The 56,650-nt window shown below is 70.1% G+C and carries 55 protein-coding genes and 1 tRNA gene (2 of these 56 only partly in view); 42 read left to right on the forward strand and 14 right to left on the reverse strand.

The genetic code is table 11. The features are described 5' to 3' along the window. From carB to B0B14_RS07205, 8 genes are all read left to right on the forward strand, one after another. Positions 1 to 3,187: the 3' portion of a carbamoyl-phosphate synthase large subunit gene (gene carB / locus B0B14_RS07170; RefSeq protein ID WP_076680744.1), read on the forward strand. The gene continues 101 nt to the left of window position 1, outside the view; 3,187 of the gene's 3,288 nt are visible here — the last part of the coding sequence; the start codon falls outside the window, past its left edge; the stop codon is at positions 3,185 to 3,187. Then, entirely contained in the window at positions 3,184 to 4,029 is an 846-nt protein-coding gene (pyrF, locus tag B0B14_RS07175; protein ID WP_076680745.1) for an orotidine-5'-phosphate decarboxylase, read from the forward strand. The genes carB and pyrF overlap by 4 nt, the downstream gene beginning before the upstream one ends. After that, a complete protein-coding gene (gene gmk / locus B0B14_RS07180) occupies positions 4,022 to 4,966 on the forward strand; it encodes a guanylate kinase (protein WP_076680746.1) in 945 nt (314 codons plus the stop codon). The genes pyrF and gmk overlap by 8 nt, the downstream gene beginning before the upstream one ends. A 124-nt stretch (positions 4,967 to 5,090) precedes the next feature. Next, positions 5,091 to 5,345 (forward strand): DNA-directed RNA polymerase subunit omega, encoded by a 255-nt coding sequence (gene rpoZ, locus B0B14_RS07185; protein ID WP_076680747.1) that lies wholly within the window; start codon positions 5,091 to 5,093, stop codon positions 5,343 to 5,345. A gap of 123 nt (positions 5,346 to 5,468) precedes the next feature. Then, entirely contained in the window at positions 5,469 to 6,662 is a 1,194-nt protein-coding gene (metK, locus tag B0B14_RS07190) for a methionine adenosyltransferase (RefSeq protein WP_076680748.1), read from the forward strand. A gap of 19 nt (positions 6,663 to 6,681) precedes the next feature. Next, positions 6,682 to 8,658 carry a primosomal protein N' family DNA-binding protein gene (locus B0B14_RS07195; protein WP_076680749.1) on the forward strand — a complete coding sequence of 659 codons (1,977 nt, stop codon included), beginning with the start codon at positions 6,682 to 6,684 and terminating at the stop codon, positions 8,656 to 8,658. Positions 8,659 to 8,696: 38 nt separating this feature from the next. After that, a complete protein-coding gene (fmt, locus tag B0B14_RS07200; RefSeq protein ID WP_076680750.1) occupies positions 8,697 to 9,620 on the forward strand; it encodes a methionyl-tRNA formyltransferase in 924 nt (307 codons plus the stop codon). Beyond that, the gene (locus B0B14_RS07205; RefSeq protein ID WP_076680751.1) at positions 9,617 to 10,984 is read left to right on the forward strand and encodes an RsmB/NOP family class I SAM-dependent RNA methyltransferase; all 1,368 of its coding nucleotides are present in this window, start codon (positions 9,617 to 9,619) and stop codon (positions 10,982 to 10,984) included. The genes fmt and B0B14_RS07205 overlap by 4 nt, the downstream gene beginning before the upstream one ends. A gap of 47 nt (positions 10,985 to 11,031) precedes the next feature. On the opposite strand, the gene glsA is transcribed toward B0B14_RS07205, so the two are convergent. Further along, on the reverse strand, positions 11,032 to 12,192 hold the full coding sequence (gene glsA / locus B0B14_RS07210; protein ID WP_076680752.1) for a glutaminase A: 1,161 nt from the start codon (positions 12,190 to 12,192) through the stop codon (positions 11,032 to 11,034). Between the two features lie 55 nt (positions 12,193 to 12,247). On the opposite strand from glsA, the gene rpe reads away from it, so the two are divergent. The 16 genes from rpe to B0B14_RS07290 all read left to right on the forward strand — a co-directional run bounded on the left by rpe (position 12,248) and on the right by B0B14_RS07290 (position 28,614). Then, positions 12,248 to 12,937 carry a ribulose-phosphate 3-epimerase gene (gene rpe / locus B0B14_RS07215; protein WP_076681325.1) on the forward strand — a complete coding sequence of 230 codons (690 nt, stop codon included), beginning with the start codon at positions 12,248 to 12,250 and terminating at the stop codon, positions 12,935 to 12,937. A gap of 9 nt (positions 12,938 to 12,946) precedes the next feature. Further along, positions 12,947 to 13,492, forward strand: coding sequence for a hypothetical protein (locus B0B14_RS07220; RefSeq protein ID WP_076680753.1), 546 nt, complete (start codon positions 12,947 to 12,949; stop codon positions 13,490 to 13,492). 43 nt (positions 13,493 to 13,535) lie between these two features. Next, positions 13,536 to 13,799 (forward strand): phosphoribosyl-ATP diphosphatase, encoded by a 264-nt coding sequence (locus tag B0B14_RS07225; RefSeq protein ID WP_076680754.1) that lies wholly within the window; start codon positions 13,536 to 13,538, stop codon positions 13,797 to 13,799. A 58-nt stretch (positions 13,800 to 13,857) separates the two neighbouring features. Next, positions 13,858 to 14,700 (forward strand): ATP phosphoribosyltransferase, encoded by an 843-nt coding sequence (gene hisG / locus B0B14_RS07230; protein WP_076680755.1) that lies wholly within the window; start codon positions 13,858 to 13,860, stop codon positions 14,698 to 14,700. Next, the gene (gene hisF / locus B0B14_RS07235) at positions 14,700 to 15,461 is read left to right on the forward strand and encodes an imidazole glycerol phosphate synthase subunit HisF (protein WP_076680756.1); all 762 of its coding nucleotides are present in this window, start codon (positions 14,700 to 14,702) and stop codon (positions 15,459 to 15,461) included. Before hisG ends, hisF begins: the two co-directional genes overlap by 1 nt. Next, positions 15,458 to 15,835 (forward strand): phosphoribosyl-AMP cyclohydrolase, encoded by a 378-nt coding sequence (gene hisI / locus B0B14_RS07240; protein ID WP_076680757.1) that lies wholly within the window; start codon positions 15,458 to 15,460, stop codon positions 15,833 to 15,835. Before hisF ends, hisI begins: the two co-directional genes overlap by 4 nt. Then, a complete protein-coding gene (locus tag B0B14_RS07245) occupies positions 15,832 to 16,425 on the forward strand; it encodes a Trp biosynthesis-associated membrane protein (protein ID WP_076680758.1) in 594 nt (197 codons plus the stop codon). The genes hisI and B0B14_RS07245 overlap by 4 nt, the downstream gene beginning before the upstream one ends. Positions 16,426 to 16,468: 43 nt before the next feature. Then, positions 16,469 to 16,699, forward strand: coding sequence for a DUF6704 family protein (locus tag B0B14_RS07250; protein WP_076680759.1), 231 nt, complete (start codon positions 16,469 to 16,471; stop codon positions 16,697 to 16,699). Between the two features lie 2 nt (positions 16,700 to 16,701). Then, complete coding sequence (trpC, locus tag B0B14_RS07255) at positions 16,702 to 17,478, forward strand: indole-3-glycerol phosphate synthase TrpC (RefSeq protein WP_076680760.1); 777 nt, start codon at positions 16,702 to 16,704, stop codon at positions 17,476 to 17,478. Continuing rightward, the gene (gene trpB / locus B0B14_RS07260) at positions 17,475 to 18,734 is read left to right on the forward strand and encodes a tryptophan synthase subunit beta (protein ID WP_076680761.1); all 1,260 of its coding nucleotides are present in this window, start codon (positions 17,475 to 17,477) and stop codon (positions 18,732 to 18,734) included. The genes trpC and trpB overlap by 4 nt, the downstream gene beginning before the upstream one ends. Next, a complete protein-coding gene (gene trpA / locus B0B14_RS07265) occupies positions 18,731 to 19,522 on the forward strand; it encodes a tryptophan synthase subunit alpha (protein WP_076680762.1) in 792 nt (263 codons plus the stop codon). The genes trpB and trpA overlap by 4 nt, the downstream gene beginning before the upstream one ends. Positions 19,523 to 19,574: 52 nt before the next feature. Further along, positions 19,575 to 20,543 carry a prolipoprotein diacylglyceryl transferase gene (gene lgt, locus B0B14_RS07270; RefSeq protein ID WP_076680763.1) on the forward strand — a complete coding sequence of 323 codons (969 nt, stop codon included), beginning with the start codon at positions 19,575 to 19,577 and terminating at the stop codon, positions 20,541 to 20,543. 70 nt (positions 20,544 to 20,613) lie between these two features. After that, complete coding sequence (gene gltB, locus B0B14_RS07275) at positions 20,614 to 25,200, forward strand: glutamate synthase large subunit (protein ID WP_076680764.1); 4,587 nt, start codon at positions 20,614 to 20,616, stop codon at positions 25,198 to 25,200. Beyond that, positions 25,193 to 26,662: a glutamate synthase subunit beta gene (locus tag B0B14_RS07280; protein ID WP_076680765.1), complete on the forward strand. Its 1,470-nt coding sequence runs from the start codon at positions 25,193 to 25,195 to the stop codon at positions 26,660 to 26,662. The genes gltB and B0B14_RS07280 overlap by 8 nt, the downstream gene beginning before the upstream one ends. A 46-nt stretch (positions 26,663 to 26,708) precedes the next feature. Continuing rightward, positions 26,709 to 28,151 (forward strand): pyruvate kinase, encoded by a 1,443-nt coding sequence (gene pyk, locus B0B14_RS07285; RefSeq protein ID WP_076680766.1) that lies wholly within the window; start codon positions 26,709 to 26,711, stop codon positions 28,149 to 28,151. Positions 28,152 to 28,224: 73 nt separating this feature from the next. Next, on the forward strand, positions 28,225 to 28,614 hold the full coding sequence (locus tag B0B14_RS07290) for a PLDc N-terminal domain-containing protein (RefSeq protein WP_076680767.1): 390 nt from the start codon (positions 28,225 to 28,227) through the stop codon (positions 28,612 to 28,614). Positions 28,615 to 28,649: 35 nt separating this feature from the next. On the opposite strand, the gene B0B14_RS07295 is transcribed toward B0B14_RS07290, so the two are convergent. Continuing rightward, positions 28,650 to 28,732 (reverse strand) — tRNA-Leu (locus B0B14_RS07295). A 119-nt stretch (positions 28,733 to 28,851) separates the two neighbouring features. Between B0B14_RS07295 and B0B14_RS07300 the strand changes: the two genes are divergently transcribed. Beyond that, positions 28,852 to 29,472 (forward strand): ANTAR domain-containing response regulator, encoded by a 621-nt coding sequence (locus tag B0B14_RS07300; RefSeq protein ID WP_076680768.1) that lies wholly within the window; start codon positions 28,852 to 28,854, stop codon positions 29,470 to 29,472. A gap of 51 nt (positions 29,473 to 29,523) precedes the next feature. On the opposite strand, the gene B0B14_RS07305 is transcribed toward B0B14_RS07300, so the two are convergent. Then, positions 29,524 to 29,955, reverse strand: coding sequence for a hotdog fold thioesterase (locus B0B14_RS07305; RefSeq protein ID WP_076680769.1), 432 nt, complete (start codon positions 29,953 to 29,955; stop codon positions 29,524 to 29,526). Positions 29,956 to 30,014: 59 nt separating this feature from the next. Here B0B14_RS07305 and polA point away from each other — a divergent pair, with 59 nt between their 5' ends. The 8 genes from polA (at position 30,015) to B0B14_RS07345 (ending at position 40,513) form a co-directional block, all read left to right on the forward strand. Further along, the gene (polA, locus tag B0B14_RS07310; RefSeq protein ID WP_076680770.1) at positions 30,015 to 32,654 is read left to right on the forward strand and encodes a DNA polymerase I; all 2,640 of its coding nucleotides are present in this window, start codon (positions 30,015 to 30,017) and stop codon (positions 32,652 to 32,654) included. Positions 32,655 to 32,750: 96 nt separating this feature from the next. Then, on the forward strand, positions 32,751 to 34,424 hold the full coding sequence (locus B0B14_RS07315; protein WP_076680771.1) for a DUF885 domain-containing protein: 1,674 nt from the start codon (positions 32,751 to 32,753) through the stop codon (positions 34,422 to 34,424). Positions 34,425 to 34,469: 45 nt separating this feature from the next. Then, complete coding sequence (locus tag B0B14_RS07320) at positions 34,470 to 35,501, forward strand: LLM class flavin-dependent oxidoreductase (protein WP_076680772.1); 1,032 nt, start codon at positions 34,470 to 34,472, stop codon at positions 35,499 to 35,501. Between the two features lie 65 nt (positions 35,502 to 35,566). Next, positions 35,567 to 37,375, forward strand: coding sequence for a TIGR03767 family metallophosphoesterase (locus tag B0B14_RS07325; protein WP_076680773.1), 1,809 nt, complete (start codon positions 35,567 to 35,569; stop codon positions 37,373 to 37,375). Continuing rightward, positions 37,372 to 37,719, forward strand: coding sequence for a hypothetical protein (locus B0B14_RS07330; protein ID WP_076680774.1), 348 nt, complete (start codon positions 37,372 to 37,374; stop codon positions 37,717 to 37,719). Before B0B14_RS07325 ends, B0B14_RS07330 begins: the two co-directional genes overlap by 4 nt. After that, positions 37,719 to 38,312, forward strand: coding sequence for a hypothetical protein (locus B0B14_RS07335; RefSeq protein ID WP_076680775.1), 594 nt, complete (start codon positions 37,719 to 37,721; stop codon positions 38,310 to 38,312). Before B0B14_RS07330 ends, B0B14_RS07335 begins: the two co-directional genes overlap by 1 nt. Positions 38,313 to 38,358: 46 nt before the next feature. Further along, on the forward strand, positions 38,359 to 39,723 hold the full coding sequence (locus B0B14_RS07340; RefSeq protein WP_076680776.1) for an MFS transporter: 1,365 nt from the start codon (positions 38,359 to 38,361) through the stop codon (positions 39,721 to 39,723). Between the two features lie 25 nt (positions 39,724 to 39,748). Continuing rightward, positions 39,749 to 40,513, forward strand: coding sequence for an SGNH/GDSL hydrolase family protein (locus tag B0B14_RS07345; protein WP_179085275.1), 765 nt, complete (start codon positions 39,749 to 39,751; stop codon positions 40,511 to 40,513). Here the strand turns inward: B0B14_RS07345 and B0B14_RS07350 are convergent. Both B0B14_RS07350 and B0B14_RS07355 read right to left on the reverse strand, forming a co-directional pair. Beyond that, positions 40,502 to 40,990, reverse strand: a complete 489-nt coding sequence (locus tag B0B14_RS07350) for a DUF2087 domain-containing protein (RefSeq protein ID WP_076680777.1) — start codon at positions 40,988 to 40,990, stop codon at positions 40,502 to 40,504. The two genes, B0B14_RS07345 and B0B14_RS07350, sit on opposite strands and share 12 nt — an antisense overlap. Further along, entirely contained in the window at positions 40,987 to 41,550 is a 564-nt protein-coding gene (locus B0B14_RS07355) for a dihydrofolate reductase family protein (RefSeq protein WP_076680778.1), read from the reverse strand. Before B0B14_RS07355 ends, B0B14_RS07350 begins: the two co-directional genes overlap by 4 nt. An 81-nt stretch (positions 41,551 to 41,631) precedes the next feature. Here B0B14_RS07355 and B0B14_RS07360 point away from each other — a divergent pair, with 81 nt between their 5' ends. The 3 genes from B0B14_RS07360 to B0B14_RS07370 all read left to right on the forward strand — a co-directional run bounded on the left by B0B14_RS07360 (position 41,632) and on the right by B0B14_RS07370 (position 42,799). Then, a complete protein-coding gene (locus B0B14_RS07360) occupies positions 41,632 to 42,000 on the forward strand; it encodes an ArsR/SmtB family transcription factor (RefSeq protein ID WP_306169499.1) in 369 nt (122 codons plus the stop codon). Next, positions 41,993 to 42,439 (forward strand): SRPBCC family protein, encoded by a 447-nt coding sequence (locus tag B0B14_RS07365; protein ID WP_076680779.1) that lies wholly within the window; start codon positions 41,993 to 41,995, stop codon positions 42,437 to 42,439. The genes B0B14_RS07360 and B0B14_RS07365 overlap by 8 nt, the downstream gene beginning before the upstream one ends. Before the next feature lie 102 nt (positions 42,440 to 42,541). Next, the gene (locus B0B14_RS07370; RefSeq protein WP_076680780.1) at positions 42,542 to 42,799 is read left to right on the forward strand and encodes a DUF6458 family protein; all 258 of its coding nucleotides are present in this window, start codon (positions 42,542 to 42,544) and stop codon (positions 42,797 to 42,799) included. A gap of 59 nt (positions 42,800 to 42,858) precedes the next feature. Here the strand turns inward: B0B14_RS07370 and B0B14_RS07375 are convergent, their stop codons facing one another. From B0B14_RS07375 to B0B14_RS07390, 4 genes are all read right to left on the reverse strand, one after another. Next, positions 42,859 to 44,184 (reverse strand): MFS transporter, encoded by a 1,326-nt coding sequence (locus B0B14_RS07375; protein ID WP_076680781.1) that lies wholly within the window; start codon positions 44,182 to 44,184, stop codon positions 42,859 to 42,861. A 7-nt stretch (positions 44,185 to 44,191) separates the two neighbouring features. Next, positions 44,192 to 45,481, reverse strand: coding sequence for a hemolysin family protein (locus B0B14_RS07380; protein WP_076680782.1), 1,290 nt, complete (start codon positions 45,479 to 45,481; stop codon positions 44,192 to 44,194). 141 nt (positions 45,482 to 45,622) lie between these two features. Next, positions 45,623 to 46,642 carry a TerC family protein gene (locus tag B0B14_RS07385; protein WP_076680783.1) on the reverse strand — a complete coding sequence of 340 codons (1,020 nt, stop codon included), beginning with the start codon at positions 46,640 to 46,642 and terminating at the stop codon, positions 45,623 to 45,625. A 192-nt stretch (positions 46,643 to 46,834) separates the two neighbouring features. Next, the gene (locus tag B0B14_RS07390) at positions 46,835 to 47,911 is read right to left on the reverse strand and encodes a pyridoxal phosphate-dependent aminotransferase (protein WP_083710387.1); all 1,077 of its coding nucleotides are present in this window, start codon (positions 47,909 to 47,911) and stop codon (positions 46,835 to 46,837) included. Positions 47,912 to 47,962: 51 nt separating this feature from the next. Here B0B14_RS07390 and B0B14_RS07395 point away from each other — a divergent pair, with 51 nt between their 5' ends. Beyond that, positions 47,963 to 48,334, forward strand: coding sequence for a cupin domain-containing protein (locus tag B0B14_RS07395; protein WP_083710389.1), 372 nt, complete (start codon positions 47,963 to 47,965; stop codon positions 48,332 to 48,334). A gap of 42 nt (positions 48,335 to 48,376) precedes the next feature. Here B0B14_RS07395 and B0B14_RS07400 read toward each other — a convergent pair whose 3' ends face one another. From B0B14_RS07400 to B0B14_RS07410, 3 genes are read right to left on the reverse strand one after another with little or no spacing between them, the layout of a single operon-like run. Beyond that, the gene (locus B0B14_RS07400) at positions 48,377 to 48,631 is read right to left on the reverse strand and encodes a DUF6510 family protein (RefSeq protein ID WP_076680785.1); all 255 of its coding nucleotides are present in this window, start codon (positions 48,629 to 48,631) and stop codon (positions 48,377 to 48,379) included. After that, entirely contained in the window at positions 48,631 to 49,365 is a 735-nt protein-coding gene (locus tag B0B14_RS07405; RefSeq protein WP_256714288.1) for a ferredoxin reductase, read from the reverse strand. Before B0B14_RS07405 ends, B0B14_RS07400 begins: the two co-directional genes overlap by 1 nt. Then, positions 49,362 to 49,955: a sulfite oxidase-like oxidoreductase gene (locus B0B14_RS07410; RefSeq protein ID WP_076680787.1), complete on the reverse strand. Its 594-nt coding sequence runs from the start codon at positions 49,953 to 49,955 to the stop codon at positions 49,362 to 49,364. Before B0B14_RS07410 ends, B0B14_RS07405 begins: the two co-directional genes overlap by 4 nt. Before the next feature lie 87 nt (positions 49,956 to 50,042). Between B0B14_RS07410 and B0B14_RS07415 the strand changes: the two genes are divergently transcribed. Continuing rightward, entirely contained in the window at positions 50,043 to 50,963 is a 921-nt protein-coding gene (locus B0B14_RS07415) for an AEC family transporter (protein ID WP_076680788.1), read from the forward strand. A 111-nt stretch (positions 50,964 to 51,074) separates the two neighbouring features. Beyond that, positions 51,075 to 51,635: an HdeD family acid-resistance protein gene (locus B0B14_RS07420; protein ID WP_076680789.1), complete on the forward strand. Its 561-nt coding sequence runs from the start codon at positions 51,075 to 51,077 to the stop codon at positions 51,633 to 51,635. A 59-nt stretch (positions 51,636 to 51,694) separates the two neighbouring features. Here B0B14_RS07420 and B0B14_RS07425 read toward each other — a convergent pair whose 3' ends face one another. Next, positions 51,695 to 53,674 carry a S9 family peptidase gene (locus tag B0B14_RS07425; RefSeq protein ID WP_076680790.1) on the reverse strand — a complete coding sequence of 660 codons (1,980 nt, stop codon included), beginning with the start codon at positions 53,672 to 53,674 and terminating at the stop codon, positions 51,695 to 51,697. Between the two features lies 1 nt (position 53,675). Then, the gene (locus tag B0B14_RS07430) at positions 53,676 to 54,440 is read right to left on the reverse strand and encodes an SDR family oxidoreductase (RefSeq protein ID WP_076680791.1); all 765 of its coding nucleotides are present in this window, start codon (positions 54,438 to 54,440) and stop codon (positions 53,676 to 53,678) included. 117 nt (positions 54,441 to 54,557) lie between these two features. Here B0B14_RS07430 and B0B14_RS07435 point away from each other — a divergent pair, with 117 nt between their 5' ends. The 3 genes in view from B0B14_RS07435 to B0B14_RS07445 are tightly spaced (each overlapping or abutting the next) and all read left to right on the forward strand, a layout consistent with a single transcriptional unit that may run on beyond the window. Beyond that, a complete protein-coding gene (locus B0B14_RS07435; RefSeq protein WP_256714289.1) occupies positions 54,558 to 55,061 on the forward strand; it encodes an NfeD family protein in 504 nt (167 codons plus the stop codon). Beyond that, positions 55,058 to 56,122, forward strand: a complete 1,065-nt coding sequence (locus B0B14_RS07440; RefSeq protein WP_076680792.1) for an SPFH domain-containing protein — start codon at positions 55,058 to 55,060, stop codon at positions 56,120 to 56,122. Before B0B14_RS07435 ends, B0B14_RS07440 begins: the two co-directional genes overlap by 4 nt. Beyond that, positions 56,109 to 56,650, forward strand: the 5' portion of a protein-coding gene (locus tag B0B14_RS07445) for a glycerophosphodiester phosphodiesterase family protein (protein ID WP_076680793.1). It continues 256 nt past the right edge of the window; only the first 542 of its 798 coding nucleotides appear in the window; the start codon lies at positions 56,109 to 56,111; its stop codon lies beyond the right edge, outside the window. The genes B0B14_RS07440 and B0B14_RS07445 overlap by 14 nt, the downstream gene beginning before the upstream one ends.

Here is a 56,650-nt window from a genome sequence, read left to right on the forward strand (position 1 = left end):
CCGCGTGCTGCGCGAGGAGGGCGTGCGCGTCATCCTCGTGAACTCGAACCCGGCCACGATCATGACCGACCCCGACTTCGCCGACGCGACCTACATCGAGCCCATCACGTGGCAGGTCATCGAGACGATCATCGCCAAGGAGAAGCCGGATGCGATCCTGCCGACCCTGGGCGGGCAGACGGCACTGAACGCCGCGATCGATCTGCACAAGAACGGCATCCTGGAGAAGTACGACGTCGAGCTCATCGGCGCCGACTTCGAAGCCATCAACAAGGGCGAGGATCGTCAGATCTTCAAGCAGCTCGTGCTGGACTCCGGTGCCGACGTCGCCGACAGCCGCATCTGCCACACGATGGACGAAGTGCTCGCCGGCGCCGCCGAGCTGGGCTACCCGCTCGTCGTGCGCCCGTCCTTCACGATGGGCGGGCTCGGCTCGGGCTTCGCGTACGACGAGGCCGACCTCCGCCGCATCGCCGGCGCGGGCCTGCACGACTCGCCGACGAGCGAAGTGCTCCTCGAGGAGTCGATCCTCGGCTGGAAGGAGTACGAGCTCGAGCTCATGCGCGACACGGCCGACAACACCGTCGTGGTGTGCTCGATCGAGAACGTCGATCCCGTCGGCGTCCACACGGGCGACTCGATCACCGTCGCGCCCGCGCTGACGCTCACCGACCGCGAGTACCAGAAGCTGCGCGACATCGGGATCGACATCATCCGCGCCGTCGGCGTCGACACCGGCGGCTGCAACATCCAGTTCGCCGTCAACCCCGACGACGGTCGCATCATCGTCATCGAGATGAACCCGCGCGTCTCGCGGTCGTCGGCCCTCGCGTCGAAGGCCACGGGCTTCCCGATCGCGAAGATCGCCGCGAAGCTCGCGATCGGCTACCGCCTCGACGAGATCCCCAACGACATCACGAAGGTCACCCCGGCGAGCTTCGAGCCGACGCTGGACTACGTCGTGGTGAAGGTGCCGCGGTTCAACTTCGAGAAGTTCCCGGCCGCCGACACGACCCTCACGACCACCATGAAGTCGGTCGGCGAGGCCATGGCGATCGGCCGCAACTACGCCACCGCACTGCAGAAGGCGCTCCGCTCGCTCGAGAAGCGCGGATCGAGCTTCCACTGGGGTGCGGAGGAGCGCTCGGTCGAGGAGCTCCTGGAGATCGCATCCGTTCCCACCGACGGTCGCATCGTCGTGCTCCAGCAGGCCCTGCGCAAGGGCGCCACGCCGGAGCAGGCGTTCGAGGCCACGAAGATCGACCCCTGGTTCCTCGACCAGATCGTGCTCATCAACGAGGTCGCGGAGTTCGTGCGCACGGCGGGCGAGCTGGATGCCGGCACACTCCGCATCGCGAAGGAGCACGGCTTCAGCGATGTCCAGATCGCCCAGCTCCGCGGGATCTCCGAGGAGGAGGTGCGCGGCATCCGCTACGCCCTCGGCATCCGGCCCGTCTTCAAGACCGTCGACACGTGCGCGGGGGAGTTCCCCGCCCTCACGCCGTACCACTACTCCAGCTACGACCTCGAGACCGAGGTGACGCCGTCCGACCGCCGGAAGATCGTCATCATCGGGTCGGGTCCGAACCGCATCGGTCAGGGCGTCGAGTTCGACTACTCGTGCGTCCACGCGTCGTTCGCGCTGTCGGCGGCGGGCTTCGAGACCGTCATGGTCAACTGCAACCCCGAGACGGTCTCGACCGACTACGACACGAGCGACCGGCTCTACTTCGAGCCGCTCACGCTCGAGGACGTGCTCGAGGTGCTGCACGCCGAGGCCAAGTCGGGTGAGATCCTCGGCGTCATCTGCCAGCTCGGCGGTCAGACGCCCCTGGGCCTGGCCAAGGGCATCGAGCAGGCCGGATACAACATCCTCGGCACGAGCCCCGCAGCGATCGACCTGGCGGAGGAGCGGTCGCTGTTCAGCGGCATCCTCGACGCTGCCGGCCTGCTCGCACCGCGGCACGGGACGGCGATCGACGAGGCCGGCGCCGTCGTCATCGCGGAGGAGATCGGCTATCCCGTGCTCGTGCGCCCGAGCTTCGTGCTCGGCGGTCGCGGGATGGAGATCGTCTACGACACCGCGAGCCTCCGCGACTACTTCGCCCGCATCGCCGATCAGGCGATCATCGGTCCGGGTCTTCCGCTGCTGGTGGACCGGTTCCTCGACGACGCCGTTGAGATCGACGTCGACGCGCTGTTCGACGGCGACGAGCTGTACATCGGCGGCGTCATGGAGCACCTCGAAGAGGCCGGCATCCACTCGGGCGACTCGAGCTGCACGCTGCCGCCCATCTCGCTCGGCCGCACCGAGATCGACCGCGTGCGCATCGCCACGCAGGCGATCGCCGAAGGCGTCGGCGTGCGGGGCCTCCTCAACGTGCAGTTCGCCGTCTCGGCGGGCGTGCTCTACGTCATCGAGGCGAACCCGCGCGCGTCGCGCACCGTGCCCTTCGTGTCGAAGGCGCTCGGCATCCCGCTCGCCAAGGCGGCCGCCCGCATCATGGCGGGCTCGACGATCGCCGAGCTGAAGGCCGAGGGGATGCTGCCCGTCAGCGACGGCTCGCGCGTCCCGCTGGATGCTCCCGTCGCCGTCAAGGAGGCCGTGCTGCCCTTCAAGCGCTTCCGCACGAAGGAGGGCCACATGGTCGACTCCGTGCTGGGTCCGGAGATGCGCTCCACGGGCGAGGTCATGGGCATCGACCGCGACTTCCCGACGGCGTTCGCCAAGAGCCAGGAAGCCGCGTACGGCGGGATGCCGCTGGAGGGGACCGTGTTCATCTCGGTCGCCGACGACGACAAGCGCGCGGTCATCCTCCCCGCCCACCGTCTGCAGGAGCTCGGCTACAAGCTCGTCGCGACGGAGGGCACGGCCGAGATCCTCGCCCGCAACGGCATCCGGGTCGAGGTCGTCAACAAGTACTCGGCGACGCAGGCGTCGGGGGAGACGAACATCGTCGACCTCATCAACGCCGGAGAGATCGACATGATCGTCAACACCCCCTCCGGCGGCCTCGCCCGCGCGGACGGCTACGAGATCCGCGCCGCCGCCGTGGCCGCCGACAAGGCCCTCTTCACCACGATGGCGGTGCTCGGCGCCGCCGTGAGCGCCCTCTCGGTGCTGCGCGACGGCTTCGACGTCAAGAGCCTCCAGGAATACGGAGCCGACCGGGCGGCCCGCCTGTGACGTCGTTCGGCGCGCGCATCGAGCGGGTGATCGCCGAGCGCGGTCCGCTGTGCGTCGGGATCGACCCGCACGAGCACCTGCTCGCTGGGTGGGGCCTGGATGCCTCGGCATCCGGTGCCCGGGAGTTCGGCCTGCGGGTCGTCGAGGCGTCAGCGGACCGCGTGGGAGTGGTCAAGCCGCAGGTGTCGTTCTTCGAGCGCTGGGGGAGCGCGGGATACGCGGCGCTCGAGGACGTGCTCGCCGCGGCCCGCGCAGCCGGCCTCATCGTGATCGCCGACGCCAAGCGCGGAGACATCGGCACGACGATGGACGCCTACGCGCGCGCGTGGCTCACCCCCGGCTCTCCGCTGGAGGCCGACGCGCTGACCGTCAACCCCTACCTCGGTGTCGGCGCACTCGCCGAGGCCATGGACCTCGCCTACGCGAACGGCAAGGGCCTGTTCGTGCTCGCGGCGACGAGCAACCCGCAGGCGGAGGGCGTGCAGACGGCGGTCGCCGCATCGGGGAGCACGGTGGCCGGTGAGGTGATCGCGGATGCCTCGCTGGAGAACGGCGCACGTCGCACCGGCGACGAATGGGGGAGCATCGGCTTCGTCATCGGGGCCACGGTCGACCGTCGCGTGCTCGGCGTCCCCGACGAGCTGACGCCTCCGGCGCCGATCCTCGCCCCCGGATTCGGCACGCAGGGCGCCCGCCTCGCCGACCTCCCGACGATCTTCGGCGCCCTCGCGCCCTTCGTGCTCGCGAGCGAGAGCCGCGGCATCCTCTCGGCCGGTCCTCAGGGGATCGCCCACGCCATCTCGACCCGCACCGCAGAACTGGAGACCCACGCACGTGGCTGACCCCCGAACAGCACACACCCCCGGTCCCGCATCGCGCGAGCCCGACAGGGCGTCGCGGCCCCCCGAGGTCGACCGCGCCGCGGCATCCCGGCGGGCCGTCGCCGCGCGCCGCGAGAGGGCGAGCCTCAAGCGGGATGTCACGATGCGCGTGATCACGCCCCAGGAGCTGCTGCGGCGCGCCCTGGCGGAGCCGGAGTCGCCCGCAGGGGCGATGCGGATCACCGAGTTCCTCACGAGCATCCCCGCCATCGGGGAGGGCAAGCGCGACCGCATCCTCGCTCAGCTCGGCATCTCGCCCGTCAAGCGACTCGGCGGCCTCGGGGCGCGCCAGCGCGTGGCGCTCGAGCGCTTCCTCGATCAGCGGTGGCCCGAGCTGAAGCCGCGCCGCGGCCGCAGCCGCCTCGTCGTGCTGGCCGGCCCCACCGCCGTCGGCAAGGGGACGGTCGCCGCCCACATCAAGGAGCACCACCCCGAGATCCTCCTGTCGGTGTCGGCGACGACGCGCGCACCGCGTCCGGGCGAGGTCGACGGCGAGCACTACTTCTTCGTCGACGACGCCGAGTTCGACCGCCTGATCGCCGACGGCGAGCTGCTCGAGCATGCGACCGTGCACAACCGGTTCCGATACGGCACGCCCCGCGGCCCGATCGAGAGCGCCCTCGCCGAAGGCCGCACGGTGCTGCTCGAGATCGACCTCCAGGGCGCGCGTCAGGTGCGCGCGGCGGAGCCGTCCGCGACGCTCGTCTTCCTCCTCCCGCCGAGCTGGGACGAACTCGTCCACCGTCTCGTCGGGCGCGGAACGGAAGGCGAGGAGGAGCGCGACCGTCGCCTGAAGACCGCGAAGGTCGAGCTCGCCGCCCAGCACGAGTTCGACTTCGCCGTCGTGAACGACGACGTCGCCCGGGCCGCCGACGAGGTCGCCTCCCTGACGTCGTAGCGCGCCGGACACCGCCGACGGCCCGGCTCGCGTAGAATGGAGCGATACGCGTGTGACCGCGACAGCGCCGCGCCGATTCTTCCGCCTCGACGAGGCACCCATTCCGCCGATCTGGAGGTACCCCATGGCCGGAACGAACCAGGGCATCATCGACCCGCCCATCGACCAGCTGCTCGACAAGGTCGACTCGAAGTACCAGCTCGTGATCTACGCATCCAAGCGCGCGCGTCAGATCAACGACTACTACTCCGACCTGCACGAGGGCAACCTCTTCGACAACGTGGGACCGCTGGTCGACTCGACCGTCGAGGACAAGCCCCTCACGATCGCGATGCACGAGATCCACGAGGACAAGCTCCGCCTGCGTCACGCGGAGTAAGTCCCACCCGACGGCCGGCACGCGCCGGTGTGACGCCACGAGGCGTCGCACGGCTGCGGTGTCGGCCGTCGTCGTCATACTGGATCGTCGGCTTCCCGCACCCGATCTCACCCCTGGAGCACCATGAGCGACCTGCGCCTGTTCACGTCGGAGTCCGTCACGGAAGGCCATCCCGACAAGATCTGCGACCAGATCTCCGACTCGATCCTCGACGCGATCCTCACCGACGACCCGCACGGGCGCGTCGCCGTCGAGACCCTCGTGACGACCGGCCTCGTGCACGTCGCGGGCGAGGTTTCCACGAGCGCCTACGTCGAGATCCCCGCCATCGTCCGCAAGGTCGTCAACCGCATCGGGTACACCTCGAGCGACACCGGCTTCGACGGGGATTCGTGCGGTGTGAGCGTGTCGATCGGAGCCCAGTCCTCCGACATCGCCGCCGGCGTCGACAAGGCGTTCGAGCGCCGCGAGGGCGGCTCGGAGGATCCTCGCGATCTCCAGGGCGCCGGCGATCAGGGCATCATGTTCGGCTACGCCACGACCGAGACGCCGCAGCTCATGCCGATGGCCGCCTGGACGGCGCATCGCATGGCCGAACGCCTCGCCGCCGTGCGCCGATCGGGCGAGCTGCCGTTCCTGCGCCCCGACGGCAAGACCCAGGTGACGCTCGGCTACGACGGCAACACGCCGCGCGCCGTCGACTCGGTCGTGCTGTCGACCCAGCACCACCCCGACATCTCGCAGAAGGCGCTGCGGGCCGCCGTGCGCGCCGAGGTCATCGACCCGGTGCTCGAGTCGACCGGGCTCGATCTGTCCGACGTCAAGTTCTACATCAACCCCGCGGGCCCCTTCGTCATCGGCGGCCCCAAGGGCGATGCCGGACTCACCGGCCGCAAGATCATCATCGACACCTACGGCGGAGCGTCGCGCCACGGTGGCGGTGCGTTCAGCGGAAAAGACCCGTCGAAGGTCGACCGCTCGGCCGCGTACGCCATGCGCTGGGTCGCCAAGAACGCGGTCGCCGCGGGCCTCGCGGAGCGCCTCGAGGTGCAGATCGCCTATGCGATCGGCAAGGCCAAGCCCGTCGGGCTCTACGTCGAGACCTTCGGCACGGGCGCGGTGGCCGACGAGGTCATCGTGAAGGCGATCCGCGACGTGTTCGACCTGCGTCCGAAGGCGATCATCGACCAGCTCGACCTGCTGCGCCCGATCTACGCCCAGACCGCCGCGTACGGGCACTTCGGGCGCGAACTGCCCGATTTCACGTGGGAGCGCACCGACCGCGTCGACGACCTGCGCGCGGCCGCCGGCATCTGAGCGTGACGGACACGGCGTCGTGACGACGCGTCCCGTCGCGCGGGTGCTGATCGACTCGCCGCTGCCGCAGCTCGATCGGCTGTTCGACTACGCCATCCCGTCCGAGCTCGACGCCGACGTCCGGCCGGGGGTGCGCGTGCGCGTTCCCCTGCGCTCGGCGGGCCGCGTCGTCGACGGGTACCTCGTCGAGCTCGGCGAGGCCGAGCCCACGCCCCGCCCCCTGTCCGAGCTCGACGCGATCGTGTCGCCGGTCGCCGTGCTGCCCGAGCGGCTGTACGCGCTCGCCCGGCGGGCCGCGGATCGGGCGGCGGGGTCGGCATCCGACATCCTGCGCCTGGCGATCCCGAAGCGCATGGTGCGCGCCGAGAAGGCGGCCCTCCTCGCGGGCGAGCCCGCGCCACCGATCGTCGCGCCGAGCGAGAGCGCATGGGCGGATGCCGCACTCGACATGTTCGACGGGCTCAGCGGCGCCCTCGCCGACGGCGGCAGGGTCGCCGTCGACGCGCCACCGCATCCGTCGCGGCTGAAGGACGGCACGACGGTCGGCGCCTGGGCGGAGCTGCTCGCGGCCGCTGCCGTGCGCACGCTGGCGAACGGTCGCAGCGTCATCGTCGTCGTGCCCGACCACCGCGATCAGGACCAGCTCGCGGCGGCCCTCGCCGACCACCTTCCGGACGGCGCGGTCGTGCGCGACGACGCCCGGCAGCCGTCGCCCGCTCGCTACGCCGCCTACCTGCGGGTGCTCGCACCGGTGCCGTGCGTCGTCATCGGCAACCGGTCGGCCGTCTACGCGCCCGCCCACGACGTGGGGCTCGTCGCCCTGTGGGACGACGGCGACCCGCTCCTGGCGGAGCAGCTCAGCCCCGGCGTGCACGCCCGCGACGCGGCGCTCATCCGGCAGGAGCTCGAGGGCAGCGCGCTGCTGTTCGCCGGCCACACCCGCACGACCGATGTCGAGCGGCTCGTGTCGATCGGCTGGGTGGCGGATGCCCCGGCCCGCCGCCGCTCTTCGCCCCGGGTCATCCTGAGCGCGACGCGCGAGGGCGAGTCGCGTGGTGCGCGCGTGCCGTCGGCGGCGTTCGCGGCCGCCCGCGACGCCCTGCGCGACGGTCCGGTGCTGGTGCAGGTGTCGCGCCCCGGGTACGCCCCTGCGCTCGTCTGCGCCGACTGCCGTCGACCGGCCCGCTGCGCGCACTGCGCAGGTCCGCTGCGCGCGAAGCGGCCCGGTGCGGTGCCGGAGTGCGCCTGGTGCGGTCGCGCCGCCGCGGGGTGGACGTGTCCGCACTGCGAATCCACCAAGCTGCGGATGTCTTCATCGGGCAGCGAGCGCACGGCCGACGAGCTCGGACGCGCGTTCGCCGACACGCGTGTGATCGTCGCCGACGGCGAGCATCCCGTGCTGCGCGTCGATGCCCGCCCGGCCCTCGTCGTCGCGACGCGGGGTGCGGAGCCCATCGCGGAGGGCGGGTACCGCGCGATCGTTCTCCTCGACGGCGATCGGATGCTGCAGGCCGACGATCTGCGCATCGCGGAGTCGTGCCTGCGCTGGTGGTCCAATGCCGCGGCCTTGGCGGCGCCGGGGGCGCCCGTCCACCTGGTCGGCGTCGCAGGGCCGGTGGCCCGGGCGCTGGCCACCTGGACGCAGCCCGCCTACGCCCGCCTCGAGCTCGCAGAGCGCGCGCCGCTGCGGATGCCGCCCACCGTCCGCGTCGCCGCCCTCAACGGAACGCACGGCGCCGTGTCGAACGCGCTGGACGAGGTGCGCGTGGCGGTTCCGACGCTCGACCCCGCGGCCGTGCTGGGTCCGCTTCCGACCGAAGACGGCGTGCGCGCGTTCGTGCGGTTCGAGTATGCGCACGGGGCGGCCGTGACGGCTTCGCTGCGTGCCTCCGTGGTCGCCGAAGCGCTGCGGTCGCGCAGAGCGGTCAAGGGGAGGACTCCGGGGCCGCGCAATACACTCAGAGTGCGGGTCGACGTCCCCGACCTCGATCTCTGACTCCCTTCCCGACCGACGCCCACGCACTGAGGAGCACCATGCGCATCGTCTTCGCCGGGACGCCGGAGGCCGCCGTGCCGTCGCTGCGGCGCCTCGCGGCATCCGCCCATGAGATCGCCGCCGTCGTGACGCGCGGCGACGCTCCGCTCGGGCGCAAGCGCCGGCTCACGCCGTCGCCCATCGCGCAGGCTGCAGCCGAGCTGGGCCTCCCCACGATCAAGGCCGACCGCCTCGCGACCGAGGCCACGCAGCGCATCGCGGCGCTGAAGCCCGATCTCGGGGTCATCGTCGCGTACGGGGGGCTGGTGCGCGAGCCTCTGCTGTCGACACCCCTCCACGGATGGATCAATCTGCACTTCTCCCTGCTGCCCCGGTGGCGTGGCGCTGCTCCCGTGCAGCGGGCTCTCATGGCGGGCGATGCCGAGACCGGAGCAGCGGTGTTCCAGCTCGTGGCCGAGCTCGACGCGGGCGACGTGTTCGAGGAGATCCGCCACCTGATCCGCGCCGGCGAAACGGCGGGCGATCTCCTCGCGACGCTCGCCGACGACGGCGCCGATCTGCTGGCTCGCGTCGTCGACGGGATCGCCGAGGGCACCGCGCGCGCCGTGCCCCAGGCGGGGGAGGTGACCCTCGCCCCGAAGCTCACCCTCGACGACGGACTGCTCCGCTGGGATGACCCGCGCGATGCGCTGCTCTCCCGGCTCCGCGGCGTGACGCCCGAGCCCGGTGCGCACACGACGATCGACGGCACACGGCTCAAGGTGATCGCGGCGGGCGCGGCACCCATCGACGCCCCGCGACTCGCGCCCGGCGTCCTCGCGGTGCACGACAAGGCGGTCCTCGCCGGCACCGCGACCGATCCCGTCGAACTCGTCACCGTCCAGCCCGCCGGCAAGGGCGCGATGGCGGCGGGGGACTGGTGGCGAGGACTGCGCACCGACCGCCCGGAGCTCGGCCGATGAGGGCCGCCGCTCCGCGCCGCGTCGCGTACGAGGTCATCCGGGCCGTCCACGAGTCCGACGCCTACGCGAACCTGCTGCTGCCGCGGGCGATCGAGCGCGCGGGACTCACGACGGCGGATGCCGGTCTCGCGACCGAGCTCACCTACGGCACGCTCCGCCGCCAGGGCACCTACGACGCCGTCATCGGCATCGCCGCCGACCGCGACGTGCGCGACATCGATCCTCCCGCGCTCGACGCCCTCCGACTCGGCGTGCACCAGCTCCTCTCCACGCGCGTCGCCTCGCATGCGGCCGTCAACGAGTCGGTGGAGCTCGCCCGCGACGGCGCCGGGCGCAGCGCCGCCGGATTCGTCAACGCCGTGCTGCGCAGGATCTCGCGCGACACGCCGGGGGACTGGCTCGGTCGCATCGAAGCCGGGGCGCGCTCCGACGACGAACGACTCGGCCTGGTCTACTCGCACCCGGTGTGGGTCGTGCGCGCGTTCCGGCGGGCGCTCGCAGCAGAAGGACGCGCCGACGAGCTCGAAGCCCTCCTCGCCGCCGACAACGCGTCGCCGAAGGTCACGATGGTCGCGCTTCCCGGACTCGCCGACATCCCGGAGGACGTGCGGCACACGCCATACTCTCCGTACGGATTCCGCTTCCCCAAGGGCGATCCCGAGGCCACGGTCACAGCCTCCGACGGACGCATCCGGGTGCAGGACGAAGGATCGCAGCTCGCGGCCCTCGCGCTGACCCGCGCCGAGCCGGTGCGCGACGGCGAGCGCTGGCTCGACCTGTGCGCGGGGCCGGGCGGCAAGACCGCTCTCCTGGCCGCCGAGGCCCTGCACGGCGGCGCCGTGCTCGATGCCAACGAGATCTCACCCGCCCGCGCCGGACTGGTGCGCAACGCGATCGCGGGGGTGCCCCTCGACGTCGAGGTGTCGGAGGAGGACGGCCGACTCCGGGCATCCGAGAACCCCGGCACCTACGACCGCATCCTGGTCGACGCGCCCTGCACCGGCCTCGGCGCCCTGCGCCGCCGGCCCGAAGCGCGGTGGCGCAAGTCGCCGGGCGACGTGCCCGAGCTGTCCGAGCTGCAGCGCGAGCTCCTGGAGGCCGCGGTGATCGCCCTCAAGCCCGGGGGGATCGTGGCCTACGTGACGTGCTCGCCGCACCTGGCCGAGACCGCGGGCGTGGTGTCCGAGGTGCGCCGCGAGTTCGGCGACGCCCTCGAGGAGCTCGACGCGCGCGCCGTGCTCCAGGGCGTCGCAGGCCCGTCGCTCGAGCTTCCGGAGCCGCTGGACGGATCAGGACGCGCGCAGCTGTGGCCCCACCGGCACAACACCGACGCGATGTCGATCACCCTGCTGCGCCGGCGCTGAGCCGATCGCGGTCGGTCCTCACGGTCGGCCGAGGGGGAGCGACCGCGTCACTCCAGGAACGTCAGCGACCCCGGATCGACGTCGAGTCGCGCGCGCAGCAGGGATGCCGCCGCGGGGTGGAGTCGGGCGACGTCGCGGGCGTCCACAGTGACGTGCACATCGGCGCGCACGGCATCCTTCAGCACGCTGAGCACGCGCTCCGCACCGGCGAAGCCGAGCTCGCCGCCCAGCCGCACGGTCACTCCGCCGTCGACGCGCTCGACCGAGATCGCGGGCTCGGAGATCGTCTCGTGGATCTCGAGCAGGTGCATCCCGAAGTCCTCCGACAGGCGCTCCACGACGGCCGCCGCCCGCACGCTGTTGCCGTGGTCGTCGAGGCGGGGGCTGAACGCCCCGACGCCGAACTGCGACGGGGCCACCGCGACGAGGCCGCCGCTCACGCCGCTCTTGGCGGGCAGGCCGACGCGGAGCAGCCACTCCCCGGAGGAGTCGTACATGCCGCAGCTGGCCATGATCGACACGACGTCGCGGGCGATGCGCTCCGAGACGACGCGATGCCCCGTGACCGGGTTGACCCCGCCGAACGCGAGCGTGCCGGCCATGACGGCGAGGTCGCGCACCGTCACCAGGACGGAGCACTGCCGGAAGTACGCCTCGACGATGTCGTCCACGACGCCATCGATGATGTCGTACGAGCGCAGAAGGTGCCCCAGGGCGCGGTTGCGGTGCCCGGTCTCGGATTCGGAGCGGTAGACGGACTCGTCGATCCACAGCGACCGACCCGCGAAGGCGCTCAGGATGTCGACGATGGCGCCGGTGCGCTCCTCGGTGTCACCCTCGATGAGCGACGTCGTGGCGATCGCCCCGGCGTTCACGAGCGGGTTGGCCGGGCGTCCGGTGACGTCCTCGAGGCTGATCGCGTTGAAGGGCTCGCCGCTCGGCTCGACCCCGACGGTGCGCAGCACCGTCTCGCGACCGCGCTCACGGAGGGCGAGCGCGAGGACGAAGGGCTTGGAGATCGACTGGATCGTGAACTCCGCCCGATCATCGCCGGTGGAGATGACGCGCCCGCGCGGACCCACGACCGCGAAGGCGAGCTGGTCGGGATCGGCGGAGGCGAGCTCGGGGATGTAGTCGGCGATCGCGCCGTCGGTGAGGGGGGCGACATCGGCGAGCACGTCGTCGAGCATCTCGAGGATGGGGTCCACGGCTCGACCCTAACGGCCCCGACGATCCGAGAGCCGTCCGCGCATCCCTGACATGATGAGTTCCGTGGCAGACGTGAGCGGCATCCGCATCAATCCGAGCATCCTGGCGGCCGATTTCGTGAACATGCAGGCCGAGCTGGCCCGCATCGCGACCGCCGACTTCGTGCACGTCGATGTGATGGACAACCACTTCGTGCCCAACCTGACGTTCGGCCCGCAGATGGTGGGTCGCATCCAGGCGACGAGTCCGATCCCGCTCGATGTGCACCTCATGATCACCGACCCCGAGCGGTGGGCCCCCGAGTACGCGGAGCTGGGCGCGGCATCCGTCACGTTCCATCTCGAGGCTGCGGCGGACCCCGTGGGCCTCGCCCGGCGGCTGCGCGAGATCGGCTCCCGTGCGGGGATCGCCGTCAAGCCGGCCACGCCCGCGGACGTCTTGTTCGACATCCTCGACGAGGTCGACCAGATCCTCGTCATGACCGTGGAGCCCGGGTTCGGCGGGCAGTCCTTCATGCCCGAGACCATGCCGAAGCTGCGCCTCCTGGCCGACGAGGCGAGGCGCCGCGGATCGTCGGTGTGGCTGCAGGTCGACGGAGGCATCTCCGCGTCCACGATCGAGCAGGCGGCGGAGGCGGGAGCCGACACGTTCGTCGCCGGGTCGGCCGTCTTCGGCGCCGGCGACCCCGACGCCGCGATCGCCGGACTCCGAGCAGCCGCCGCGGCATCCGTCCACCGACACTGAGAGGCGCACATGAGCGAGCCCGCTGAAGATCCCGCCCCGCCCACCGGCGTCCGTGCGACGGCCCGGCACCATGCCCGCCGCGTCCTGAGCGCGTACACGGGCGAGCACGGCATCTACGGCGTCGTGCTGGTGACCGCGCTCGTGTCGATCGGCGAGCACTACGACACCGACTTCGAGGTGCTGCTCTACGTCGCCGGCACGATGCTCGTGTTCTGGTTCGCCCACGTCTACGCCGGAGTGGTGGCCGCGGGCGGCGATCCCGAGCGCCGCAAGGAGGGCCTGGGACGGATGATCGGGCACTCCGCGCGCCACTCCGCCGGCATGCTGGTCGCGATGCTGCCACCCCTGGTCTTCCTGGCGCTGGGCTCTCTCCAGGTCTTCGACGAGGAGGACGCCTACGACCTCGCGCTTCTCACGGGGGTCGTGGTCCTCGCCGTGATCGGGTGGCTCAACTCCGCTCGGAACGGCCGCCGCTGGCCCCTCCGCCTCGCGGGAGCTTCGGCCACCGCGATGCTCGGACTGCTCGTGATCGGTCTCAGCGCCCTCGCGCACTGACACACGGGGGCAGAGGCCCCACCGCGCCCGGTACCCTGGGAACGTGAAGACGTTCGACGCCCTGTTCGCCGAGCTCGCCGCCAAAGCGGCTGAGCGCCCCGAGGGATCGGGCACCGTCGCAGAGCTCGACGCCGGCGTGCACGCCATCGGCAAGAAGATCGTCGAGGAGGCGGCCGAGGTGTGGATGGCCGCCGAGTACGAGTCGACGGATGCCGCGGCGGAGGAGATCTCGCAGCTGCTGTACCACCTCCAGGTTCTGATGCTCGCGAAGGGTCTCACCCTCGACGACGTCTACCGACATCTCTGAGCCTCCCGCGTCCGCGGGCATGCCAGACATCCGCTCCCATCCCGAAAGCCACGCCCCCATGCTGCGAATCGCCGTGCCGAACAAGGGCTCGCTCGCCGAAACCGCCTCCGAGATGCTGCACGAGGCCGGGTACACCGGTCGCCGCGACCCGAAGGACCTGCACGTCATCGACCCGCAGAACGAGGTCGAGTTCTTCTACCTCCGCCCGAAGGACATCGCGACCTACGTCGGCTCGGGCGCCCTCGACGTCGGGATCACCGGTCGCGACCTGCTGCTGGACGCACGGATGCCCGGAGCCCGCGAGATCGAGGCCCTCGGCTTCGCCGGATCGACGTTCCGCTTCGCGGCGCCGACCGGCACGTTCTCCGAGCTCGCGCACCTCGAGGGGAAGCGCATCGCGACGTCGTACCCCGGTCTCGTCGACGCATTCCTCGACGAGCGCGGCATCGCCGTCGACCTCGTGCCCCTCGACGGCGCGGTCGAGTCCGCTGTCCGGCTGGGGGTGGCGGATGCCGTCGCCGACGTCGTCGAGACGGGGACGACGCTGCGCCAGGCAGGTCTCGAGGTGTTCGGTCCGCCGATCCTCCAGTCCGAGGCCGTGCTCATCAGCGGTCCGACGGATGCCGACGGCACCGAGACGCTCCTCCGGCGCCTCCGCGGCGTGCTGGTCGCCCGCCGCTACGTGCTGGTCGACTACGACCTGCCCGCGGCCCTGATCGACGACGCTGTCGCCCTCGCCCCCGGCATCGAGTCGCCGACGATCTCGCCCCTGCGCGACGCGGAGTGGGTCGCGGTGCGGGTCATGGTGGCCCGAACGAGCGTGAACCAGATCATGGATTCGCTGTATGCGATCGGCGCACGCGCGATCCTCGTGACCGCGATCCACAACGCGAGGCTCTGATGTCGCTGGTGTGCCGCGTCATCCCGTGCCTCGACGTCGCGGCCGGCCGCGTGGTCAAGGGCGTGAACTTCGAGAACCTCCGCGACATGGGCGACCCCGTCGAACTGGCGCGCGAGTACTTCCGTCAGGGCGCCGATGAGATCACCTTCCTCGACGTCACGGCGACGGTGGACGAGCGCGCGACGACGTACGACGTGGTGCGCCGCACGGCGGAGCAGGTGTTCATCCCGCTCACCGTCGGCGGGGGAGTGCGCACGACCGACGACGTCGCCCGCCTGCTCGCGGTCGGCGCCGACAAGATCGGCGTGAACTCCGCCGCGATCGCGCGCCCGCAGCTGGTCGACGAGATCGCCGACCGCTTCGGCGCACAGGTGCTGGTGCTCTCGCTCGATGTGAAGCGCTCGCCCGCGACGCCCTCGGGCTTCGTCGTGACCACGCACGGCGGCCGCACCGAGACATCCCTCGATGCGCTCGCGTGGGCCTCGGAGGCGATCGAACGCGGCGCGGGAGAGCTCCTGGTCAACTCGATCGACGCCGACGGCACGAAGGAGGGCTTCGACCTCGAGCTCGTCGCACTCATGCGCGAGATCTCCAGCGTGCCCGTGATCGCCTCCGGCGGCGCGGGGACGGCCGCCGACTTCGCACCCGCGATCCGTGCCGGAGCCGACGCGGTGCTGGCGGCATCCGTCTTCCACTCCGGACAGCTGACGGTCGGCGACGTGAAGGCCGCCCTCGAGGACGACGGGATCGAGACACGATGAGCGAGTCGGTCGAGGAGCGCATCGCGCGCGTGAGCTTCGACGATCGCGGGCTCGTCGCGGCGATCGTGCAGCAGTGGGACACGCGCGAGGTGCTCATGCTCGCGTGGATGGATGCCGAGGCGCTGCGCCGCACCCTCACGACCGGGCGGGTGACGTTCTGGTCGCGGTCGCGCCAGGAGTACTGGCGCAAGGGCGACACGTCGGGCAACACGCAGCACGTGCGCGGCGCCCGGCTCGACTGCGACGGCGACGTCGTGCTCCTCGAGGTCGAGCAGCACGGCCCCGCGTGCCACACGGGCACCCGCACGTGCTTCGACGCCGATGACCTCGACCCCGTCGTCGATCACGGCGCCGGCGCGGAGTCCGCCACGTGAGGGCGCGCGCACGTCTCCTCGCCGTCGTCGCGACGATCGCCGCCGGCGCGGTGGGCATCATCTCGTCCACCCAGACCTGGCTCGTCGCGACGCTCTCCGACGGCGCCCGGGAAGGACTCCTCGTCGCGGGCGCCGCAGCCCTTCCCGTGCTCGCGCCGCTGAGCCTCGCGGCCCTCGCCCTCGGTCTCGCGCTCACGATAGTCGGACGGGTGCTGCGCTACGTGTTCGGAGCACTGTCGCTCGCGATGGGAGGCGTGCTCGCCGTGCTGACGGCGCAGGTCGCGTTCGCCCCGTCGGCGTCCCACGTGGGCTCGACGGTCACCGAGGCCACCGGCATCACGGGAGCGGATGCCGTGGCCGCCCTCGTGTCCGGGATCACGGCGACACCGTGGCCCGCCATCACCCTCGTCGGCTGGATCGTGCTCCTGGGGGCAGGCGCCCTCACCCTCGCGACGGCGCATACGTGGCGAGGCACCGGACGCCGGTACCGCACGGATGCCGCACCCGCCGCCGTCGCCGCGCCGTCGCGCCCGCACGACGCGATCGACGACTGGGACGACCTCTCGCGTGGCGACGACCCCACCGCCTGACTTCGCTAGACTGGGCTCACCCGCGCTACCCCGGAGGACATCCATGAGCAACCCCATCGGCGACCCCGGCCACGGACACTCGCCGGCCGCTTGGACGGCCGTCATCATCATGCTCGTGGCCTTCGCCCTCGGCACCCTCTTCTTCTGGTTCGACATGCCGGTGCTCGTGTGGGCCTCCGCGGGTCTGCTCGTCGTCGGGCTGCTCGTCGGCTGGGGCATGTCCAAGGCGGGCTACGGCGTCGGCGGCACGAAGTACACCCCGAAAGAGCATTGAGCATGCTCGCCGACCTCACGGCCGGCGCGGTGGAGGATGCCGAGGCGCGCGCCTCCGAACGGCCCCTGGCGGTCGTCGAAGCCGCCGCACTCGCATATGCGCCTGCGCGCGACGCCCTCGCGGCGCTCGCCCCCTCCGATCGCGTGAAGATCATCGCCGAGGTCAAGCGCGCGAGCCCGTCGCGCGGCGACCTGGCCGACATCCCCGATCCCGCCCTCCAGGCCCGGCTCTACGAGCAGGGCGGCGCGTCGACGATCTCGGTCCTCACCGAGGGCCGCAGGTTCAAGGGGAGCCTCGCAGACCTCGAGGCCGTCAAGGCATCCGTCTCGCTCCCCGTGCTCCGCAAGGACTTCATCGCCACCGAGTACCAGGTGCTCGAGGCCCGCGCCGCGGGAGCCGATCTCGTGCTGCTGATCGTGGCCGCACTCGACCAGGACGTGCTCGCACGCCTTCACGCCCTCACCCTCGAGCTGGGGATGACGCCGCTCGTCGAGACGCACTCGGCGGAGGAGGTCGATCGCGCAGCCGACCTCGGAGCGAGACTCGTCGGCGTCAACGCGCGCGACCTGTCGACGTTCCAGCTCGACAAGGACCTGTTCGGACGACTCGCGGAGCGCATCCCCGCCGACGCGATCAAGATCGCCGAGTCCGCCGTGCTCGTCCCCGCCGATGTCGCGCACTACCGCGCGGCGGGTGCCGACGTCGTCCTCGTGGGCGAAGCACTCGTGACCAACGACCCGCTGGCGACGCTCGCGGCATTCCTGGAGGCCGGAACATGAGTCTGCGCGACGAGAAGGGCCCGTACTTCGGCGATTTCGGCGGGCGCTACATGCCCGAATCGCTCATCGCGGCGATCGACGAGCTGACCGAGGTCTACGAGACGGCGATCGCCGATCCGTCGTTCCGGTCCGAGCTCGCGGGGCTCCTGCACTCCTACGCCGGCCGTCCCTCGGCGATCACCGAGGTGCCGCGCTTCGCGGCGCACGCCGGCGGCGCCCGGGTCTTCCTCAAGCGCGAAGACCTCAACCACACGGGCTCGCACAAGATCAACAACGTGCTCGGACAGGCGCTGCTCACCAAGCGGCTCGGCAAGACCCGGGTGATCGCCGAGACCGGCGCAGGCCAGCACGGCGTGGCGACCGCCACGGCGGCGGCGCTGTTCGGCTTCGACTGCACGATCTACATGGGCGAGGTCGACACCGAGCGTCAGGCCCTCAACGTCGCGCGCATGCGTCTGCTCGGCGCCGAGGTGGTCCCCGTCACGACCGGGTCGCGCACGCTCAAGGACGCGATCAACGACGCGTACCGCGACTGGGTGGCCTCGGTCGAGACCACGAACTACATCTTCGGCACGGCGGCCGGTCCGCACCCGTTCCCCGCCATGGTGCGCGACTTCCAGAAGATCATCGGCGAAGAGGCGCGTCAGCAGCTCCTCGACGAACTCGGCCGGCTCCCGGATGTCGTGCTCGCCTGCGTCGGCGGCGGATCGAACGCGATCGGCATGTTCGACGCCTTCCTCGACGACGCCGATGTGAAGCTCTACGGCGTGGAGGCGGCCGGCGACGGCGTCGACACCCCACGGCACGCGGCGTCGATCGAACGCGGTCGCCCGGGCGTGCTGCACGGCGCCAAGACCTTCGTGCTGCAGGACGAAGACGGCCAGACGGTGGAGTCTCATTCGATCTCCGCGGGTCTCGACTATCCCGGTGTCGGACCCGAGCACGCCTGGCTCTCGTCGATCGGCCGCGCGGAGTACATACCCGCCACCGACGACGAGGCGATGCAGGCTCTGCGCCTCCTGTCCGAGACCGAGGGCATCATCCCCGCCATCGAGTCCGCGCACGCTTTGGCCGGGGCCCTGCGCATCGGCCGCGAGCTCGGCCCCGACGCCGTCCTCGCCGTGTGCCTGAGCGGCCGCGGCGATAAGGACATGGACACCGCCGCACGCTACTTCAGCCTGTACGACGCGGGCGCCGAGCCCGTGATCGAGCCTCCCGCGGACGATGCCGCCAAGGGCGAGGGAGTCGAGCTGTGAGCCGCGTCGCCGACGCCATCGATGCAGCCAGGTCCGAAGGGCGCGGCGCGTTCGTCGGCTACCTGCCGCTCGGATTCCCCGACCTGCAGACGAGCATCGACGCAGCCGTCACCCTCGCCGAGAACGGCGTCGACATCCTCGAGCTCGGCCCGCCGTACTCCGACCCGGTGATGGACGGCACCGTCATCCAGGAGGCCACGCAGACGGCGCTGGCGGGCGGATTCCGCCTGCGCGACGTGTTCACGGCGATCCGCGAGATCACCGCCCGCGTGGATATCCCGGTGCTCGTCATGACGTATTGGAACCCCGTCCTGCAGTACGGCGTCGACGCCTACGCCGACGACCTCGCCGCCGCCGGGGGAGCAGGACTCATCACCCCCGACATCACGCCGGAGTCGGCGGCCGACTGGATCGCGGCGAGCGAGCGCACCGGCCTCGACCGCATCTTCCTCGCCGCACCGACCTCCACCGACGAGCGGCTGCGCCTCATCGTGGAGAACTCCACCGGCTTCGTCTACACCGTCTCCACGATGGGCATCACGGGGGAGCGGGCGGAGCTGGATGCCGCGGCCCGCACGCTCGTCGCCCGCCTCCGGGAGCACGGCTGCGCACACGCGTGCGTGGGGATCGGCATCTCGACGGCCGATCAGATCGGCGGCGTCGTGGCGTACGCCGACGGCGCGATCGTGGGCACGGCGCTGGTGCGCGCGCTCCGCGACGGCGGGCTCGACGGGCTCGCCGCCACCACGCGGGCGCTCGCCGCGGGCACTCCGCTCGCCGCGAACTAGACTCTCTCCCGTCGGCGATCCGTCGGCGCTCCCCAGCAAGGACCACGTCTTCATGATGAACGCCGCACTCACCGTCGTCGCCAGCATCCCGAGCCCGCCCGTGAGCTCGTTCCAGATCGGCCCCTTCACGCTGCACATCTACGCGCTGTGCATCATCACGGGGATCATCGCGGCCGCCCTCCTCACCAACCGGCGTCTCACCCGTCGCGGCGCCGAGCCGTGGGTCGTGCTCGACATCTGCCTTCTCGCCGTGCCGCTCGCCATCGTCGGCGCCCGGATCTACCACGTGCTCACCCACTGGGGCTTCTACTTCGGCGAGGGCGCGAACCCCTGGTCGGCGTTCTTCATCTGGGAGGGCGGCATCGCGATCTACGGCGCCCTCATCGGCGGCGCGATCGGCGCCTGGCTCGGATGCCGGTGGACCGGCATCCGCTTCACCGCCTTCGCCGACGCGCTCGCACCCGGACTCCTGCTCGCCCAGGCGATCGGCCGGTTCGGCAACTGGTTCAACCAGGAGCTGTTCGGCCTGCCGACCGACGTCCCGTGGGGCCTCGAGATCGACTACCCGAACTCCGCGTGGCCCGTGGGTCTGCCCGAGGGCACGCTGTTCCACCCCACGTTCCTCTACGAGGTCATCTGGAACGTGTTCGGCGTGGCTGTGCTCCTGTGGGCCGGACGCCGCTTCCTGCTGCAGTGGGGACGCCTGTTCGGCCTGTACCTCATCTGGTACAGCGCGGGCCGCATCGTGTGGGAGTCCATCCGCCTCGATCCCAGCGACATCATCCTCGGCATCCGCACCAACGTGTGGGCCGCCATCATCGGCGTCGTGCTGGGTCTGGTCATCCTGATCGTGCAGAAGAAGCGCCACACCGGCCTCGAGCCGTCACCGTACGTGCCGGGCCGCGAATGGAAGCCCGAGGGGGCTGTACAATCGCAGAACACGAACGACTTCGTCGATCTCAGCGACCCGAGCGAAGAAGTCACCGCAGGCACCGCCACAAGCACTGTCGCCACGAAGTAATCGCTGGGTCCCCCCGACCAGCACGGGCCGACGTCGTCCCATCTTGAATTTCAACGTGAGGACGGTAGCAATGCCTTCGAGCCCCCGTCACGGCTCCGGCGAGTCCGGTTCGGCATCCTTTCCCCCCCGCCAGGGCATGTACAACCCGGCGTTCGAGAAGGACGCCTGCGGTCTGGCGATGGTCGCCACGCTCCGCGGCGAGCCCGGGCATGACATCATCGAGCTGGCGCTGACCGCGCTGCGCAATCTCGAGCACCGCGGTGCGATCGGCTCCGACGCGGGCACGGGCGACGGTGCGGGCATCCTGACCCAGATGCCGGATGCCTTCCTCCGCGCCGTCGTCGACTTCGACCTCCCGCCCGTCGGCGAGTACGCCGCCGGCATGATCTTCCTGCCGCGCGACGACGACGCGCGCGCGGCGCAGAAGGCCGGCATCGAGCGGATCGCGGCGAGCGAGGGCATCGAGGTGCTCGGCTGGCGCGACGTGCCCACCGCCGAGGAGAACCTCGGCAAGCTCGCGTTCCGGGCACGGCCCGTGTTCGAGCAGCTGTTCGTCTCGCGACCCGCCGTCGGAGACGCCCCCGCACTGTCGGGCATCGACCTCGACCGCCGTGTGTACCGGCTCCGCAAGCGCGCCCGTCACGAGATCGACGCGTACTTCGTGTCGCTCTCGAGCCGCACGCTCGGCTACAAGGGCATGGTCACGACGCTCCAGCTCGAGCCGTTCTACCCCGACCTCTCCGACGAGCGCTTCGCGTCGGAGCTCGCCGTCGTTCACTCGCGGTACTCCACCAACACGTTCCCGTCGTGGCCGCTCGCGCAGCCGCTGCGCATGCTGGCCCACAACGGCGAGATCAACACGGTCAACGGCAACCGCAACTGGATGCGCGCGCGTCAGTCGCAGCTGGAGTCGGAGCTGCTCGGAGACATCCGTCCGCTCCTGCCGATCTGCACCGAGGGCGCGAGCGACTCCGCCTCGTTCGACGAGGTGCTCGAGCTGCTCACCCTCACCGGTCGCAGCCTCCCGCACGCCGTGCTCATGATGGTGCCCGAGGCGTACGAGAAGCAGGTTGACGTGCCCGCCGACCTGCGGGCGTTCTACGACTACCACTCGCTGCAGATGGAGCCGTGGGACGGCCCCGCCGCCCTCATCTTCACCGACGGCACGCTCGTCGGCGCGACGCTGGACCGCAATGGTCTGCGCCCGGGCCGCTGGACCGAGACCACCGACGGCCTCATCGTGATCGGCAGCGAGACGGGCGTGCTCGACATCGCGCCCGAACGCATCAAGCGCCGCGGGCGCCTCCGTCCCGGACGCATGTTCCTCGTCGACACCGCCCAGGGCCGCGTCATCGAGGACGACGAGATCAAGGCCGACCTCGCCGCGATGCACCCGTGGCAGCAGTGGCTCGACGAGGGTCGCGTTCAGTTGAAGGACCTGCCCGAGCGCGAGCACATCGTGCACCCGATCGCCTCGATCACGCGCCGGCAGCGCACGTTCGGATACACCGAGGAAGAGGTCCGCATCCTCCTCACCCCGATGGGCCAGACCGGTGCCGAGCCGCTCGGCGCCATGGGCTCCGATACGCCCATCGCGGTGCTGAGCGACCGCCCGCACCTGCTGTTCGACTACTTCACGCAGCAGTTCGCGCAGGTCACGAACCCGCCGCTGGACTCGATCCGCGAAGAGGTCGTCACGAGCCTGCGCTCGGGCCTGGGCCCGGAGCGGAACCTGCTGTCGTGGGGGCCCGAGCACACCAAGAACGTGACGCTCGACTTCCCCGTCATCGACAACGACGAGCTCGCGAAGATCCAGCACATCGAACGGGCGCTGCCCGACCGCACGGCCATCACCATCAAGGGCCTGTACCACTTCGATCAGGGGTCCGGCGCCATGCGCGCGCGCCTGGACGAGATCTGCGCCGAGGTGGATGCCGCGATCGAGGACGGCGTGGAGTTCATCGTCCTGAGCGACCGCGACTCCAACAAGGACCTGGTGCCGATCCCGTCGCTGCTGCTCGTGGCCGCGGTGCACCATCACCTCATCCGCCGCGAGACGCGCATGAAAGTCGGCCTCGTGGTCGAAGCCGGCGACGTGCGCGAAGTGCACCACGTCGCGACGCTCCTCGGGTACGGCGCCTCCGCGGTCAACCCGTACCTCGCGATGGAGACCGTCGAGTACCTCGTGCGCACCGGCTTCATCACGGGGATCACCCCCGAGAAGGCCGTGCGCAACGTCATCTACGCGCTCGGCAAGGGCGTGCTGAAGATCATGTCGAAGATGGGTGTGTCGACGGTGTCGTCCTACGCCGGCGCCCAGGCCTTCGAGGCCGTCGGTCTCAGCCAGGAGCTCGTCGACGCGTACTTCACGGGCACCGAGACCAAGCTCGGCGGCATCGGGATCGAGGAGATCTCGCGGGAGAACCAGGCGCGGCACGACTTCGCGTATCCCGAAGACGGGGCCGTGCGCGCCCACGAGCGCCTGTGGACGGGCGGCGAGTACCAGTGGCGGCGCGACGGCACCCCGCATCTGTTCAACCCCGACACGGTCTTCCGGCTGCAGCACTCCACGCGCACGCGTCGGTACGACATCTTCCGCGAGTACACGAAGCTCATCGACGACCAGGCGGCCGAGCTCAAGACCCTCCGCGGCATGTTCCGCCTCAAGACCGGCGAGCGGCCTCCGGTGCCGCTCGACGAGGTCGAGTCGGTCTCGTCGATCGTGAAGCGCTTCTCCACCGGTGCGATGAGCTACGGCTCGATCTCGAAGGAGGCGCACGAGACGCTCGCCATCGCGATGAACAGCATCGGCGCGAAGTCGAACACGGGCGAGGGCGGCGAAGACCTCGACCGGCTCCTCGACCCCGAGCGGCGCAGCGCGATCAAGCAGGTCGCCTCCGGCCGATTCGGCGTCACGAGCATGTACCTCACGCACGCCGACGACATCCAGATCAAGCTCGCGCAGGGCGCCAAGCCCGGCGAGGGCGGGCAGCTGCCGCCGGGCAAGGTGTACCCGTGGATCGCGCGCACGCGCGGCGGCACCGCGGGCGTCGGACTCATCTCGCCCCCGCCTCATCACGACATCTACTCGATCGAAGACCTCAAGCAGCTGATCTTCGACCTCAAGCGCGCCAACCCGAAGGCGCGCATCCACGTCAAGCTCGTCAGCCAGTCGGGAATCGGCGCGGTCGCCGCCGGCACCGCGAAGGCCCTCGCCGACGTGATCCTCGTGTCGGGCTACGACGGCGGAACGGGCGCGAGCCCGCTGAACTCGCTCAAGCACGCGGGAACGCCGTGGGAGCTCGGCCTGGCCGAGACGCAGCAGACGCTCATGCTCAACGGCATGCGCGACCGCGTCGTGGTGCAGGCCGACGGCCAGCTCAAGACGGGACGCGACGTCATCGTCGCCGCTCTGCTCGGAGCCGAGGAGTTCGGCTTCGCGACCACGGCGCTCGTGGTGGAGGGCTGCATCATGATGCGCGTCTGCCACCTCGACACGTGTCCCGTCGGTGTCGCGACGCAGAACCCGGTGCTGCGCTCGCGCTTCTCCGGCAAGCCGGAGTTCGTCGTCAACTTCATGGAGTTCATCGCCGAAGAGGTGCGCGAGTACCTCGCCGAGCTCGGATTCCGCACGCTCGACGAGGCGATCGGCCGCTCCGAGCTGCTCGACGTGCAGAGCGCGGTCTGGCACTGGAAGGCCTCCGGCCTCGACCTCGCGCCGATCCTGCAGGGTCCGGACTTCGCCGACGACGAGCCGCGGCGCAACGCCCGCGCGCAGGATCACGAGCTCGACGAGCACTTCGACGTGCAGCTCATCGAGCGCGCGCAGGAGGTCATCGCCCACGGCGGTCACATCGAGATCGATCTGCCCGTGCGCAACACCGCGCGCGCGGTCGGAACGATGCTCGGCCACCACGTGACGCTCGCGCACGGTGAGAACGGCCTGCCGTCCGGCTCGATCGTGGTGAACCTGACGGGATCGGCGGGACAGTCGTTCGGCGCGTTCATGCCCGCCGGCATCCTGCTGCGGCTCGAGGGCGACTCCAACGACTACGTCGGCAAGGGGCTCTCGGGCGGACAGATCGTCGTGCGTCCGCCGCGCAGCGCGAACTTCGACGCGTCGAAGAACGTCATCGCCGGCAACGTGATCGGCTACGGCGCGACGCAGGGCACGATGTTCCTGCGCGGCGTCGTGGGGGAGCGGTTCTTCGTCCGCAACTCCGGGGCGACCGCGGTCGTCGAGGGCGTGGGCGACCACGCGCTGGAGTACATGACCGGCGGTCTCGCCGTCATCCTCGGGTCGACGGGTCGGAACCTCGGCGCCGGGATGTCGGGCGGCACCGCCTACATCTACAAGCTCGACGAGCGGCTCGTGAACCGCGAGGCCCTGGCCTCCGGCGAACTCGAGCTCGGCGCGCTCGGATCGGGCGACGCCGAGATCCTGCGCGACCTGCTCGCGCAGCACGTGGCAGAGACCGATTCGACGCTCGCGCAGGCTCTCCTCGACGACTTCGAGGCCGAGCTCGACAATTTCGTCCGCGTCATGCCCCGCGATTACGCGGCGGTTCTGCGGACTCGCCAGGATGCCGTGGCCGAGGGGCTCGACCCCGACGGCGATGTCGTCTGGAGCCGCATCATGGAGGTGACAGGTGGCTGACCCCAAGGGCTTTCTGAAGGTCACCGAGCGCGAGCTTCCCGCTCGCCGCCCGGTTCCCGTGCGCATCATGGACTGGAAAGAGGTCTACGAGCCGGGCGACTCCGCCGTGCTCCGTCGCCAGGCCGGACGCTGCATGGACTGCGGCATCCCGTTCTGCCACAAGGGATGCCCCCTGGGCAACCTGATCCCGGAGTGGAACGACCTCACGTGGCGCGGCGAAGGCCGCGCCGCGATCGAGCGGCTGCACGCGACCAACAACTTCCCGGAGTTCACCGGTCGCCTGTGCCCTGCTCCCTGCGAGAGCTCGTGCGTGCTCGGCATCAACCAGCCGGCGGTCACGATCAAGCAGATCGAGGTCTCGATCATCGACGAGGCGTTCGGCAACGGGTGGGTCGAGCCCGAGCCGCCCGCGCGCCTGACCGGCAAGACCGTGGCCGTCGTGGGCTCCGGCCCCGCGGGGCTCGCGGCCGCGCAGCAGCTCACCCGCGCCGGTCACACGGTCGCCGTGTTCGAGCGCGACGACCGCATCGGCGGACTCCTGCGCTACGGCATCCCCGACTTCAAGATGGAGAAGCGCCACCTCGAGTCGCGTCTGCGCCAGATGCAGGACGAGGGCACGCGCTTCCGCGCCGGCGTCGAGATCGGCAAGGACATCTCCTGGTCCGAGCTGCGCACGCGGTACGACGCGATCGTGGTGGCCACGGGCGCGACGATCCCACGGGATCTGCCGATCCCCGGTCGAGACCACGCGGGCATCCACTTCGCGATGGAGTACCTGGTCGAGTCGAACAAGGCGACGGCGGGGGATGCGGTTCCCCACCAGATCTCCGCCGAGGGGAAGCACGTCATCGTGATCGGCGGCGGCGACACCGGTGCCGACTGCATCGGCACCGCGCACCGTCAGGGCGCCCTCAGCGTGACGAACCTCGCCATCGGAAAGCAGCCTCCCGGCGAGCGACCCGATCACCAGCCCTGGCCGACCGCGCCGACGCTGTTCGAAGTCTCCTCCGCCCACGAAGAGGGTGGAGAGCGCGCGTACCTCGCCTCGACGGTCGAGTTCCTCGCCAACGACGTCGGGGAGGTGCGCTCGCTGCGCATCGCCGAGACGGAGTACCTGCCCGACGGCCGCCGCGTGCCCCGCAGCGGCACCGAGCGCGAGATCCCCGCCGACCTCGTCCTGATCGCGATGGGCTTCACCGGTCCCGAGCGCACGACGCTCGAAGACCAGCTCGGCGCAGAATTCACGGGCCGCGGCAATGTCGAGCGCGCCGACGACTGGCAGACTTCTTCACCGGGCGTCTTCGTCGCCGGCGACGCGGGGCGCGGTCAGTCCCTCATCGTCTGGGCGATCGCCGAGGGTCGGGCAGCGGCGGCATCCGTCGACGCCTTCCTCATGGGCGAGACGTCCCTCCCCGCCCCCGTACGTCCGGCCGACATCGCGATCGGTCTCCCGCGCGCGTAGGCTGGAAGCGCTTCCACACCCACTCTGATCGGAGCAACACCCCCAAATGAGACGCGCAAAGATCGTCGCAACTCTTGGTCCCGCCACCGGCTCGTACGAGATGATCCGCGCGATCATCGACGCCGGTGTCGACGTGGCCCGCTTGAACCTCAGCCACGGCGACTACTCCGAGCACGAGGCGCGCTTCGCCAACGTGCGCAAGGCCGCAGACGACGCCGGTCGTCCGGTCGCGATCCTCGTCGACCTGCAGGGTCCGAAGATCCGCCTCGGCAAGTTCGAGAACGGCCCGCACCAGCTGGCCGAAGGCGACATCTTCAAGATCACCACCGACGACATCCTCGGCACGAAGGAGATCGTCTCCACGACGTTCAAGGGCCTCCCGGGCGACGTGAAGCCGGGAGACTTCCTCCTCATCGACGACGGCAAGGTCCGCGTCGAGGTCGTCGAGGTCGACGGTCCGGTCGTCACGACGAAGGTCATCGTGGCCGGCGCCGTCTCGAACAACAAGGGCATCAACCTGCCCGGCGTGGCCGTCAGCGTCCCCGCGCTCAGCGAGAAGGACGAAGCCGACCTCCGCTGGGGCCTGCGCACCGGGGCGGACCTCATCGCCCTCTCCTTCGTGCGCGACGCGAAGGACGTCCAGCGCGTGCGCGTCATCATGGCCGAGGAGGGGCGCCACATCCCCGTCATCGCCAAGATCGAGAAGCCGCAGGCGGTCGAGAACCTCGAGGAGATCATCGACGCCTTCGACGGCATCATGGTCGCCCGCGGCGATCTGGGCGTGGAGCTGCCCCTCGAGGCCGTGCCGATCGTGCAGAAGCGCGCCGTCGAGCTGTGCCGCCGCATGGCCAAGCCCGTCATCGTGGCGACGCAGATGCTCGAATCGATGATCGAGAACCCGGTGCCCACGCGCGCCGAGACGAGCGACGTCGCCAATGCCGTGCTCGACGGCGCGGATGCCGTCATGCTCTCCGGCGAGACCAGCGTCGGCGCCTACCCGGTCGGCGTCGTGGAGACCATGGCCCGCATCGTCGACTCCACGGAGGAGCACGGCCTCGACCGCATCCTCCCGCTGACGACGAAGCCCCGCACGCAGGGCGGCGCGATCACGCTGGCCGCGATGGAGGTCGCCGACTTCGTCGACGCGAAGTACCTCTGCATCTTCACCGAGTCGGGAGACACGGCTCGCCGCATGTCGCGTCTGCGTCCGCGCATCCCGATGGTCGCCTTCGCGGTCGAGCCGGCGATCCGTCGCCGCATGGCGCTCACGTGGGGCGTCGTGTCGACCCTCGTCGAGCACGTGACCCACACCGACCGCATGTTCATCCAGGTGGACGACTACTTCCTCTCGAACGACCTCGCGAAGGTCGGCGACAAGGTCGTCGTGATCTCGGGATCCCCTCCCGGAATCATCGGCTCGACCAACGACATCCGCATCCACAAGATCGGCGACGCGGTGCACGGCGCCGCCCCGGTCTATCGCGAGTAGTCGGACGTCTGACAGGAACGGTCGCGCTCAGTAGGCTGAGCGCGACCGTTCTGTTTCCGCGCGGAGGTGCGTCATGGTCTTCTGGGACTTCTTCCTGCTGCTGCTGACGATGGTGTACGTGATCTCGTACTTCTTCGTCGTGGTGTTCGTCATCATCGACCTGTTCCGCGACGACGCCATGAACGGCTGGGGCAAGGCGCTGTGGATCATCGCGCTCGTCTTCGTGCCGTTCCTCACGGCGCTCGTGTACGTGATCGCGCGGGGGAGCGGGATGGCGGCACGGGCCAACTCCTCGCGGGTGCGCTCCGCGCCCGAGAACGACTCCTATCGACCGCGGGCGTCCGCGAGCCCGTCCGACGACATCGCGCGGGCCCAGGCGCTCCTGGACGCGGGCACGATCTCACAGGGCGAGTTCGACGCCCTCAAGAGCAAGGCCCTCGGGAACCAGTTCTTCGGGGCCTGAGCCGCGGCCGTCGGCCGATCGGTCGGCGGCGCACGTGCCGGTGGTGGGAGTCGAACCCACACGCCCTTTCGGGCAACCGAGTTTGAGTCGGTCGCGTCTGCCATTCCGCCACACCGGCGCGCCGGGAGCAGGCTCCCGCACGTCGGCTCCGACGATACCGCAGGGTCGGCGTCTCCGAACGCGGCCCCGGGGCGGGGCGCCTGCACCGCGGCGTCGGCCATACCGTAGGATTCAAAGGTGACTGAGCCCATCGAGCCCACCGTGCCTACGGCATCCGCACCGCGTCGCGTGGTCGTCGCAGAGGACGAGTCCCTCATCCGTCTCGACATCGTCGAGATCCTCCGCGACAACGGCTTCGACGTCGTCGGCGAAGCGGGCGACGGAGAGACCGCGGTGCAGCTGGCCACCGAGCTGCGTCCCGACCTGGTCATCATGGACGTCAAGATGCCTCAGCTCGACGGCATCTCGGCCGCGGAGCGGCTCAGCAAGAACCACATCGCGCCCGTCGTGCTGCTGACCGCCTTCAGCCAGAAGGAGCTCGTCGAGCGTGCGAGCGAGGCCGGCGCACTCGCGTACGTCGTCAAGCCGTTCACCCCGAACGACCTCCTGCCCGCGATCGAGATCGCCCTGGCCCGCTACGAGCAGATCATCACGCTCGAGGCCGAGGTCGCCGACATGGTCGAGCGCTTCGAGACCCGCAAGCTCGTCGACCGGGCGAAGGGCCTCCTCAACGAGAAGATGGGCCTGTCCGAGCCCGAGGCCTTCCGCTGGATCCAGAAGGCCTCGATGGATCGCCGACTGACGATGCAGGATGTCGCGAAGGCGATCATCGAGCAGCTCGCGCCCAAGAAGGACTGAGCGCGCTTCACGCTCGACGTCGAGGAACGGGATGCTGCGGCATCCCGTTCGTCATTCCTGCGGAAGATCGCGGATCATGTTGGTGATCCGCACGGTCGAGCAGCGCCTGCCCTGATCGTCGGTCACGACGATCTCGTGCACGGTCATCGAGCGCCCGAGGTGGATCGGGGTGCAGACACCGGTCACGATGCCGCTGGTCGCCGAGCGCGTATGCGTGGCGTTGATGTCGACTCCGACCGCAAGCCGACCGGGACCGGCGTGGAGGTTCGCCGCCATCGAGCCGAGCGACTCTCCCAGCACGACGTAGGCGCCCCCGTGGAGGAGCCCGACCGGCTGCGTGTTGCCCTCGACGGGCATCGTCGCGACGCAGCGATCGACCGTGAACTCGGTGAACTCCATACCCATCTTCTCGGCGAGGGAACCCATGCCGCGGCGGGTGGCCCACTCCATGCCGGTGACGTCTGCGGGGGCGGTGTCGGTCATGTCTCGCCTTCGGGATGCCTGTCGTCGGGAGCGTCCGAACCCCTGACTACGCTGGGAGGGTGACGGACTCCGCAAAGCCTACCCTTCTCGTCGTGGACGGCCATTCGCTGGCCTACCGTGCGTTCTTCGCCCTCCCCGTCGACAACTTCACGACGAAAGACGGTCAGCACACGAACGGGATCTACGGGTTCCTGTCGATGCTCATCAACCTGATCAAGGCCGAGAAGCCGACGCATCTGGCCGTCGCCTTCGACACGTCGCGTCAGTCCTTCCGCACGCGCGAATACGCCGAGTACAAGGCCAACCGCTCCGAGAGCCCGTCCGAGTTCAAGGGGCAGATCCCGCTGCTGCAGGAGTGCCTCGCGGCGATGAGCATCACCGTGCTCGCGAAGGAGGATTTCGAGGCCGACGACATCCTCGCCACCCTCGCGACGCAGGGGGCGGAACAGGGCTTCCAGGTGCTCGTGTGCTCCGGAGACCGCGACACGATCCAGCTCGTGAACGACGACGTCACCCTGCTGTACCCGAACGTGCAGGGCGTGTCGCAGCTCAAGCGATACGACCGCGAGGCCGTCATCGAGCGCTACGGCGTGCCGCCCGAGCAGTATCCCGACATCGCGGCCCTCGTCGGCGAGACGAGCGACAATCTGCCGGGCGTCCCGAAGGTGGGGGAGAAGACCGCCGTCAAGTGGCTCACCCAGTTCGGTACCCTCGACGACCTGCTCGAGAACGCCGACAAGGTCACGGGCGTCGTCGGCAACAACCTGCGCGAGCATCTCGACGACGTGCGCCGCAACCGCACCCTCAACCGTCTGCTGACCGACGTCGAGCTGCCCCAGGGCCCCGCCGATCTCGAGGTGCAGCCCATCGACGCCCAGGCCGTGCGCGACATCTTCGCCCGCCTCGAGTTCAAGACCCTCATCCCTCGGGTCGCCGAGCTCGCCGGCATCGAGCAGCAGATGGCGGCCGTCACATCGGCGGCGGCCGTTGCCGCGCCGGCGGCGAAGGATCTCGCGCCTGCAGCCCTCGTCGAGTGGCTCGACGCGTCCGAGGGCGAGGTCGGCGTCACGATCGCCATCGAAGGCGGTCTCCCGCATCGGATCGGATTCGCGACGGGCGATTCCGCCGTGGAATCGACGTGGAGCGACGAGGCCGCATCTGCGCTCGCCCCGTGGCTGGCCTCCGAGGCACCGAAGATCTTCAGCGACGCCAAACTGCAGGTCAAGGCGCTGCGCCGCGCGGGGCTGCGCCTCGGCGGCCTCTCCTTCGACACGATCGTGGCCGGGTGGCTCCTGCGCCCGAGCTTCCCCGACAAGACGCTCGCGCACCTCGTCGACCGCTATCTCGACGAGAAGCTCCCCGAGGCCGACCCGACCCAGCTCGTGCCCGAGACCGAGGGCGCCACACCGGGCCAGCTGTCGTGGTACACCCTGCGCGTGACGGAGGCGCTCCGCGCCGAGATGCCCGAGAGCGTCACGGCGGTGCTCACCGACATCGAGCTGCCGACGCTGCTCGCCCTCGCCGACATGGAGATCGCCGGCGTCGCCGTCTCGCACGAGAAGCTGTCGGGCTTCTCCGGCGAGCTGGGTGCGCGGGCCGAGACGATCGCACAGCAGGCCTATGCCGCGATCGGCCGCGAAGTGAACCTCGGCTCTCCGAAGCAGCTGCAGGAGGTGCTGTTCGAAGAGCTGCAGCTCCCCAAGACGCGCAAGACGAAGACGGGGTACTCGACGGATGCCGCCGTGCTCGCCGACCTGCAGGAGCAGGCGCCGCATCCGTTCCTGGATATCCTGCTCCAGCACCGCGAAGCCACCAAGCTCCGCCAGATCATCGAGTCCCTCGACACCGCGATCGGCGCCGACGGGCGCATCCGCACGACGTACGTGCAGACCGGCAGCCAGACCGGACGACTGTCGAGCACCGACCCCAACCTTCAGAACATCCCCGTCCGCACCGAGGAGAGCCGACGCATCCGCGCGGCTTTCGAAGTCGGCGCGGGCTACGAGACGCTGCTGACGGCCGACTACTCCCAGATCGAGATGCGCATCATGGCGCACCTCTCGGAAGACCCGGGGCTCATCGAGGCCTTCAACTCCGGCGAAGACACCCACCGCTTCGTGGGCGCACGGGTGTTCGGCGTCGAGCCGGCCGACGTCGACGCGCAGATGCGCACGAAGGTCAAGGCCATGTCGTACGGCCTCGTCTACGGGCTCTCGGCGTTCGGCCTGTCCAAGCAGCTGCGCATCGATCAGTCCGAGGCGAAGCAGCTCATGATGGAGTACTTCGCGCGGTTCGGCGCCGTGCGCGACTACCTGCGCTCTTCGGTCGAGCAGGCTCGTATCGACGGCTACACCGAGACCATCATGGGTCGGCGCCGACCGTTCCCCGATCTGGCCAGCCCCAACCGGGTTCTGCGGGAGAACGCCGAGCGCGCAGCCCTGAACGCCCCGATCCAGGGCAGTGCCGCCGACATCATGAAGGTCGCGCTGTTCCGCATCCACGACGAGTTCCGCACCCAGCAGCTGGGGTCGCGCGTGCTGATGCAGATCCACGACGAGCTCGTCGTCGAGGTGGCGCCGGGGGAGTGGGATGCCGCGGAGCGGATCGTGCGGGCCCGCATGGGAGACGCCGTGTCGCTCACGGTGCCGCTCGATGTGCAGATCGGCCGAGGCGCCGACTGGAACGAAGCGGGCCACTGACGACGTCGGTCGAGCAGCCCGTCGGGCGTTCGCTCTGAGCGAACCAGCCGGGGAACGGGCCGTACGGCACCGTGGGCGGTCCCTAGGCTCGAAGCCATGACTGACGCAGAACGCACCCCGACGCAGATCGACAGGATCGCGGATGCCTGGGTGGACACTCTCGCCGAGCTCCACCCGAGCCTTGCGACCTACATCGGACGCAGCGAGTTCAACGACCGCTACGGCGACTACTCCCCGGCAGGACACGACGCCCTCGCCGCAGCCGCCCGGGCCACTCTGGCCGAGCTCGAAGCCGCGACGCCGGAGGACTTCATCGACGAAGTCACCCAGCAGGACCTGGTGGGCGAGCTGCGACTCGACCTCGACCTGTACGACGCCAAGTGGCATCTGCGCGATGTCAACGTGATCGCCTCGCCTGCGCAGGACCTGCGCGCGGTGTACGACATCATGCCGAAGGACACCGCCGAGGACTGGGCCGTCGTCGCCACGCGTCTCGGCGCTCTTCCCGGGGCGATCGCCGGGTACGTCGAGACCCTCCGTGCCGGCATCGCCGAGGGCATCGTCCCCGCCCGTCGCCAGGTCATCGAGGTCGCCACGCAGATCGCCCGCTACACGGCCGACACCGGGTTCTTCGCCGAGTTCGTGAGCAACGCCGCCCCCGCGGAGGGGCAGCTGCCGGCATCCGTCGCCCGCGAGCTCGAGGACAACGCCAACGCCGCGCGGGTCGCGTACGACGGACTCGCGGCGTTCCTCACCTCGGAGCTCGCCCCCGCCGCGAGCGAGGAGGACGCCGTCGGGCGCGAGTACTACGCCCTCCAGTCGCGCCGCTTCCTCGGTGCCGAGATCGATCTCGACGAGACGTACGACTGGGGGGTCCAGGAGCTCGCCCGCATGGTCGCCGAGCAGGAGTCGATCGCGAACGAGATCAAGGAGGGTGCCACGGTCGAAGAGGCGGTGGCGTTCCTCGAGGAGGACACCAGCCGCAAGCTGTACGGCACGGATGCCCTGCAGAAGTGGATGCAGGAGACGAGCGACAAGGCGGTGGCCGAGCTCGGGCGGACGCACTTCGACATCCCCGAGCCGATCCGTCGCCTCGAGTGCATGATCGCACCCACCAAGGAGGGCGGGATCTACTACACCGGTCCGACCGACGACTTCTCGCGTCCCGGCCGCATGTGGTGGTCGGTGCCGGAGGGCGTGGAGTCGTTCGACACGTGGCGCGAGCTCACCACCGTGTACCACGAGGGCGTTCCCGGACACCACCTCCAGATCGCGCAGGCGGTCTACAACCGCGCCGAGTTGAACTCCTGGCGCAGGCTCCTGGCGGGCTCGTCGGGTCACGCCGAGGGGTGGGCCCTCTACGCGGAGCGGCTCATGGAGCAGCTCGGATACCTGGACGACCCGGCCGATCGCCTCGGGATGCTCGACGGCCAGCGCATGCGCGCGGCGCGCGTCGTGCTCGACATCGGCGTGCACCTGAAGAAGCCGCGCCTGGACGGCGAAGGCACGTGGGATCACGCCTACGCGCTGGACTTCATGCGCCGCAACGTCAACATGCCCGACGAGTTCGTGAACTTCGAGGTGAACCGGTACCTGGGCTGGCCCGGACAGGCCCCCTCGTACAAGGTCGGTCAGCGCATCTGGGAGCAGCTGCGCGACGACGTGCAGGAGCGCGAAGGCGACGCCTTCAGCATCAAGGCGTTCCACAAGCGCGCGCTCGACATGGGCGGTGTCGGTCTCGACACCCTCCGCTGGGCGTTCACGCGCTGACGACACTGAGGGAATAGGTCGGGGCCGGGTCGGGTTTGCATGCACATGAATGAACTTGAGCTCGGCCTCGACACCTTCGGCGATGTCACGCGCAACGCCGACGGCGAACTCCTCAGCGACGCGCAGACCATCCGCGACGTCGTCGATCAGGCGGTTCTCGCCGACGAGGTCGGGCTGGCCTTCTTCGGAGTGGGGGAGCATCACCGCCCCGAGTTCGCGATCTCCAGTCCCGAGATCGTCCTCGCCGCCGCGGCGGCTCGCACGAAGAACATCCATCTCGGCACGGCGGTGACGGTGCTCTCCAGCGATGACCCCGTCCGCGTCTACGAGCGGTTCGCGACCCTCGCCGCGATCTCGCACGGGCGGGCCGAGGTGATCCTGGGCCGCGGCTCGTTCATCGAATCGTTCCCCCTGTTCGGGTACGAGCTCAGCGACTACGAGACCCTGTTCGAGGAGAAGCTCGACCTCTTCTCCCGACTGCGGCTCGAAAAGCCCGTCACCTGGCAGGGGACGCTGCGCGCTCCGCTCGTGAAAGCCGACGTGTTCCCGAAGACCGAGGGCGGCATTCCCACATGGGTCGGTGTCGGCGGCAGCCCCGAGTCGGTAGTTCGGGCCGCCCGCTACGGGTACGGGCTCATGCTCGCGATCATCGGCGGTCCGTCGCACCGGTTCCGCCCCTTCGTCGACCTATACCACCGCTCGCTCGATTCCTTCGGCGAACCGCAGCTGCCCGTGGGCGTGCATTCGCCCGGTCACATCGCCGACACCGACCAGCAGGCGTGGGAAGAGGCCTACGAGGGGTTCAAGGCGATGAACGACACGATCGGCCGCGAGCGCGGGTGGCCCGCCTACAGCCGCATGAGGTTCCAGCACGACGTCGGCCCCGAGGGCGCCCTCTACGTGGGCTCGCCCGAGACCGTGGCCCGCAAGATCGCCGACACCGCGCGCACGCTCGGGCTCCAGCGCTTCGACATGAAGTTCTCGACCGGCACCCTCTCGCACGCCCACATGATGCGCTCGATCGAGCTCTACGGCACGAAGGTGGCGCCGATCGTGCGCGACCTGCTCGCGAAGTGACGACTGCGTCGACCGGTTCTGCCAAGATGATCGGTACGTCGATGATCTGAGCGAGAAGGGCACCGATGGGGGGACTCTCGAGACGCGCGTTCCTCGGCAGAACCGCGATCGCCGCACTGGCCCTCGGGCTCGACGTCGACCTCCTGCGACCTCGCGTCGCCCCCCTGTCGGACCTGTCGGTTCGACCGAACGTCACCGGCGCTACGGCTCCGACAACCCTCGACCAGACGATCCTGCACGGACCGGTCCTGTCACGCCAGTACCGCACGCTGCGGGCCGGACCCGGGGAGCCGCACATCCCCCGCCTCGACGTGCTGCGTGCAGCCGCCGACCCGACACGGGTGCAGCGTCGGCGATCGATCCTGTACCTCGGCCACCTCTCCGATCTCCACGTCATCGACGCGCAGTCGCCCGGCCGGATCGAACCGATGATCGAGCAGGATCACGCGGCGTGGGGATCGGCCTTCCACCCGCACGATCCCCTCAGCCCGCACACGACCGCAGCCATGGTGCGCGCCTTCTCGGATGCCCGCTACAGCGCCGTGACGGGCGCACCGCTGGGAGCCGCCGTCGTCACCGGCGACAGCGCCGACATGCACTCCCACCTCGAGCTCCGCTGGTACATCGACCTGATGGACGGCAAGAGCATCGATCCGGCCACGTCCGGCTCTCGGTACCAGGGAGTCCAGGCCTGGTCGGAGGCCGAGTGGGCGTATCGACCCGGCGATCCCGCCGGCGGTTCGTTCGGCGAGTACGGATTCCCGCGACTTCCCGACCTCCTCGCGCAGGCGATCGCCCAGCCGATCACCTCGCCGGGCCTCCCGAGCCCGTGGTACGCGGTCTACGGCAACCACGACACGCTTCTTCTCGGCACATTCGGCCTCACACCGCAGCTGCACGCATTGGCGGTCGGAGCGCGGAAGTCGTACCAGCTGCAGGCCACGGCGACAGCGATCCTGGGCGGGTACGCGTCTCAGGGGAGCGCGCTCACGCAGGGACTGGACATGCTCGGTCAGGCGCTCGGCCTCGGGAGACCGGGGTTCGCCGACGTCACCGCGAACCCCGAGAGGCGACTGTTCGAGAACCGCGAGTTCATGGCGGAGCACTTCCGCACGGAGCCCGAACCCGGGCCGGTGGGGCACGGCTTCACGTCACGCAATCTCGAGACCGGCGAGACCTGGTGGCGGGCCGAGCTGAGCCCGCACGTGCGCGCGCTGGGCCTGGACACGTGCAATGCCGTGGCCGGGCCCGACGGCGCAGTCCCCGACGACCAGTTCCAATGGCTGCGCGCCGAACTCGCCCGCGCGCAGAGCGAGAACACGCTCGTCCTCGTGCTCAGCCACCACAACAGCCTCACCCTGGAGAATAAAGCCCAGCGGCCCGGCGAGGACGTGGTGCTGCACCATGCGGAAGAGATGATCGATCTGCTCCTGGAGTACCCCGTTGCCATCGCCTGGCTCAACGGGCACACCCACCTCAACCAGATCCTGGCCCACACATCGCCCACGGGGGGCTTCTGGGAGATCACCACGGCATCGTGCATCGACTTCCCCCAACAGCAGCAGGTCGTGGAGATCGTCGACAATCGCGACGGCTCGCTGTCGATCTTCACGACCGTCCTCGACCACGCGTCGCCCGCGGTACCGGGCTCGTCGGGTTCGTCCATCGACCTCGCGGCACGCGCACGGGAGCTCGCCGCGAACGACTGGGCGGAATCGCCCTCGATGCGTCGCGGGTCGCCGCTGGATCGCAACACCGAGCTCCTGCTGCGCGCCCCGTTCGACCTCGCTGCGATCACGGACGCCTCCCTCGAAGCACAGCGCATCGTCGAGACGGCACGGGTGCTCGCCCACGAGCGGCGGTCGCGCTCATGACACGACGGACATCGACGACCGGCATCGTGCTCCTGGTCGCACTGTCGCTCACCGGCTGCTCCCAGATCGCCGCCATCGCCCCTGTCGGCGGAGATCGCCTCGCCGAGGTGCGCTTCGCCGGAATCGATGTTCTGGTCGACGCCGACATCCAGATCCTCGAGGCTCCCGTGTGCACGGAGGCGGCGGACGCGACGGTGACGTGCGCGGGCTCGACGGTGGACGGCGACACGATCACCGTCGCCTCGCCGGGCTCCGATCCCGACACATTGACGGTGACGACCGGTGACACCTCCGTCTACGAGGGGTCGCTCCACGCCGCGCTCGAGAAGGCGATGGGCGGCTGATGTCGCGGCTGTTCGCATGGATTCTGCTCGGTGCGGTGATCGTGTTCGGCGCGATCACGCAGACCATGACCTCGGTGGCCGGATCGGCGCCGGCCGACACGACGGCGCGGGTGCTCCTCGCCCTTCTGTCGGCGCTCCTGCTCTTCGGGGAGGTCGTGATCGCGACCGTTGCGACGACGACGATCACGACTCCCGAGGTGTCGCCCTCGTGGCAGCCTGTGGCCGCGTGGGCCGGCATCCTGCTGGTTCTCCTGGTCGCCGCCGCGCTCGTCTGGCCCCCGCTGCCGATCCTCGTCGCCGTGGCGGCGTGCGTGGTGCTCCCGGCGGCCGCATCCGGCCGGTACGACGCCTGGCGCGGGTTCGCCGTGTTCCGCACCACGCCGGGGCGTGCGGCCGCCGCCATGGCGTCCACCCTGGTCGCGGTCGTGATCGGCGCGGTGATCGCCCTGCTCACGGGCTTCTTCCTGACGCCGCTCATGGGCGCGGTCGTCTTCTGGCTCTTCGCCGGCGCAGCGGGAGCCGCGCTGCTCCTGTGGTGGACACGGCTCTGGTCCCGCTCGGCATCCGTCAGCGCCCCTTCCCCGATCCTCTGACCTCGCCGCGCACCGCGCCGGGTCGCGGCATCCCTACGATGAAGCCATGACGGATGCCTCGACCACGGCCGCTCCCTCGTCGACGGCGGAGCGGCTCGACCGGCTGCCCTTCACGCGGCAGCACCTGCGCGTCCTGACCGGCTCCGGCATCGGGTGGGCGCTGGATGCGATGGACGTCGGGCTGATCTCGTTCGTGATCGCCGCGCTCGCCGTGCAGTGGGACCTCGCTCCGGGCGAGACCGCGTGGATCGCATCGATCGGCTTCGTCGGGATGGCGATCGGGGCCACCCTCGGGGGCCTCCTGGCCGACCGCTTCGGCCGCCGCCAGATCTTCGCCCTCACCCTCATCGTCTACGGCATCGCCACGGGCGCGAGCGCCCTCGTGGGCGGACTCGCCCTGCTGCTCGTCTTCCGTTTCTTCGTCGGACTGGGCCTGGGCGCCGAGCTCCCCGTCGCGTCCACGTACGTCAGCGAGTTCGCTCCCGCCCGGATGCGCGGGCGACTCATCGTGATCCTCGAGGCGTTCTGGGCGGTGGGGTGGACCGCGGCCGCCCTCATCGGGTACTTCGTGTTCCCCGGATCGGACGACGGATGGCGCTGGGCCTTCGCCATCGGCGCCGTGCCGGCCGTCTACGCGCTCATCGTGCGGTGGGGCCTGCCCGAGTCCGCACGCTGGCTCGAGCGCCGCGGTCGCCACGACGAAGCCGACGCCGTGGTGCGCAGGTTCGAGGCCTCGGCCTCCGTCACGGCCGAGGCGAAGCGCCGCCTCACGACCGGGCCCATCGAGGTCCCCGCCGCGGCCGTGAGCGCCGGCGACCGCCTCTCCGCGCTGTGGTCGCGCGAGTTCCGCCGCCGCACGCTCAGCCTCTGGCTCGTCTGGTTCTGCGTGAATTTCGCCTACTACGGCGCCTTCATCTGGATCCCGACGATCCTGGTTCAGCAGGGGTTCGACCTCGTCCGGTCGTTCGAGTTCACGCTCATCATCACGCTCGCCCAGCTGCCCGGATACGCGGTCGCGGCCTGGCTGATCGAGGTCTGGGGACGACGCCTGACGCTGTCGGTCTTCCTCCTCGGCTCCGCCGTGTCGGCCGTCTTCTTCGGCACCGCCACGGAGGTCGCGGCCATCATCGCGGCGGGCATGGCCCTGTCGTTCTTCAACCTCGGCGCCTGGGGTGCGCTGTACGCCGTCACGCCCGAGCTGTACCCGACGTCGCTGCGCGCCACCGGATCGGGATGGGCCGCCGGGGTCGGACGGATCGCGTCGATCGTGGCGCCGCTCTCGGTGCCTCTCCTGCTCGGCATCGGGGGAGCGCCGCTGCTGTTCGTGGTGTTCGCGCTCTTCTTCGCCGTCGCGGCGGCCGCGACGTGGGGTCTCGTCGATCGGCGCGGTCGCCCGCTCGACGACCGCTGAGCGCGAGCCGCCGTAGGCTGGTGGGATGGCTTCCGTGCGTTACGTCGCGATCGGCGACTCGTTCACCGAGGGCGTCGGCGACGAGCTGCCCGACGGCCGCGTCCGCGGCTGGGCGGATCTGGTCGCCGAGGGATGGGCGGATGCCTCGGGCGATCCGATCCAGTACGCGAACCTCGCCATCCGCGGCAAGCTCGTGTGGCCGATCGTGGAGCAGCAGCTCGAACCCGCGCTGGCCTTGAAACCCACGCACCTGTCGTTCAACGGCGGCGGCAACGACATGCTGCGACCCCGCACATCGCTCTCGCACGTCGTCGACGCGTTCTCGCGCGTGCTGGAGCGATGCGACGAGGAGGGCGTGCAGCTCATCGTGCTGTCGGGGGCCAATCCCTCCGGGCAGCTGCCGATGGGGCGCATGATCCAACGCCGCGGCGATCTGCTGTCGCTCGGGGTCGTGCAGCGACTCTCCGACCGACCCGACGTCATCCGCGCGCTCAACTGGCCCGACCGCGAGCTCTCCACGCCCGGCTACTGGTCGGACGACCGTCTCCACATGAACGCGCGCGGGCACCACCGCGTCGCGGCGCGCGTCCTCGACGCGCTCGGCCACGAGCCGCCCGCGGCATGGTGGTCGCTTCCCTCACTGGCGGATGCCGCGAGCCCTCGGGGCGCCGCGTACTACCGGGAGCACGTCGGGCCGTGGGTGCGCCGCCGACTCACGGGCACGTCGTCGGGCGACAACCGCGATCCGAAGCATCCGGTCTGGGCGACGATCGAGCCCTCAGTCGTCTGACGCGCCGACGCGGGCGTACTCCGAGCCCGTCGAGGTGCGTTCCACGAGGCCCGCGTCGACGAGGTAGCGACGCAGCGCCGCGACGTCGCCTCCGGGCGCGAACCGCTCGAGCCGCTCGTTGACGTCGCGCTCGCTCCACACCTCTCCGATCGGGAGTACCTGGTCGGCGACCCACAGGAGCAGCTGATGCCGATCCGCGGCGCTCAGGGGATAGCGGTCGATACGGCCGTCGCGATCGAGGAATCGTGCCGGTCCGGTCGGCTTCACGGGTGCGCCCTCGGCGAGGACGGCGCGCAGCGCCGTGTCGTCGAACGTCCATCCGTCGCCGTCTGGGCGCACGAGACCCAGTTCTTCGAGGCGGGCGAACGCGCGCGTGCGCCGCGCCTCGGTCAGCGGCGCCGTGGGCAGCTCGGCCAGAGCGGCGCGGAGCTCGGGATTGAGGAGGGCCGCGACGACGCCTCGCCAGCGATCGCTCACGGCGCCGTCACCGCATAGGTGAGTTCGGCGAACTGGCCCGAGCGGCCGACGGACTCGAGTCGCAGCCGATCGGATCCGAGCACCCGGGGGAGCAATGGCCGGCCGGAGGCCAGGGTCACCGGGGCGATGGAGACGCGGACCTCGTCGAGCAGCCCCGCATCGGCGAACTGGCCCGCGAGGTCTCCTCCTCCCACGACCCAGACGTCGCGCTCACCTGCGGCTGCGACGATGTCGGCCCAGGCATCCGCCACCGAGCCGGAGACGAACCGGATGTCGGCGCCCGCCACCTCGGGCAGCGACCGGGAGGTGAACACGAAGGTCGGGCGGTCGCCGTAGTACTCCGGCCATCTCTCGGGATGCGCAACGAGCTCCTCGTGCCGCAGGACCCACTCATAGGTCGTGGAACCCTGCACGAGCACGCCGATGCCGGCCAGGAAGCGTTGGAACGACTCGTCGCCCCCTTCTCCTCCCGGCGTCGCGAACAGCCAGTCGAGCGAGTCGTCGTCGGTCGCGAGGAAGCCGTCGAGAGTCGCGGCGGTGAGGAAGATGACACGCGGCATGAGATCACGGTAGCGCCGAGAGCCGACGTATTGACAGGTATTCAACCACTTGGTATTCTACCTATCGGTTGAATAAGGGGGATGACGATGCCGACCGATACGCTGAGCCGCACGTTCTCGGCTCTCGCCGACCCCACGCGCCGCGAGCTGCTGGCACGACTCGCGGACGGCGAAGCCACCGTCGGGGAGCTCGCGGCGCCGTTCGAGATGACCCTCGCCGCCGTGTCGAAGCATCTGCGCGTGCTCGAGACCGCGGGGCTCGTCACCCGGGGGAGGGAGGGCCAGTTCCGGCCCGCCCGGCTCGATGCGCGACCACTGGCGGAGGCATCCGTCTGGATCTCCGACTACGCGGCGTTCTGGAAAGACAGCATCGACGCACTGGATGCCTATCTCGGCATCCTCCAGCAGCTCACCCCACAGGCCACCGACAAGGAGAACACCCATGGCTGACTACTTCACGATCACCCGCGAGCTGGCGGCTCCGCGCTCCCTGGTGTTCCAGGCCCTCACGCTCCCCGAGCACTTCGCCGTCTGGTTCGGCACCGCCGCCGTCGAAGTTCCGCAGGAGTCGCTGTCGATGGACGTGCGCGTGGGAGGCGCCTTCCGGGCGGTGATGGTGCTGCCCGACGGCAACCGCATCCACTGGGCCGGCGAGTACGTCGAGGTCGACCCGCCCGCGCGGCTCGCCATGACGCTGACCGACGACCCGGATGCCTACGCCGGCCTTCCCGTGCTGTTCGACCTCGAAGAGATCGAGGGCGGCACGCGCCTCACGATCAGCCAGGACCGCGCGGACTTCTCCGACGAGCAGGTCGCCGCCACGATCGCGGGCTACAACGCGTTCGTCGACGACATCGCCGCGGTGCTGGAGCGCATTCAGGCGGCCTGACCCGGTGCGCACGCGGATTGTCAACCCCTGCCGCGAGATCGTCAGGGTTGGCAGGATGCCTGAGGGTCCGCTCCACAAGCGGCGGCCCGAAAGGAGACTCGCATGAGCATCGGAACCGGCATCTTCCTCATCGTCGTCGGAGCGATCCTGACGTTCGCGCTCGACATCCAGGTCGACTGGGCGGACCTCGACCTCATCGGCTACATCCTGATGGGCGCGGGAGCCGTCATCCTGCTGATCGGGCTCGTGCTGCTGGCGCGTCGTCGTCGCTCGGACGTCGTCACGACCACGCAGGTCGACCCCTCCGCGGGCGAGCAGGTCACGCGCCGCACCACGCGCACCGACGACCAGACCCTCTGAGTCACCGCGGAAGGTCCCGGCGCCCCATGGCGCCGGGACCTTCGTCGTGCGCGAGGCGATCAGCGTCCGCGCGGCCGTCGGGGCGGCTGCAGCCCGAGCAGCACCCGCGTCCTCCGGCGCTCGATCACGATGAAGATCGCGCCGAGCGCCCACAGCGGCACCTGCGTGAGGAACGCCAGCCGGAACGCCTCGAGCGAGTACGTGGCGGGGGTCCCGGCCCCCTGCAGATCGAGCGACATGCCGACGAGGAAGATCGCGATCAGGCCCGCGAGGAATCCGCCCGAGTTGGTGATGCCGGTCGCGGTGCTGAGCCGGTGACGGGGGTTGTGCGTCCGCGCGTGGTCGAACGCGACCATCGACGCCGGGCCGCCCGTGGCGAGAGCCAGCGCGAGGGCGATCAGCAGCCACAGCGGCGCCGGCACGGGCCACGCGATCACGACGAGCCACACCACGGCCTGCACGGCGACCGTGGGCAGCACGAGCGCGCGTGAGCGCAGGTGGGGGATGCGGCCGGAGAGCGCCCCGACGACCGGACCGAGCACCATTCCGGCGACCACGAAGAGCAGCATGATCGACGCGGCCTCCGCCTGGGTGCGGCCTTCGCCGGCCGTGAGGAAAGGGATGCCCCAGAGCATGACGAAGGCGGTTCCCGCGAAGGGCGTCGTGAAGTGCGACCAGAAGGCGAGCCGCGTGCCCGGATGCGCCCAGGCCGCGCGGATGCCGACGCTCGTGTCGGCCGCCGAGGTGACGACCCGGATGGATCCCGTGTCGGTGTCGACCGAGACATCCGCGTCGCGATCGGGTGGGTGATTGCGCACGACGAGCGCCACGAGGATCGTGAACAGGATGCCGAGCCCCGCAACGCTGCCGAAGGCCACCGACCACGACGTGGCATGCAGGAGGGCGGCCAGCGGCACGATCGCGATGATCTGCCCCGACTGCCCGACGATGCCCGTCAGCTGCACCATGACCGGCGCACGCTGCGCGGGGAACCACGTGGCGATGAGTCGCAGGACGCTCGGGAACACCGCCGCGTCGCCCGCCCCGAGGATCATGCGCGCCGCGATCGCGATGCCGACGTTGGGGGAGAAGGCCATGGCGAGCTGCCCGACGGCCATGAGCGCCATGCCGATCGTGATGATCGGCCGGGCACCGTAGCGGTCCAGAAGCAGCCCCACCGGGATCTGCATGGCCCCGTAGACGCCCAGCTGCAGCACGGCGAACATCGACAGGGTCGAGGCGTCGGCCATGAACCGGTCGGCCGCGTCGACGCCGACCGCCGCGAGCGAGGTGCGGTTCGTGATGGCCAGCACGTAGCCGGCGACGCTGATGCCCCAGATGAGCCACGCCCGCCAGGAGGGGGCGGAGGTCAGGGGAGTGGTCACAGCATGTTCAGCCTATTGCGGTCTCGGCCTCCGACCGCGCGGTGACGTGGACTCCTGCGATCCGCCGCCGGTCCATGCTCGCGACCCGGATGGTCGCCCCGGGGATGTCGACGGTGTCTCCGACGACCGCGAGGCGGCCGAGTTGCTCGGTGATGAAGCCTGCGATCGTGTCGGACGACCCGCGCGGCAGGACCAGACCCGTCGCCTCTTCGAAGTCCTGGAGGTTCAGCCGGCCGTCGACGTGCCCGGCGGGTGCGGCGGGGTCGGCCGCCGTGTCGTACTCGTCGAAGATCTCGCCCACGACCTCCTCCACGAGGTCCTCGAGCGTCACGATGCCGTCGGTCCCGCCGTACTCGTCGACGACGACGGCGATCTGGTGGCCGCTCGCGCGCATCCGCGTCAGCGTGGGGAGGACCCGCGCGGTCGACGGGAAGTAGGAGATCGGCCGCACGAGTCCGCTGAGCGCGCGATCGGGATCACCGCCTGCGATCTCGAACAGATCGCGCACATGGACGAATCCGACGATGTCGTCGATCGACTTGTCGACGACGGGGTATCGGGAGAACGGCAGCTCGCGCACCTGGGCGACCGCGTCGACCAGGCGGGCGGTCTCATCGAGTGCCACCACCTCGGGCCTGGGCCGCATCACCTCGCTGATCTGCCGGCCGCGCAGCGACAGCACGTCGTCGAGGATGCGGCGTTCGTCGTCGGGCAGCCCCTGGTGGCTGGCGACGATGTCGCGGATCTCCTCGTCGCTGATCTGATCGGCGGTCTTGTCGGGATCGCCGCCCAGCAGTCGCACGAGCGCGTTGGTCGACACCGAGAGAAGCCAGATCACCGGTCGCATGAGCACGGCGAAGCCGTTCAGCGCCGGTGCGACGGCGTAGGCGAACCGCGCGTTGCGCTGGATCGCGAGACGCTTGGGCACGAGCTCGCCCAGCACGAGCGACAGGTACGCGATCACGAGCGTGAGGAGCACCGTCGCGATCGTCATGGCGAGCTGCTCGGTCGCGCCCCACGCCACGAACAGCGGAGCGACGGACGGCGCGATGGATGTCGCGCCGTACGCGGCCGACGCGAAGCCCGCGACGGTCACACCGATCTGCACGGCGGAGAGGAACGTGTTGGGGTTGCGGGCCAGGGATGCCACCCGTTCGCCTCGACGACCTCTCGCGGCGATCGCATTGATCTGGCTCTCCCGGAGCGTCACGAGGGCCATCTCGGTGGCCGCGAACACTCCGCCGATCAGGACGAAGGCGATGACCAGGGCGATGTTCCAGACGAGGTCGCCGTTCATCGGGCATCCGTCCTGGCTCGGAATGCGGCGCCGGGGGTCATCCCGGCACCGGGTCTGTCGGGGTCGGCGGACGCGTCGGTTCGGCGCGCGGTGGTCACGGGGTCTCCTCGGTGGTGATCAGTGGTCGGTAGGCGGATCGGGTCAGCGGGGGTCGTGCGAACGGGTGATCTCGTCGGCGACCTCGTCGGGCTCGCGCACGCGGTCGCCCCGCGTCTTGATGAGACTGGCGACGGTGGCGACGGTGATGGTCGCCGCGATGAACAGGAGCGAGAGCCAGATGGGGATCTCGGGGATCACGGTGATCGGCTCGCCCCCGTTGATGAAGGGCAGCTCGTTCTTGTGCAGGGCGTGGATGAGGAGCTTCACCCCGATGAAGGCGAGGATGACGGCGAGTCCCTGTGCGAGGTACACGAGTCGCTCGAGCAGTCCGCCGATGAGGAAGTACAGCTGGCGCAGACCCATGAGAGCGAACGCGTTCGCCGTGAAGACGATGTAGGCCTCGTTCGTGAGTCCGTAGATCGCCGGGATCGAGTCGACCGCGAAGATCAGGTCGACGAACCCGATGGCGACGATCACGAGCAGCATCGGCGTGACGAACCGCCGGCCGTCCTTCACGACGGTCAGCTTGTCGCCGTTGTACTCGTCGCTGACGGGCAGCACCCGCCGCGCGGCGCGCATGAACCGGCCGTCGGCCGGGTTCGACTCGCCGTGCGCGAACGCCTGACGGTAGGCGAGGAAGAGCAGCAGGGCGCCGAACGCGTAGAAGACCCACGAGAAGTTCTCGATGAGCGCCGCCCCCACCGCGATGAAGATGCCGCGCATGATGAGGGCGATGACGATGCCGATCATCAGCACCTTCTGCTGGTAGATCTTCGGGACGGCGAAGCTCGTCATCACGATGAGGAAGACGAACAGGTTGTCGACCGACAGCGCCTTCTCCGTCAGGTATCCGGCGAAGTACTCGCCGCCGTAGGTCCAGCCCGACACGACGCCGATCCCGACGCCGAACAGCAGCGCGAGGCCGATGTAGAACGCCGACCAGCGCGCCGATTCGCCGATGCTCGGCTCGTGCGGCTTGCGCACGTGGGCGAAGAACTCGTAGACGAAGAAGGCGATCGTGATCGCGATCGTGATGACCCAGACGAGGGGAGTGATGTTCACAGAGAGCGTCCTAACCTTGGCGTGAGCGGATCAGCGCCAAGGTCTTCTCCATCCTCGCGATCGAGGACCGGTGACCCGGAATGCGAATGCATTCGTAATGACGAGCCGACCGTGCCGGAGTACTCCCCTTGGAATGACAGCGATCTTACGGGTTCCCCCGGCATGGTTCCTGAACGGTTGCCGAGTGTCGGGTCACGACCACGCCGCATCGAATCGTGCCCGCAGATCGTGGAATCGCTCGACCGGCTCGTTGGCGAACACGAGCCGGACGTAGCGGTCTCCCGCCGGCCCCCATCCCGTCATCGGCGTCGCGGCGATCCGTCCGTGCTCGAAGAGACGCTCCACCGCGGCGGGCGCGGACAGGCCCAGCGGAGTGGTGTCGATGAGGAGCGACCAGCCGCCGTGCGGGCGGATCACCGGATAGCCGTCGAGCTGCTCGACGATCGCATCGCATCGCGCCTTCCACACCGCCGTCGCCCGGGCGACGTCCTCGTCGGCGTCGGGAGCCGTCAACGCGGCTGCGACCGCCTCCTGCGCGATGCCCACCTGGCAGACCACGTTGCTCAAGCCCACGAGATTGATGTCGCGGAGGATCTCCGCCGGCCCGACGACCCACCCGACGCGCCAGCCGATCATGCGCAGCTCCTTCGACGCGGCGCCGACGGTGATGGTGCGCGCGGCCAGCTCCTCGATCTGCGCAGGATGGACGCGCTCCTCGTCGTCGAAGCGGATGCGCTCCATGGCCGCGTCGTAGATCAGCCACGCGTCGACGGCGTCCAGTGCGCGCGCCAGGGCCTCCCACTGCGCCCGGCCGAGCACGGATCCGGTCGGCATGGCCGGCGACATCATGAGCACGGCCGCCGTCCGAGGGGTCACCGCGGCGGCGAGGCGATCGGGGTCGATCCGCCAGCCTTCCGGTGTCGGATCGAGCCCGACGAATCTCGGTACTCCTCCGGCGAGGCGGATGCGGTTCACGAGCCCCGCATAGATCGGGTCGACGATCACGACCTCGTCGCCCGGCTCCACGAGGGCGAGCAGGGTGTTCAGGATGCCGTTCAGCCCGCCGGCCGTGATGATGCACTCCGTCGCGGGATCGTACTCGCGCCCGGAGTGGCGTCCCACGTGTCGAGCGGCGGCTTCGCGCAGCGACATCGCCCCCTGGAACGGCAGGTAGCTGTTGGCCGCGTCCTCGTCGATCGCTGCGAGCGTCCGGCTGATCGCGACGGCGGGAGGGCGGATGTCGGTGTCGAGGTTCTCGAGCCGCAGCATCGACGGGTCGCCGAGCGCGTCCGCGCGGTCGCGACAGATCTGGGGATCCCGTTGAGCGACCTTCTCACGGGGGAGCGGTTCGAGGCTCACGGCGAGGCCGCACGCGCCCGTGGGCAGAGCATCGACGCTGCGCTCCTCGACCGGTGGGCGGATGAGACGCGTGTGACGGAGGTCTACCGCATCGTCATCAGCCCGGAGACCCGACGCTCGCTCGCGCACGCGCCGGGGGTCACCGAGATCCTCACGCTGATCGAAGGCGAGGCGGAGGTGGGCGATGCCGACGCGTCGGTGCGACTCCGCGCCGGCGACACTCACGCGTTCGCCGGCGACACAGCTCATCTGTACCGGGGGATCTCGCCGCGCTCGGTCGGCATCCTGATCATGGGTTACCCCACGGGGAGCGCTGGATCGTCAGTGAGTTGACATAATGTGCATTATCGGCGATTACGTCGAGAAGCGAAAACGTCACAGGACGAGGTTGCGCACGGCGCCGATCACCAGCCGCGAACCGGCGGGGTCGTTCAGGATCGTCAGGAGCGTGTGCGTGCAGCCGCGACAACGCACGATCACCGCGAACTCGTCCCGCTCGACCGTCGTCGTCGCCAGCGGCGCCGTCGCTCCGCACGCGCCGCACTCCGCCTGGATCATCGTCGCGTCGCGCGACAGCAGCTCGGTGAAGATCCCGGCCAGCGCATTGCCGTCGACGAGCTCGTACGTCATCACAGCCCTCCGAATCGCTCGGTGCGGATGCGCAGCGGCGGATGCCCGCGCGCCACGAGAGATCGTGCGACGGCCTCGACGAATGCCGTCGGCCCGCACACGAAGATCAGCGGATCGTCGGCCACCGGCCACACGGCGGCGTCCAGGCGCTCGGCATCCAGCCGACCGGTCGCACCGCTCCACCCGGCGGGAGCGGCTCGCGTGTACACCCACTCCACGGGGATCTCCCCCGGCAGCGATTCCATCTCATCGCGATATATCGCGTCTTCGGCGGTCCGGACGGAGTAGAGCAGACGGAAGCGCTGTCCGGATGCCGCCGCCAGCCGCGCCCGCACCATCGCCCGGAGCGGGACGATTCCCGAGCCTCCCGCGATGAGCTGCACCGGGGAGGCATCCGCTGCATTCCAGACGAAGTAGCCCCCGAGGGGTCCGAGCACCTCGAGCTCGTCCCCCGGCCGCACGTCGCGCACGAGGTACGGCGACACCTCGCCGTCGGGCACCTCGTCGACGGCGAGTTCGATCTCTTCGCCTGTGCCGGCGAGCCCGAGGGAGTACGACCGTACAGCCTGGTAGCCGTCGTCGGCCGTGAGCCGCACATCGACGTGCTGGCCCGGCAGCGACCCGGGCCACTGCGGAACAGCGAGGCGGAGGATCCGCGCGTGCGGCGTCGCTTCGGACACCGCCGCGACGGTCGCCGCGCGCCAGTGCACGCCGCTCGCCGGACGCCCGCTCACCAATAGCGCTCCTCTGTCCAGGGATCGCCGTGCAGGTGGTAGCCGTTCTGCTCCCAGAATCCGGGTTCGTCGCGCTCCTGCAGGACCAGGCCGCGGATCCACTTCGCGCTCTTCCAGAAGTACAGGTGCGGCACCAGGAGCCTCGCCGGGCCGCCGTGCTCGGGCGCGAGGGGCTGTCCGTCGAACTCGTACGCGATCCACGCCCGTCCACCGAGCAGATCTGCGAGCGGAACGTTCGTCGTGTAGCCGCCGTAGCAGTGCGCCATCACGTAGGCGTCGGCTGAATCGACGCCTTCGAGCAGCGTGTCGAGCGAGACCCCTCGCCAGCTCGTGTCGAGTTTCGACCACCTCGTGACGCAGTGGATGTCGGTCGCGACCTCCTCCGAAGGCAGAGCCAGGAACTCGTCCCACGTCCAGCTCGTCGTGACCCCCTTCTCGGTGCGGATCACGAACCGCCACTCCCCCAGCGGGATCTGCGGCGTGGGTCCGGCCGACAGCACCGGGAAGTCGGCCGTGAGGTACTGACCGGGCGGCAGTCGCGGGTCGGACTCGCGACGGCGCGCCCCGAAACCGCGGGACAGGATCGCCATGCCGCACAAACTACTCCCCCGCGGCCGCCGACGGGGAGACCTTCCGCCGCGCCGTGGCACTGTCGCCCGCGGCCCTAGGCTCGGATCATGCTGGAGTCGCTCACCGGATTCGTCGTGGTGGGCCTCGCGATCCTCGTCGGGTGGATCCTCGGGCGCATCGATCTGCTCGGCGAGCACGCCCGGCCCGTGCTGAGTCGGCTGACGTTCTTCGTGCTCTCCCCGTTCCTCCTCTTCGTGGTGCTGGCCGAAGCCGATGTGAAGATGCTCTTCTCGTCGCTGCTCCCCGTGTCGGCGATCGCGGCCATCGCGGTCATGGCGATGTTCGTCGTCGTCTCGCGGTTCGTGTGGCATCGCCCGGTGGGCGACGTCGTCATCGGCGCCCTCTCGGCCGGACAGGTCAACTCCAACAACATCGGCATCCCGCTGTCGCTCTACCTGCTGGGCAGCGCCGCGTACCCGGCTCCCGTGATCCTCCTGCAGCTGCTCGCGTTCACTCCTGTGACGATGGCGATCCTGGATGCCGCGACCTCCGGGCGTCGCTCGTTCCTGCGCACCCTCGGCCGCACCGTGTCGAACCCGATCGTGCTCGGCTCGGTGCTCGGTGTGCTGGTCGCGGTCAGCGGTCTCGATCTTCCGCCGGTCGTCATGGAACCCGCACGGCTCATCGCGAACGCCTGCGTTCCGGTCCTGCTGATCTCCTACGGCATCTCGCTGTACGGCCAGCGCGTGCTCGGTGCGTCCGGGCGCCGACGCGACGTCGTCCTCGCCACGTCTCTGAAGCTCCTCGTGATGCCCGCCGTCGCCTGGGCGATCGGGCGGTTCGTCTTCGACCTCCCCGACCACGATGTGCTGGTGGTCGTCGTGCTGGCCGCCCTTCCGACCGCGCAGAACGTGTTCAACTACGCCCAGCGCTACGGCGTCGGCGAGACGATCTCCCGCGACACGATCTTCCTGACGACGATCGGGTGCGTGCCGATCCTGTTGCTGGCGACCGTCATTCTCGGCTGAAACGCCCGAGATTCCCCCGCAACACGCGGACGCGCTCGTTGTCCGACCTCACGCTGAGGTTTACCCTGAGAGCGATCCCCTCACAGGGAACTCTCAGAAAGGGCCCCCCTCATGTCTGCAGCAACCGGCGCCGAAAAGGCCGCCGTCAACGGAATCCGCACCGCACTCGGTGTCGGCGGCGTTCTCGCGCTCATCGTCGGAATCCTGATCCTCGTCTGGCCGGGCAAGACCGCGGCCGTCGTGGCGATCATGATCGCCATCTACCTCGTGATCGCCGGTCTCGTCTACGCGGGTCTCGGCATCTTCAGCAAGGAGAAGGGCGGCTGGTCGCGCGTCGGCCACATCGCCCTCGGTGTCGTCTTCGTCATCGCGGGTGTGCTCGCGATGATCTCGCCGCTCGCGTTCGCCGGCTGGCTCGCGCTCTTCCTCGCGATCCTGCTCGGCATCACGTGGATCATCGAGGGCGTCGTGGCACTGTCCACCCTCGGCGACTCGTCGTCGAAGGGATGGTCGGTCTTCTTCGCCATCATCAGCATCATCGCCGGTATCGTCGTGCTGTTCTCCCCGCTGTGGGCAGCCGTCGTGCTCTGGTGGATCCTCGGCATCTCGCTGGTCGTGCTCGGCATCATCAACATCGTGCGCGCCTTCACGTTCGGCAAGAAGAGCCTCTGACCTTCTGCACGCAGGCGGGCCCGGAGATCTCTCCGGGCCCGCTTCGTTCGTCGTGCGCGTCAGACGGGGAGTCTGCGGTTCCACCAGTCGAGGACCGCCGCGAACCGCTCGACGCGGTGGCGCGGCTGGCCGCCCCGGGTGAGCTCGTGGTCCTCCCCCGGGAAGATCAGCATCTCGGCATCGGTCCCCTGCCGCTTCAGCGCCGAGTAGTACCGCGTCGCCTGTTCGAGCGGGCAGCGGAAGTCCAGCTCGGAGTGCAGCACGAGCGTCGGAGTCGTGACCTGCCCGACGACCTCGAGCGGGCTCTGGCGCGCCATGTCGTCGGCGTGGAGGCCGACGTACTCGTCGCCGAAGAACGAGCCGATGTCGCTCGTGCCCTGGAACGAGACGGGATCGAGGAAGCCGCGTTCGACGATGGCGCCCGCGAAACGGTGGTCGTGGGCGATGACCCACGCCGTCATGTACCCGCCGTACGACCCGCCCATGACACCGACCCGCTCGGCGTCCAGTGACGCGTCGGCGGCCAGCACCCCGTCGAAGAAGTCGATGATGTCGGTGTAGTCCAGGGTGCCCATCGCCTGCCGGATGCTGCGTCCGTGCGCGCGCCCGTAGCCCGCCGACCCGCGGGGATTGCAGTACGCGACGGCGTAGCCCGCATCCACGAGGACCTGCGTCTCATCGAACGGGTGTATGCCGTACTGCGCATACGGTCCGCCGTGGATCTGGAGGATCACCGGGAACGGGCCCTCGCCCTCGGGCTTGGCGACCCAGCCGTGCACGGGATAGCCGTCGCGGGCGCTGATCTCGACCTCCTGCGGGGCCGCGATGCCGGTGTCGCGGAGTGCGGAGCCGAGCTCGGTCACGACGCCGCCCGCCAGGTCGACGAGTTCGCCGAAGGAGTGCGGATAGGCGACGGATGCCACGATGGCACCGCCGTCGGAGGCCGCGTGGCCGTTCACCTCCACGTCGCCGTCGAGGAGGGACTCGATCGCCCCCGTGCGCGACACGCGAAGCAGCTCGACGCGCCCTCGCGTGCGGTTCTGGACGAGGAAGTCCTCGCCGACCGCGGTGATGTGACTGCCCACTTCGCCCAGATCGCTCGTGTCCGGGTCGGTGAGCCGGCGTGGACCGCCGGCGTCGAGGATCCAGAGGGCGTCACTGGCGGCGACGAAGTCGACGGGCGACTCCCGCAGCTCCGACGCCCGCAGAGCGATCACTCCGTCGGGCGCGACGGCGACCTCGGAGATCGACAGTCCGGCGTCCCTCGAGACAACTTCCCGGACTTCGCCGCCGTCGACCCGGACGGCGACGAGCGGCGTGCGCAGATCGCGGACCGCGGGCTCGAGCTCATCGGGCACGGTGAGGATCTCGGCGCCGTCCGCGGTGAAGACCACCCCGGCGTACGAGGCCGAGCCCTGCGTCAGCTGCACGGCCTCGTGCTGCACCACGGCCCGGCGGGGAGGCGTGTCTCCTTCCGGCCGGACCGCGGGGGCCGGCGCCACGGACGGCTCGGCCGACAGGTCGGGAGCGGCGACGACGAACACGTGCGCGGGCCTGTCGCCGATGTACCCGGCGCCGTTGGCATGCCAGCGGACACCGGTGATGCGACGTGGCGCCTCGGACGAGGCATCCAGCCCCTCCACCGTGCCGTAGCGACCGCGCTCGGGGACCGGCGCCGTGAACGCGAGTCGGGAGCCGTCGGGAGACCAGGCGAACGAGCGGATGCCGAGCGGGGCATCCGTCACCTGCACGGGTTCTCCTCCCCCGGCCTCCACGATCCACAGCTGCGGCTTGTCCTTCGCGTCGCCGCGGACGAACGCCACCCGCGTGTCGTCGGGCGACAATCGCGGGGACGAGTCGGCGACGCCGCGCGTCAGCGGACGGGTCTCGCCCGAGCCCAGCTCGGCGCGGAACAGCCGTCCGACGTTGCGGTTCGCCTCGACCGACGGGCGCGACGTCGCGTAGACGGCGAAGGAGCCGTCTCGCGAGATCGTCGGGCGTCCGACGGAGACGAGCTTCTCGATGTCGTGTGCCCGCACGTCACTCCCCCGCGAACGACGTCGTGTCTCCGACGAGTCGCGTGTTGTCGCCCGGGACGGGGTCGACGGCGGCGCGCGCCACCTCGGCGGCGAACTCCGACACGTTGTAGAGCTTGCCGGCGTCCTCCCGGCGAGCGGAGATCGCACCCGGGTTCGCGCGCTCGAGCAGCGTCGCGGTGATCGTTCCCTCGATCATGTCGCCGGACACGACCGTGAAGCCCACGCCCTTCCCTTCGAGCGTCGGGATCCGCTCGCGGAGCGCGTCCTCGCCGGCGCGCTTGGACAGCGCGACGGGCTCGTACTCGGGCATCGTCGGGGTCGTGCGGATGAAGTGCGCCTGGTGGCTTGTCACGAACACGACGCGCGATCCGTCGCCGAGCAGCGGCAGCGCGGTCTCGAGAACATTCACCTGCGCATCGCGGTTGAGCTGAAGAGCGTAGTCGGCCGCCATGCCCGACTCCATGCCTCCGGAGGCGTTCAGCACGAGGATGTCGAGCGAGCCGAACGCGCGCTGCACCTCGTCGAACATCGCCTGCACCGACTCGGGGTCGGTGAGATCGGCGCCCACGACGAGCGCTTCGACGCCCAGGCCCCGCAGCTCGGTCGCGAGCTTCTCGGCGCGGGGCGCCTTGTTGCGGAAGTTGATCACGACGTTCGCTCCGGCCTCGGCGAAGTAGCGGACGGTGTCGGCGCCGATGCCGCGCGAGGATCCGGTGACGAGGGCGGTCTTCCCGCTGAGCGAGCCGGAAGGAAGGATCTGGGACATGCGGGCGCTCCAGTGGTTCGGGGCCCGGGCGATGGATTATCCGGGCCGTCCACGAGCCTATCCAACGGCCCCGCCGCGAGCCCGGCTGTTAGGGTTCGAGAAAGGAAGGGAGACGTCGTGGCCCTGCTGCCGGACCTCACGCAGTACCTGTGGATCGTGTGGATCGTGCTCGCTCTGATCTTCGTGATCATCGAGCTGCTGACCCTCGAGTTCACCTTCCTGATGCTGGCTGCGGGCACCCTGCTCGGCGGCCTGGGAGTGAATCTGCTGGGCGGGCCGTGGTGGCTGCAGATCGCGGCGGCTGCCGCGCTGTCGGCGCTCCTGCTCTTCACGATCCGCCCCCTGCTCCTGCGCGCACTACACCGCGGCGAGACGCCGGTGGCGATGAACGTCGATGCGCTGTTCGGGATGCTGGGCCGGGTCGTCTCCCCGGTCACGGCCGTGACCGGCTCGGTGCGGCTCGACAACGGCGAGACCTGGACGGCGAAGCTCGCCGACATCCATGACGGATCGCTCGACGTGGGGGTGCGCGTGCAGGTCACGAGCGTCCTCGGCGCGACCGTCGAGGTGGCACCCGCTCCCCCGCGGGCGACGCCCCTGAGAGAGGAAACAGACTCATGATCGACGTCGGGGCCTTCGTCGGCCAGATCTTCGTGATCGTCCTGCTGGTGGTGCTCGCGATCTTCGTGGTCGTCGTGCTCTTCCGCTCGATCCGCATCATCCCGCAGGCCTACACCGGAGTCGTCGAGCGGCTTGGCCGGTACCAGCGCACGCTGAGCCCCGGGCTCAACATCCTCGTGCCCTTCATCGACCGCCTGCGACCGCTCGTCGACATGCGCGAGACGGTGGTCTCGTTCCCGCCGCAGCCGGTCATCACGGAGGACAACCTCGTCGTCTCGATCGACACCGTCGTGTACTTCCAGGTGACGGATGCCCGTGCAGCGACGTACGAGATCGCGAACTACCTCGGAGCGGTCGAGCAGCTCACCACGACGACGCTGCGCAACGTCGTCGGCGGCCTCAACCTCGAGGAGGCGCTGACGAGCCGCGACAACATCAACGGCCAGCTGCGCGTCGTGCTCGACGAGGCCACGGGGAAGTGGGGCATCCGCGTCTCCCGCGTCGAGCTGAAGGCCATCGATCCGCCCCTCTCCATCCAGGACTCGATGGAGAAGCAGATGCGCGCCGAGCGCGACCGCCGCGCCGTGATCCTCACGGCGGAGGGCACGAAGCAGTCGTCGATCCTCACGGCCGAAGGACAGCGCCAGGCCGAGATCCTCAAGGCCGAGGGCGACAAGCAGGCCGCGGTGCTGCGGGCGCAGGGCGAGGCCGAGGCGATCCGGATGGTGTTCAACGCCATCCACGCGGGCGACCCCGACGAGAAGCTCCTCGCCTACCAGTACCTGCAGACGCTCCCCAAGATCGCCGACAGTGCGTCGAGCAAGCTGTGGATCATCCCGAGCGAGCTCACCGAGGCCCTGAAGGGCATCGGCGATGCGTTCGGCGGTCGCGCGGAGGACACCGGTCGCCGTGTCGCCGAGGCGGAGTCATCGGATGCGGCGCGCGAGGCCGCCGATGCGGCCGTCGCCGCTGCCCACGAGGCGGCTCTGGCCGCAGACGGCATCGCGACCGAGGCGCTCTCCGCGCCCGGCTCCCCCGGGACCGGGGATGCCGACGCCTGACATCGGTCCGCGTCATCCCTGGTTCGCGGGAGCCGACACGCCGCGCGTGCTCGCGCACCGCGGACTCGTCACGGCGGAGGCGGCTGCCCACGGCATCGCGGAGAACTCGTTCGCCGCGGTCGCCGCGGCGCACGCGGCGGGAGCGCTCTTCGTCGAGTCCGACTGCCACCTGACGAGCGACGGCACGGTCGTGCTCTTCCACGACGACGACCTCTCCCGGGTGACGGGCGACCCGCGGCCGATCACCGAGGTCACGGTGACCGAGCTGTCCGACCTCATGGCCGAACGCGGCGGACTCATCACCCTCGAGCAGGCGCTCGAGTCGTTCCCCCTCACGCGGTTCAACCTCGACGTGAAGGCGGCCGGCGCCGCCGAGTCCATCGGGCGCATCGTCGCACCCCACGCCGACCGCGTGCTGCTCGCGAGCTTCTCGGACGCGCGCCGTCGTGCCGCCCTGGACGCCGCGGAGCGCGAAGGCGACGGCATCCGTCCGGCCACCTCCGCCGGCAAGGCCACACTGGCCCGCGT

The sequence above is a fragment of the Microbacterium sp. RU33B genome (assembly GCF_900155915.1).
Classification (GTDB): domain Bacteria; phylum Actinomycetota; class Actinomycetes; order Actinomycetales; family Microbacteriaceae; genus Microbacterium.

Coding starts and splice junctions, on each gene's coding strand:
- gltB (WP_076680764.1), top strand. CDS start 20,614: ATGCCTTCGAGCCCCCGTCACGGCTCCGGCGAGTCCGGTTCGGCATCC.
- lgt (WP_076680763.1), top strand. CDS start 19,575: ATGATGAACGCCGCACTCACCGTCGTCGCCAGCATCCCGAGCCCGCCC.
- B0B14_RS07220 (WP_076680753.1), top strand. CDS start 12,947: ATGAGCGAGCCCGCTGAAGATCCCGCCCCGCCCACCGGCGTCCGTGCG.
- B0B14_RS07345 (WP_179085275.1), top strand. CDS start 39,749: ATGGCTTCCGTGCGTTACGTCGCGATCGGCGACTCGTTCACCGAGGGC.
- B0B14_RS07360 (WP_306169499.1), top strand. CDS start 41,632: ATGACGATGCCGACCGATACGCTGAGCCGCACGTTCTCGGCTCTCGCC.
- B0B14_RS07370 (WP_076680780.1), top strand. CDS start 42,542: ATGAGCATCGGAACCGGCATCTTCCTCATCGTCGTCGGAGCGATCCTG.
- B0B14_RS07320 (WP_076680772.1), top strand. CDS start 34,470: ATGAATGAACTTGAGCTCGGCCTCGACACCTTCGGCGATGTCACGCGC.
- hisI (WP_076680757.1), top strand. CDS start 15,458: ATGAGCGAGTCGGTCGAGGAGCGCATCGCGCGCGTGAGCTTCGACGAT.
- B0B14_RS07415 (WP_076680788.1), top strand. CDS start 50,043: ATGCTGGAGTCGCTCACCGGATTCGTCGTGGTGGGCCTCGCGATCCTC.
- B0B14_RS07205 (WP_076680751.1), top strand. CDS start 9,617: ATGAGGGCCGCCGCTCCGCGCCGCGTCGCGTACGAGGTCATCCGGGCC.
- B0B14_RS07390 (WP_083710387.1), bottom strand. CDS start 47,911: ATGCTGCGGCTCGAGAACCTCGACACCGACATCCGCCCTCCCGCCGTC.
- metK (WP_076680748.1), top strand. CDS start 5,469: ATGAGCGACCTGCGCCTGTTCACGTCGGAGTCCGTCACGGAAGGCCAT.
- B0B14_RS07430 (WP_076680791.1), bottom strand. CDS start 54,440: ATGTCCCAGATCCTTCCTTCCGGCTCGCTCAGCGGGAAGACCGCCCTC.
- B0B14_RS07250 (WP_076680759.1), top strand. CDS start 16,469: ATGAGCAACCCCATCGGCGACCCCGGCCACGGACACTCGCCGGCCGCT.
- B0B14_RS07290 (WP_076680767.1), top strand. CDS start 28,225: ATGGTCTTCTGGGACTTCTTCCTGCTGCTGCTGACGATGGTGTACGTG.
- rpe (WP_076681325.1), top strand. CDS start 12,248: ATGAGTTCCGTGGCAGACGTGAGCGGCATCCGCATCAATCCGAGCATC.
- pyk (WP_076680766.1), top strand. CDS start 26,709: ATGAGACGCGCAAAGATCGTCGCAACTCTTGGTCCCGCCACCGGCTCG.
- B0B14_RS07420 (WP_076680789.1), top strand. CDS start 51,075: ATGTCTGCAGCAACCGGCGCCGAAAAGGCCGCCGTCAACGGAATCCGC.
- fmt (WP_076680750.1), top strand. CDS start 8,697: ATGCGCATCGTCTTCGCCGGGACGCCGGAGGCCGCCGTGCCGTCGCTG.
- B0B14_RS07305 (WP_076680769.1), bottom strand. CDS start 29,955: ATGACCGACACCGCCCCCGCAGACGTCACCGGCATGGAGTGGGCCACC.
- B0B14_RS07325 (WP_076680773.1), top strand. CDS start 35,567: ATGGGGGGACTCTCGAGACGCGCGTTCCTCGGCAGAACCGCGATCGCC.
- trpB (WP_076680761.1), top strand. CDS start 17,475: ATGAGTCTGCGCGACGAGAAGGGCCCGTACTTCGGCGATTTCGGCGGG.
- hisG (WP_076680755.1), top strand. CDS start 13,858: ATGCTGCGAATCGCCGTGCCGAACAAGGGCTCGCTCGCCGAAACCGCC.
- B0B14_RS07380 (WP_076680782.1), bottom strand. CDS start 45,481: ATGAACGGCGACCTCGTCTGGAACATCGCCCTGGTCATCGCCTTCGTC.
- B0B14_RS07400 (WP_076680785.1), bottom strand. CDS start 48,631: ATGACGTACGAGCTCGTCGACGGCAATGCGCTGGCCGGGATCTTCACC.
- B0B14_RS07440 (WP_076680792.1), top strand. CDS start 55,058: ATGATCGACGTCGGGGCCTTCGTCGGCCAGATCTTCGTGATCGTCCTG.
- B0B14_RS07330 (WP_076680774.1), top strand. CDS start 37,372: ATGACACGACGGACATCGACGACCGGCATCGTGCTCCTGGTCGCACTG.
- B0B14_RS07355 (WP_076680778.1), bottom strand. CDS start 41,550: ATGCCGCGTGTCATCTTCCTCACCGCCGCGACTCTCGACGGCTTCCTC.
- B0B14_RS07410 (WP_076680787.1), bottom strand. CDS start 49,955: ATGGCGATCCTGTCCCGCGGTTTCGGGGCGCGCCGTCGCGAGTCCGAC.
- trpC (WP_076680760.1), top strand. CDS start 16,702: ATGCTCGCCGACCTCACGGCCGGCGCGGTGGAGGATGCCGAGGCGCGC.
- B0B14_RS07335 (WP_076680775.1), top strand. CDS start 37,719: ATGTCGCGGCTGTTCGCATGGATTCTGCTCGGTGCGGTGATCGTGTTC.
- rpoZ (WP_076680747.1), top strand. CDS start 5,091: ATGGCCGGAACGAACCAGGGCATCATCGACCCGCCCATCGACCAGCTG.
- hisF (WP_076680756.1), top strand. CDS start 14,700: ATGTCGCTGGTGTGCCGCGTCATCCCGTGCCTCGACGTCGCGGCCGGC.
- B0B14_RS07315 (WP_076680771.1), top strand. CDS start 32,751: ATGACTGACGCAGAACGCACCCCGACGCAGATCGACAGGATCGCGGAT.
- B0B14_RS07365 (WP_076680779.1), top strand. CDS start 41,993: ATGGCTGACTACTTCACGATCACCCGCGAGCTGGCGGCTCCGCGCTCC.
- B0B14_RS07340 (WP_076680776.1), top strand. CDS start 38,359: ATGACGGATGCCTCGACCACGGCCGCTCCCTCGTCGACGGCGGAGCGG.